The sequence below is a fragment of the Bacillus sp. T2.9-1 genome (genome assembly GCF_950097965.1).
Classification (GTDB): domain Bacteria; phylum Bacillota; class Bacilli; order Bacillales; family Cytobacillaceae; genus Niallia; species Niallia hominis.
The window spans coordinates 1-48835 of sequence record NZ_CATNHG010000085.1 but is presented as its reverse complement, the minus strand read 5'-3'; the positions used below and the strand labels follow the sequence as shown (position 1 = coordinate 48835).

The following is a 48835-nucleotide window of genomic DNA, read 5'->3' as shown; positions in this document are numbered from 1 at the left end:
TCGGTGACTTGATTTATTTTCTGATTTTGTTTAAAATCCATTTTGGAGTCCTCCTTGGTTAACTAAGTTAGGGGTCATTTCGGTCCACGATTTGACACCCCGTATCATACCAAGAGGGCTCTTTTTTGTTCAAGTCCCCGAAAATCCTTCTAACAGGAATGCTCTTTTCGAATTATTTTATACTATATATATAGCTACTAAATTTCTTTCTATATACTTTCCTCTATCTTTTTCGTATACCGTGAAATTTTTACATCAATTCCTTTTAGGGATTCCTCCATTAACGATATCTCAGCGACTACATCTTGTTTGTGATTTTCCATCATTGCAAGTCGTAGCTGAATGGTGCTGTCTCCTTCTATAATCCAATCAATATACTGTTTAATCTTTTTTATAGGCATATGCGTATTCTTTAAACAGATAACTGTTCCGAGGAGTTCCATTTGATTTTCGGAAAATAACCGCCTTCCAGCTTCATCACGTTCTATTAATGGAAGCAGTCCTTGCTTTTCATAATATCTTATCGTTGATTCAGGAATATTAAATTTAGCTGATGCATCACTGATATGACAATATTTCATTCGGAGACCTCCATTCATTGTCGACAGAATTAGTATACGACTTAAACTACGGTTTAAGTCAAGTAGTCAAATGAGGGGGCTCGTAAAATCAATAAAAAAAGAGCAAATTATTGCCCTTTCTCTTTTTCCTTCATTAATTAAATATTTGTTTCTGATTTTCTTCCTAATCATGCTAAGAAATGCACATAGGAATGTGGTCTGTGCATAAGTTGTTCGAAAGAGCCGAATTCTACTATATTCCCGTCTATCAAAACAATAATTTCGTCATAAACAGATAAGTTTTCTTTTTCCAAATGATGAGAAACAGATACAACCGTTAATTCTTTATCATATAAGATTATTTGTTCAATTTCTTTTGCTGTTTCCCTATCTAAAGAGGATGTCGCTTCATCCATAAGGAGGATTTCACGATTTCTTAAAAAGGCTCGAGCTATTTCGATACGCTGTCTCTGTCCACCAGATAAATTCTTTCCATCTTCTCCAACATTATAATCTAACCCTTTATCAAAAATTACTTCAGATAGTCCAGCCCGATAACAAGCATTCATAATATCTGCTTCACTGTAATTCTCTCCAAGTAGTATATTATTTCGAAACGTATCATCAAATAAGAACGGCTTTTGATTAATCATGGATACTGTCTTATAAAAAGAAATGGCATCAACATCTAGAAAGTTAACACCATCAAGTTTTATCGTACCTTGATAATTTTGAATTCTCTTTTGCAGAATTTTTAATAAGGTGCTTTTTCCCGAACCTGAAGGACCAGTAATAAGAATTTTTTTCCCTTTTTTTATTTCAAGGTTTAAATCAGAAAGAATCATTTTATCTCCTATTTTGTAGGTAAGACTCTCGCATGTTAATGAATCTTTAAAAGGGATTGCTTGATGATTAGTAGGTTTATCGGGTGTATTTGTTATGAATTTTTGTATTCTATCGCGAATTTTTTTTGTAGTTAATATCTTATTATACTCCTCCAATGAATCAAGTGCTGGAGCAATGACAGTATTAGAAAGCTGAATAATGGCAAGAACTGTTCCAATCGTGATCTCTCCCCTAGTGGCGAGAATTATTCCATATATATTAACAAAGAAAAAGCCACAAATCCCAAAAAAACCAACAATATTATCTGAGAGTATACGCCAATTGTTTAATGTCGCAAAACTTCTTTCCACGGTAGAATTGTAGGTTAAATGATCTTCAATCATTCGCTTTTCCATACCGTAGCCTCGAATAATATCTATACCTGTAAAAGCATCCTTCACTTTCCCAGTATAGATTTCACTTTTATTTGTCCAGTCTTCTGTTTGGTCAACGATTCTTTTTTTTAATAATTGTGGGACTAAACTAGGAATGATAAATACTACTATTAATAGAATAGCCATCGTACTATTAAGAAAAAAAATAGCGCTAATCGAGATTAAAAATATAATTAGGTTTAGGATAATTTTTAATAGGGCGTCATAATAGTTAGTTTGAACCAATTTTAAATCGTTTAATAAAAAGGAAACATAGGATGAGGTATTCTTTTCTTGAAGTAAATCATCTGAATGAATAAACACTTTGAAAATCCTTTGTTTTAAAGCTGTAATATTCATATAAACTATCTGATGGACAGTAAAGTAATATAATGTTTGACTAATCATAATCAAAAAATAACCGCTAATGGAAAAGATGATTAACTTTACAAGAGGAAGTTTATTCGCCGCTTCAAAATAATCGAAAACTTCTTTAAAAACAAAGGCTTTAAAGGTATTTTCAAATGCAGCCAATGGTAGTAGAAGGATAAATATGATTATCCATTTTTTATTTATATTTTTTAACAATTGAGTCACCTTCCTATAAGTTTGCTTCTCTTTAAAATGAATTTTTATGTTAAGGAAAATTAAATTAAATAATATTATGAATTCTATCTAATTTAGAAACGATATCATCTATTCTATCGTGGTGTTTTGCAATTAAATCGAATACCATTTTTGTTTCTTGCCTTTTGCTTTTACAACGAATCTCTTGATATGGATTTTCATCAACTCTTTTACATAAGATACATCTAAAGCGAGCGATACATATCTCACACTCTTTTCGTTCTTTCGTTTTGGAATGAAAGATTTGAGGATAACTCATTATTTTTTTCCAGACATAACTTAAATCTTCGTTAACTATATTGGTGATTTTTTCAGAAGTATTAACAAATAAATGACATGGCCAAATATTTCCATTTGGGTCGATAGATAGTAACTCCAAACCAGCTTCACAAAAGTGGAACCAATCTATTTCTTTCGAAAAGAAATAAGATAATATATCAGCTGTGCTAGTTCTCATAAAATAAGATTGTTCATATAGAAATTCTTCAAAGTCTTCTTCAATTTCTTTTTTACTTATATTATAAACATTATTAGATGTTCCTACTTCCCATACATCATTAACTGCTATATTCGATATACCAAAATCACTATAGATTTTTTGAGCAATTTCTTTTTTTGAATAAAGCTTATTAGTAGAAGGAGTATAAGTTGCTTGAATGGAAAGAATTTTATTAGGATTTTTCATTTGGATTTGTTTTACATTCTTTAGTATTCTTTCATATGTTGGATTGTTTTTAATGTCTCTTCTATGCTTATCATGAATTTCTTTTGGTCCATCTATACTTACAGTAATTTTAAAATTATACTTTAAGATTAAATTCATAATGGTTGGATTTAATAAATTTGTTCCATTAGTCTGCATCATAAAAGTTAGATGAGGATATTTTTCACAGAAATACTTAATCATCTTAGAATTAAGAGTCGGTTCTCCTCCAAAAAAAGTAATAGTTTTAATACTGGTAGCATAGTTGTCTATCAATTCTGTTACTCGTTCTGCAATTACTTCCTTCATAAATAATCTATTATCACCATAATCCCCCTGTCCAGCATAACAATATGAGCATCTCAAATTACAGCCATGCGAAACATTAAGCTTAATATTATCAATGATAGGAGTGAATTTATCAAACGTACTGTTCACAGGAACCCTTTGTTGAATATATTTTTCAATGTCAGGTAAAAGTTTCAAAGAGTCACCTTTATAGAGTTTAATGAAACCACTATAAAATTCTTCGTTTAATTCAAATATATCAAAAGTTAATAGATCGAAAAGTATGTGATTTTCTTCACTAATATAAATGCTATATTCTGGAATAAACATTAAATATTTCCTCCTTTAAAAAATCGAGATAATAAGTAATTTAGATTAAGTGTGAATCATTTATGTAAATCAGATGAAAAGTAAAATTCCCTCACTGTTTCTAAGATATTTGTGAGGGAATTTTAAAAATGATTAAACTTAACCGCAATTAATTCCAATACAATTTTTTGAACGAGTAGGTATATCAAAGTTTTTTTTCTTCATTTCGAATTTCCTCCTTTCTTGTATATTAATGTAAATTTAGTACAATTAGAAAAAAAAGTAAATAATATAATGAGAATATTCATAAGATATACACAAAATAAATTATTTTGAATTTTTATTAGAAGGTGGGAATCTAACAATTACTCATCAAACTTTCAAATCCCTAACCATCCCTACAAAAATATGTTACGATCATCCTGAGGTGGGAAACTTGGAACAATTGATTTATACTTTATTAGCTTACATAAATAATTCTTTAGAAAAAGATATCAATTATTCTATAGCCAATAGTTTTCTTGAAAATATCCATGATATTGAAGGCTATTCTTTAGAGGTGGCTGCGGAAAGATGTAATGTTGCCCCTTCTACCATAAATTGTTTTTGTAAGCGAATAGGGTTTCGCAATTTTTCTAATCTGCGAAACAGTGTTGCTTTTCAAGGTAGAATGTATGAGGAGAGAGAAAAACAGTTGAATGCAGATTTATTTGAATCAAAGCTAAAGGAAAATGTGGAGATCATTGAACGTATCCCGAAGGAACAACTAGAACGGATTATAAAAAAAATTCATGAATCTAAAAGGATTGTTATTTTAGGCTTTGAAAAACATCAAATTCAGGCGATGGAGCTTCAAAAACAATTATTTCTTCTTGGAAAGCTATGTGAATGCAATACAAATTTCTTTAAACAACTGGAGACATTAGAACATTTAACAAAGGAGGACATGATTATTACGATTTCTATCCAAGGGAATATCCTCATAGAAGAGTTGTCTATAAATGATAAAATAAAGGCAGCGAACGGAAAGAAATTATTAATTACATTTTCGGATTCAGAGCGACATAAGCGCGAATTTGATGAGGTCTTACACTGTGGGAATATCGAAAATAGTGAAGTTAGTAGTTACACGCTATTACGGTTATTTGATGTCCTTGTTTATCAATATCAAAAGCAGTATCCTTCTTAGAAACTGGTCTAAAAGAGACCAGTTTTTTTGTCTTTGTAAGCGTATCATTATCTATAGAGATTAGAAAAGGGAGGATATTATAATGAAGAAAAGTGGATTTCCTGAAGGGTTTTTATGGGGTGGAGCTACAGCTGCCAATCAATTAGAAGGTGCTTATAATGAAGGCGGGAAAGGATTATCTATTTTTGATATGGTTACATTCATTCCGAAAGAAGCACGCAGCAATGATATCGAGATGGATGTAAAAAGTAAAGCAGAATTGGAAGCGTTATTAGCTGGTAAAGATGGAGATAACTTCCCAAAACGTCGCGGAATTGATTTTTATCATCGCTATAAAGAAGATATCGCACTTTTTGCAGAGATGGGTTTTAAAACATTCCGTATGTCTATCTCTTGGCCACGTATTTTTCCAAATGGGGACGACTTGGAACCGAATGAAGATGGCTTAGCATTTTATGATAGAGTATTTGACGAGTTAGCTAAATATGGAATCGAGCCATTAGTGACGCTATCCCATTATGAAATACCCCTGAACTTAGTTCAAGAATACAATGGATGGATGGATCGAAGCTTAGTTGATTTCTTTGTTCATTATGCAGAAACAGTCTTGAACCGCTATAAAGACAAGGTGAAATATTGGTTAACTTTTAATGAGATTAATATCTCCACTCTTTCCCCTTATATTGGAAGCGGTATATTAATTGATGAGGTAGAGAATAAGGAACAAGCAATCTATCAAGCATTGCACCATCAATTTGTAGCAAGTGCAAGAGCGGTAAAGGCATGCCATGAGATTATTCCTGATGCGCAGATTGGCTGTATGCTAGCGCGGATGGAAGTGTATCCAGAAACGTGCAATCCTGATGATGTACTAGTCGCTTTAGATGAGGATCAGAAAAATTTATTTTTCACGGATGTTCAAGTGCGCGGATACTACCCTAGCTTTATGCTAAGCTACTTTGAGGAAAATGATATTCAAATAGATATGTTGCCAGGTGACGAGGAGCTGCTATTACAGCATACAGTAGACTTCCTATCATTTAGCTATTATATGTCAATGGTTGCGAGTGGATCACCAGATAAGTTAAAGGAAAAAGGAAACTTCTTCTCGGGAGTTAAAAATCCGTACTTAGAATCATCTGATTGGGGATGGCAAATCGACCCGAAAGGATTACGAATTACGTTAAAGAAAATGTATGATCGCTATCAAGTACCTTTATTTATCGTAGAAAATGGCTTAGGTGCTTACGATAAGGTAGAAGAGGATGGCTCTATTAATGATGACTATCGCATTGCATATATGCGAGCACATCTTGAGCAGATGAAAGAGGCGATCAAAGAGGGTGTAGATTTAATCGGCTATACTAGCTGGGGATGTATTGACCTTATATCTGCAAGTACCTCTGAAATGTCTAAACGATACGGCTTTATTTATGTAGACCAAGATGATTATGGAAATGGTACATTAGAAAGAACAAAGAAAAAATCATTTGACTGGTACAAACAGGTGATTGCTACAAATGGACAAAAGTTATAGTATTTGAGATTACAAACAGTGCTTCTTCCTTTCATGAAGGAGTTCTGTTTTTTATTTTTGGGACAATAATAGTTAGTTTAATAGAGTAATTGATTGATTTTTAAGAATAAAAAAACAAATCATAATATATTGATATAATAAAATAAGTATGCTAAAATGTTCCAGTCAAGCATCTTTGTGAGGGATTCTTCGGTTTATTTTTCAGCAGAGGATGAATAATATTCTAAGTTTTCTAATAATACACAACAATCTAAGAAATGTTATGATTCTATTTTTTTTCAAGTTTCTACATAGGTTTTTCATAAATTGTAGCGTTTTTTGGAATAATAATTATATTATATGCGTATAAGGAGAGGTTTAAAATGAGATATCTTTCTCTATTTATGGTAGCGTTCTTATTCTTGCTTGCAGGATGTGGAAATGCAGCGGAAGAGAACAAAGAAGAAGTAGTAAAAGAAGAGAGTAATGCAAACCAAGAAACAAAAGCTAAAGAATTAACAGATGAAGATAAGAAATTTATTAGCTTATTAGAAAAAGGCGACTATCAATCAATTATTGATGAATCAATTGGCCTTGGCAGTGATGCACAAGTGAATTTTTATTTTCTAGCAAATGCTTTTAAAGCAGTTCCTGATTATTCTTTAAGCAAAACGTACCTAAATAAATCAAAATATATTCCAGCTGAAATCGAAGATGAAGTGGAAAAGCTAAAAGAAGAAATTGATGCTAATCTGGAAAAAGAGGGAGCTTAAGGCGCAACCTTTTCATATGGTTAGATTAGGTGCTTGACCTAAACTTAAAAATCTTGCCTAGTAGTATTTAGGCAAGATTTTTTGTTGGATTTTTAGCTTAATAGAAGAATTCATCCTCCCCCTTAAAAAAACAAATCAACCAAAATAAAGTTGATTTGTTTCTTGTCATCCTTCATATGTTTTGTAAAAATCAATTGCCTTCTGAATATAGGCTTGCTCTTCCGGAGGCACTTCTTCTTCATGATAAATTGCTGAAACAGGACATACTGCTTCACATGCACCACAATCAATACAAATATCTGGATCAATATAGAATTGATCTTCTCCCTTTGCGATACAATCAACAGGACAAACATCTACACAATCACCTGCTTTTTCATGCATACATGGTGAAGTTATAACGAAAGGCATTGGAATCCCCCCTCAAATAATAAATATTATTAAGATCTTATGCTGAGTAGTACTTCATTCATTCGATTTATATTTTCTCGGATCTTTACGGCACTTAAGTAATCAATCTTATCATGATAGCTTTCGGGATGTTCCCTTTGCTCATCGATGGACATATGTTGATATTCATCAATGCCCCCTGTTGATGTTTGATAGTCCTCCATTAAGCTTGCTTCTAATTGTTGGACTATATTGTTTATTCTATCAAGGCTTTGTGTCATGGAGATCGCAGTGTTGATGATCTCTTCGTCTGATTTTGTAAGTCTATCCATTTGGCTATTCTGTTCTTGTAAGTCACTTTTTACTTGCTGAAGCATCGTATCTTTGTCAGCATCTACTTTCATATGATCAAGTATTTGTAACGTGTCGCCCATTAATATTTGTAATCTTCTTGAGGCGTTTTCCATAGAGATCCCACCTTTAAGCATTGTATCTATAAAATGTACATAAAATTAGCATAATATACATGATTATTACGAGAGTTCCCTGTATTTTCTAGGTGAAAAGTTAGTGATTTTTCTAAAATTCCGATGAAAAGATCGCAAATTATTGTACCCGCAGTTCATTGCAATTTCGCCAATCGGCTGTTGACTATTTTTTAACTGATAACAAGCCTGTGAAATTCGATATTGGGTAAGGTATTCGGTAAAAGTCATGTTCGTAATATGAACAAAAAGCTTGGAAAGGTAAGCGTAATCATATTGAAGATGCTTTGCAACAGCTTTTAATGTGCAATCCTGACTATAATGATTATCCACATAAAGGAGTATTTTATGAAATACTTTCATTTTTGTTGAGTACTCAACAGGCGTTAATTTTGTATTCTCTACTAAATTACCACATATATCATAAAGAAAACTTTTTTGACGATAAATAGAATCAATTGCGTCTAAATTTGGTGTTTCCTTTAAGTGAATGACATTATTATCAGGAATAAAGCCTTTGTAATTCATAAAAAAATGTCCTATTAATTCAGGTGAAAAAATAATGACACTGATATGGGAATGATGGATTGTTTTGAATTCATGCATTTGATTCGTGAAAATAAAGGCAACATCATTTTTTTTAAGTAAATACTCTTTTTAATCCACGCGAACGAATAGTTCCCCTTCGTTAACAATGATTAATTCATAGGCTCGATGAAAGTGGAGAGGAAAGTTGAAATTCATTAGGGTGAATTTTTCAAAGGATTCTTTTTCTTCTACGCCGTGATTTTCAAAAAAAACCAATTCTTTTCCTCCTATGCAAAAACACTAATATTGTCTTAAATTATACTACATTTTGAATAGTAACAACTTTTTAAAGTTTCTATAATGAGGACAGAGTCACAATGAAGGAGGAAGAAAAATGGCTGTAGAATATCACGTAGCAAAAAATGGTTCAGATCTAGGAGAGGGAACGATACAAAGTCCATTTTTAACCATAAACAAGGCAGCTTCAGTTGCGGTTGCAGGAGACACCGTTATTGTGCATGAAGGGGAATATCGTGAATGGGTAAAACCGAAAAATGCGGGATTAAGCAATACAAGAAGAATTACCTATCAAGCAGCTGACGGTGAAAAAGTAGTCATCAAAGGCTCAGAGCAGATTCAAAATTGGCAGCAAGTAGAAGGTACTGTTTGGAAAACGGAACTCCCAAATTCATTTTTTGGAGAGTATAATCCCTATAAAGAGGAAATATTTGGCGATTGGATTGTCTATAATCCAGGTAGACATCTAGGGGATGTATACCTAAATGGAAGGTCTTTTTATGAAGCAGAAACATTAGAACAAGTTAAAAATCCTCAAAAGCAAACAGAAGTATTAGATCACTGGACAAAGAAGGTTGTTCCTGTACATAACCCTGAGCAAACAGCTTATGTTTGGTTTACTCAGGTAAATGAAGACTCAACAAGTATTTATGCTAATTTTCACGCGTATAATCCGAATGAAGAGTTAGTGGAGATAAATGTTCGAAAAGCTTGCTTCTATCCTGAAGAAACTGGCATTAATTATATAACCGTAAAAGGATTCGAGATGGCCCAAGCAGCAACACCATGGACACCACCTACCGCTGATCAGCCAGGTTTACTTGGCCCTCATTGGAGTAAAGGATGGATTATTGAAGATAATATCATCCATGATTCCAAATGTAGTGGCATAAGTCTTGGAAAAGAAGGATCAACTGGAAATAACTATCGTACGAAGCGAAAAGATAAACCAGGCTATCAATATCAATTAGAATCTGTCTTCCTTGCGAGACAAGCTGGTTGGAGCAAAGAGAAGATTGGCTCCCACATCGTGCGAAATAATATAATCTATGATTGCGGACAAAATGGTATTGTTGGGCACCTAGGCTGTGTATTTAGTGAAATTTATAATAATCACATTTATAATATTGCCTTAAAGAGAGAGTTTTACGGCCATGAGATTGCTGGTATCAAGCTTCATGCTGCGATTGATGTCCAAATACACCATAATCGCATTCATGATTGTTCATTAGGAACATGGCTAGATTGGCAAACACAAGGAACAAGAGTCAGCAGCAATCTTTATTATCGTAATAATCGTGATTTATTTGTAGAAGTTAGCAGTGGTCCTTATATCGTAGATCATAATATTTTAACAGCAGATTACGCTTTAGATAATCATGCCCAGGGTGGAGCTTACATTAATAATTTAATTCGCGGAAAAATGGTCCACCGCAAAATGCTTGATCGTGCGACGCCATATCATTTTCCACATAGCACAGAGGTAGCAGGTTTTGCTGTAACGTATGGTGGCGATGATCGTTTTTACAATAATATCTTTGTTGGGGATGAGACGCTAGAAGGTGTTGGTACATCTCATTACAATGGCTATACAGCTTCCCTTGAGGAATATATTGAAACCGTTCATCAAGAAGAAGGCGACCATGAATCATTTAATAAAGTAGAGCAGCCGGTTTATATTAAGCGTAATGCTTATTTAAACGGAGCACGCCCTTTTGAAAGAGAAGAGGAAAAGCTAGTAGAAGATACCTTTAATCCAAGCTTAAAGATAGTAGAAGAAGGAACAGAAGTATATCTATCAATTGAACTTCCAGAGAACTATGAGAGTATTCTTGGCGAGGTACAAACAACACAAACACTTGAAAGAGTCCGCATTGTGGATGCTAACTTTGAAAATCCGGATGGAAGTGAAGTAGCTGTTGATACGGATTATTTAGGAGAATTAAGACAAGAGAGAAGTGTGCTAGGACCAATAAGCACATTGAAAAAAGGGAAGAATTATGTGAAGGTTTGGGGATAATGTTTGCATGAATCCTTCCATAATAGGATAAAAAAGCTAGTAAGTCAGCAATCGACTTGCTAGCTTTTTCTGTCTTAAATTAGTCGATGATTTCCAATCCTAATAAAGCGGAAAATTGAATCGCTTGATAAGTAGAAACCTTGCAGCCTCTTAAATCTGATGGGGATACCATTAGTGATTGGAAAGTAGATGTACTAATGTCCACACCATTAAGAGAAGTCCTTTCAAAATTAGCTCCATCCATTATACATTTTTTAAATTCTACCTTTTTAAAGATACAATCGTAAAAATCAGACGACTCTACTGGTGAGTCTAGAAACCGAACTTTTTCTAATTTGGAGCTCCCAAATGCCGCTAAATTTAATAAAGAATCATTAAATTGAACATTACCAAACCGTGAGTCTGTAAAATCTACGCCTAATAATTTGCAATTGCTAAATGTACATTTGTGTATCGAAGAAATGTTCATTTTGGCGTTAGAGAAATCACAGTTCTCAAAGACAACATCTGTCATTTCAATACCAGAAAAATCAGTGTTGATAAATTTACAATTTTTAAGCACCATTTTTGATAATCGCACTTTATTTAATACTTCATCGTTAAAAACGGAATGCTGAATCTGGCACATTTCTAGCTCTAGGTCTTCCTCATATAAAATATCATGAAAATTCCTTGCAGGTAAATTAGTTGGAATTTTTGGTGCTTCTATTTTCATTTAATTACTCCTCTCCAGTTACTTTCCTGTGTCATTAACTATAAGTAAATATGAAGTTAAATGAAAGACTGTATTTTTTAATGCATTTATGTGCAGCACAATTAGGTATTACATAACTTCCCTATTTCAAGGAACAATAGAAAGTGGAGGTGATTATCATGCCAAACAGAAAAGCAGATCCATCAACAATTGGCTTAGGCTCGACACAACCTGAAGGCCAAGGGACAACTACAAAGGAAACGGGGAGAACGAAGGCAGATTCTTCTCGAAAAAAACAAAAGAAGTCTTAATACTTAGCAAAATGAGTTAAACAGGCGGAAGCAATTCCACCTGTTTTTTTGTATTTTAGTTTAGCTGTTAGTTAAAGCCTAGTGTTGGCATATTTTGTACTTTGATATATATATAATTTGATCCAGGATTGAACAATATGTTCTAAAATAGGTGGGTTATGATCTAAAAAACAAATATATGATCCAAAGGGAGGGCGATATGATCCAAAAAACAAATATATGATCCAAAGGAAGAAGGATATGATCTAAAAAACAAATATATGGTCCAAAAGCAAGGGAGATATGATCCAAAAACGAATATATGGTCCAAAGCAAGGGAGATATGATCCAAAAAACAAATATATGGTCCAAAGTAAGGGAGATATGATCCAAAAAACAAATATATGGTCCAAAGGAAGAAGGATATGATCCAAAAAACAAATATATGGTCCAAAGCAAGATAGTATCCGCCGCTTTTACGACTCTTGCATTCTATTTTCGTCTATCCACCAGTAGATAGACGAAAAAGGGTGTGGTGTGAATAAGCAAGTATGAAACCTTTTTGGAATTTGAAGCCGATTTATTGTAAGTTTATCAGAAACCAGTTGACAGGCATAAAGAGTGTATTATATAATTATCTCGAATTCAAGATAATTGAAAGGAAGATTATCATGGATAATAAGGAATTATTAACATATGATGAAGATTTATCTTTAAAGGTATTTGTCGTTTTATCGAGAGCTTTACAATCGATTAAGAAACGAGTAGAAGAAGATATAAAGTGTCTTGGACTTAATCCAACAGAGTTTTCTGTTCTTGAATTAATTTACAGTAAAGGGGATCAGCCAATTCAAAAGATCGGTGAAAAAGTGCTGATTGCAAGTAGCAGTATTACTTATGTTGTAGATAAATTAGAGAATAAAAAATTAATTCGAAGAAAGCCATGTCCTAAAGATCGTCGGATTACTTATGCGGTTATTACTGAGGAAGGAACCGAACTAATGGACAAAGTCTTTCCAAAGCATAAAGCAGCCATGAGAGAGATATGTGGCGGATTAGAAACAAAAGAAAAAGAAATACTAATTGAACAGCTGAAAAAATTAGGTCTCCATGCACAAAGCATGTAATTTTTTTGAAATAATATCTCGAATTAATAATATTTCAATTCGTACTAATAGTACATTTTATAAAAATCGTACAAATGATTTTCTAACTATTATCGAATATTAAGTAATAGAGTAGAGTTTATAAGGAATAGGAGTGAACGGAAATGTCAAAAAAAACAAGTGGAATTCACCATATTACAGCCATCGTAGGCCATCCACAAGAAAATGTCGATTTTTATGCAGGAGTACTGGGCTTACGTTTAGTAAAACAAACCGTAAACTTTGATGACCCAGGAACCTATCATTTATATTTTGGAGATGAAGGAGGAAACCCTGGAACGATAATTACTTTCTTCCCATGGGTTGGTGCACGCCAAGGGGTAATTGGAGATGGCCAAGTTGGAGTAACCTCTTATGTTGTTCCAAAAGGCGCACTTCCATTTTGGGAAAATCGATTAGAAAAGTTTGCTATTCCTTTTACCAAAACAGAGCGTTTCGGAGAAGAATATTTAGCGTTTACGGATCCTCATGGATTATTGCTAGAAATTGTGGGAAGAGAAGAAGGGAAAAACAATAGCTGGCAGTTTGGCGAGATAATGCCTGAGTACGCAATTAAAGGGTTTGGCGGTGCTACTCTTTTATCCAAGCAACCAGATAAGACAGCGGAAGTTTTAGAAAAGGTAATGGGATTTGAAAAGGTTGGAGAAGAAGGAGAATATATTAGATTTCGTTCTTTCAGCGATATTGGAAATGTGATTGATCTTAAAATAACAGCAGGTAGAAGTGGCTCGATGGGTGTTGGAACCGTGCACCATATTGCCTTTAGAGCAGTGGATGATGAGGATCAATTAGATTGGCAAAAACATGTTTCAGCAAATGGATATCAAGTTACACCAGTTCAAGACCGAAATTATTTTAATGCAATCTATTTTAGAGAGCATGGGGAAATTCTTTTTGAAATTGCAACAGACCCTCCAGGATTTGCAATTGATGAATCTCAAGAAACAATGGGAGAAAATTTAATGTTGCCAAGTCAATATGAGCAATATAGAGAACAGTTAGAACGAAGATTAATACCAGTTGAAGTAAGAATTCTCGATTAACTTTGTAAAGGATGATTCTTTAATGCGTGCCATAGATCCGAATACAATTTCAGAAAGAGATAATTATAAATTTTTAATCGGAAGCATCATTCCAAGGCCAATTGCCTTTGTTACTAGCTTATCTGAAGAGGGCGTTTTAAATGGAGCTCCTTTTAGCTACTTTAATATTGTGTCTTCTCAACCTCCTATGGTGTCTGTATCTATTCAACGCTCTAATGGAAAACAGAAGGATACTGCGAGAAATATAGTAAACAAAAAGGAATTTGTTATTCATATTGTGGATGAACAAAATGTGGAGCAAATTAATCAAACGGCAGCAACTCTTTCTCCAATTGAAAGCGAGGTAGAAATAGCGGGTTTAACGCCAATTGAAAGCAGTAAAATCACTGTGCCCGGTATCAAAGAAGCAAAAATTCGTTTGGAATGTGTGCTGGAACATGTCCTAGAATTGGGAAATCAAGGTACAACTCCTGGCTGTGATTTTCTTATCGGAAGAGTGGTGCAATACCATATCGAGGAAGAAATTTACGAGGACGGTAGAATTAATCCAAGAGGGTTAGGTGCTGTCAGCAGATTAGCAGGAAATGATTATGCAAAAATTGGTGAAATCTTCACGAAGGAAAGACCAAAATAATTTCTTGAATGGGGAGGATAAGGATGCCGAAATCAGTAGGGATTCATCACATTACTGCTATGGTGAATGATGCACAAAGAAACATCGATTTTTATGCCAGTGTTCTTGGATTGAGACTAGTAAAAAAAACGATTAATTTCGATCGTCCTGAAGTATATCATCTTTATTTCGGGAATGAAACTGGCAGTCCAGGAACAGTAATTACCTTCTTTCCATGGGAAAAACAGTTAAAGGGTAGAATTGGCACAGGGCAAGTTGGCGTTACTAGCTATGTTATCCCAGTTGGTTCCAGTGAGTTTTGGGAAAGTCGGCTTCAGCGCTTTGGAGTAGAAGTGGAAAGTTCCAGTAGATTTGCCGAAAAGTATTTGCAGTTTGCTGACCCAGATGGCCTTCTTATCGAATTAGTAGAACGAAAGGAAGGCCCATTAAATAATTGGCAAATGGGTGATATTCATTCAACTGTTGCAATTAAGGGATTCGGTGGGGCAACGTTAACTTCTGCTCAGCCAAATAAAACCGCAGAAGTGCTTGAAGATATATTAGGTTTTACATGTGTTGGAGAAGACGCTGAGTATCTGCGTTTTTCATCTGAATCACATATAGGTAATATGATTGATATCAGATTATCACCAACCGTTCGCGGTCTCATGGGAGCAGGCACGATCCATCATATTGCTTGGCGTGCAAAAGATGAACAAGAGCTTCAGCAATGGAGGGCTCTTCTAGTAGAAAAGGGGTATTATCCAACTGAGCTTAAAGACCGAAACTATTTTAAAGCATTATATTTTCATGAAGAGGGCGGCATACTCTTTGAAATAGCTACAGATGGACCTGGATTTGCTGTAGACGAGCCATTAAGCAATCTAGGGGAGAAGCTTATGCTACCTGATTGGCTAGAGGAAAAAAGAGAAGAGCTTACAGCTTCTTTGCCTAATGTACAAGTTAAAATTCTAGAGGAGGAGAAAGAATGAAACATATTTTCAATAAAGGAAAAGATCCACAAAAGCCAACATTATTGATGTTGCATGGTACAGGGGGAACAGAATTAGATTTATTGCCTCTTGCTGGGATGATTGATGATGGTGCTTCCGTGCTAAGTGTCCGCGGAAATATTTTAGAAAACGGCATGCCACGTTTCTTTAAGCGTTTAGCAGAAGGTATCTTTGATGAAGAGGATTTGATTTTTCGCACAAAAGAATTAAATGAATTTCTGGATGAAGCTGCCGAAAAATATGAATTTGACAGAGCCAATGTTATTGCAATTGGTTATTCTAATGGTGCTAATATTGCAGCAAGCTTATTATTCCATTATCAGGATGCATTAAAAGCAGCCATTCTTCATCATCCAATGGTTCCGAGAAGAGGAATTACTCTTCCTGATTTAACAGGAAAAGGAGTATTTATTGCAGCAGGAACAAATGATCCAATTTGTTCACCAGAAGAATCAACAGAGTTACAATCATTGCTAGCCGCTGCCAACGCTAATGTAGAAATGCATTGGGAAAATAGAGGTCACCAATTAACAGCACAAGAAGTTGAAGCAGCTGCTAAATGGTATGCTACATTTATTAATAGCTAATCTAATCTAGTTAAAAGAAAAAAATAATCATAAATTTCATATAATAGGGAATAAGAAGAACAGCTAACATTGAAATATCCTTTCAATGGAGGTGGTTCTTATAAGTTTCCTTTACTAAATAAAAGCAGGTGTACTTATGGGGATATTAAATAAATTATTCGGAAAATCAAAGGAGATGGAAAGTATGTCAAATGTTAAAGTAGCAGTCGTTTTTTATAGTATGGGTGGAACAAACTATCAACTAGCACAATGGGCAGCAGAAGGAGCAAAAGAAGCAGGAGCAGAAGTGAAGGTAGTAAAAGTACAAGAATTAGCTCCACAATCTGTTATCGACAGCAATGAAGTATGGAAAGCAACAGTAGACGCAACAAAAGACGTACCTGTTGCATCATCAGAAGATATTGAATGGGCAGATGCCATTATTTTCAGCGTTCCTACACGATTTGGCACAATGCCATCTCAAATGAAGCAATTCATTGATTTACAAGGTGGATTATGGGCAACAGGAAAAACGGTTAACAAAGTAGTGAGTGCGATGACTTCTGCGCAAAATCCACATGGTGGTCAAGAAGCAACATTATTGTCTCTATATACTTCTATGATGCATTGGGGTGCGATTATTGCTACTCCAGGTTACACAGATCCAGTTCTTTTCGGAGCAGGTGGAAATCCATATGGAACAAGTGTAACAGTTGGACAAGACGGTAAAATGATTGAAGACGTTCAAGGAGCTGTAAAACACCAAGCAAAACGTACTGTTACAGTTGCAGAATGGGTTAAAAAAGGAAATCAATAATGAAAAAAGAATAATAGGAAGAAACCAGGAGTAATGACTTCTGGTTTTTTATATGGATGAAAAGGCTTTATTTTTATAAAAATAAAAAAAGGAGGATTTTTATATTGACACTACCTTAAAATAACTTTATGATAAACAAAGTAATTCCGACTATATAAATGGGGAAAGGGTGTTTTGGGGTGGCAACTTCAGCAAACGTTCAATCGACTCAAAATGCAAAGAGTCTACCTGAACATCAAAAAGGATTAAAGGCTCCACAGATGCCTTTAATTATCGGTGGACTTATTGTTGCAGCAATTCTATTAGTCTACTTAATAATGACACAAAAGAGTATGCAGCCTATATTATTAATTTTAGGTCTTTTACTTGGTTATACATTGTTTCATGCTCGTTTTGGTTTCACATCAGCATTTCGCAGACTTGCATCAGTTGGTAATGGGCAAGCATTGCGTGCACATATGTTAATGCTAGCAGTGGCAGTATCGTTATTTGCACCAATCTTAGCATACGGCATTTCATTCTTTGGAACTGGAGCAACAGGTTATGTATCACCAGTTGGTGTGAGTCTTGTTGTCGGTGCCTTCATGTTTGGTATTGGTATGCAGCTTGGTGGCGGATGTGCATCCGGTACCTTGTATGCAGTAGGTGGGGGACGTTCTGTTGCGTTCGTAACACTATTATTCTTTATTATTGGTTCAACGATTGGGGCAGCTCATCTGTCTTTTTGGACAGAAGATCTACCATCTTTTGCACCGATTTCATTAGCAACATCAACAGGTCTTGGCTATGGTGGAGCTTGGCTTGTATCTATTATCTTATTTGGATTCATTGCATGGATTACATTGGTTGTGGAAAGAAAAAGAAAAGCACCAAAAATGGCCCCACTGCCAACAACAACAGGCTGGAAACGTATTTTCCGCGGTTCTTGGCCATTATTTGCAGCAGCAATCGTGTTAGCTGTACTTAACGCATTAACATTAATGACTCGTGGCACACCATGGGGAATTACGTCTGCATTTGCTTTATGGGGTTCAAAAGTAGCGCAATTCTTTGGAATGGATGTAGCAAGCTGGGGATTCTGGCAAGGAAATGCACAAGCTCTAGAAGCATCTATTTTTGCAGATTCAACTACAATCCTTAATTTTGGAGTAATCCTTGGTGCCTTTTTAGCATCAGCTGCAGGTGGATTATTTAAATTTTCAAAAGTGACACTTGGAAATGTGCTTGCATCGATTATTGGTGGTTTACTAATGGGATATGGCTCACGTTTAGCATTTGGCTGTAACGTTGGTGCGTATTTTGGCGGTATCGCATCATTCAGCGTACATGGTTATGTTTGGGGTATTCTAGCATTAGCTGGAACGTTCGTAGCCTTATACCTCCGCCCATTATTTGGACTCTCTGTACCAAAATCAAAGGATTCATTCTGTTAATAAAAAAAGTAGGTATCAACTTTGTTGGTGCCTATTTTTTTAGTTAAAGGTAGAATTGTCTGATCATGTCGATGTATTCGCTAGAGAGTTTTAATCCTTGGACAAAACTAAATAAATAATAGAGTGAACCTATCAACTAGTAATCTTTTTTTTACGGAAAAGATTAGTATAAATAGTTTCACTCTTTTTTTGTCCTGTTGCTTTAATTTAATGATTTAAAGCAGGGCCTTTTTATTCATTTTCAGAAAAGTCTATTTAATGCATAGATAATGATTTAATAATTTTTTATACTAGTTAATGAAAACTACTATTTATATGTATTAAATTTTCACAGTTGTTGATAGAAGGATTAGGGGGTGTCATTTAAAGGGAAAATATTTTTTGTTTTTTACAAACACTTAATAGTAGATTAATAGAGAGTTTCTACAATAAGGGAGAATAGTTGACAAATAGAGTGGTGATTCGATTAGCTCCATTTACGGTCAACAGAACTAATTAGGGGGTAACTGGTTGATGAAAGGGAAGAAGCATTTTACATTTCTTTTAAGCGCTATTACTACACTTGCACTTTTAGTATCCATTGTTTTACCAGCTAGTACATATGCTGAGGAAAATAGTGATAGCTTTAAGCTTACGATTATGCATATGAATGATACACATGCACATGCTGATCTATTACCAAATATGATGACAGCAATTAAAGAGGTACGTACAGAAGATCCTGAAGCGCTACTTTTTAATGCAGGGGATGTTTTTTCTGGTACATTGTATTTCAATGAATATCATGGAAAAGCAGATTTAGCTCTATTAAATATGATGGATTTGGATGCAATGGTTTTTGGAAATCACGAATTTGATTTAGGATCTAGTGAGAATGGTCATAAATCCTTATCAGAGTTTGTTTCTGCAGCCAAATTCCCACTACTTGGAACAAATGTAGATTTTTCCAGTGATGCATTCATGAATAAGCTTGTTAAAAATGAGTTTACTGATTCACCAGAAGATGGGAAAGTTTTTGATGGGATGGTGAAAGAAGTAAATGGAGAAAAGATTGGGATTTTTGGTTTAACGACAGAAGATACAGCAAATATTTCTAGTCCTGTAAATGTAAAATTCTTAAACTATATTAAAGAGGCTGAACGAGCTGTACAAGCATTTGAAGAAATGGGAATTAATAAAATTGTTGCTGTAACTCATCTTGGTTATGATAGCAATCCTGATTTCGGGAACGATTTACAGCTAGCTACATATGTCGATGGAATCGATGTAGTAGTTGGAGGACATTCTCATACACAGTTAAGCGAGCCAGTTGTTGTAAATAAAGATGAGAAGGGCACAGAAAAGGAGCCGACCGTTGTTGTTCAAGCATATCAATATTCGCAATTATTAGGAAAACTACAGGTGGAATTTGATGGAAATGGTGTAGTTATCGGACAAGCTGGACAGCTAATTGATGTTGCTAGTAAAGAAGAAGATTCAGAAGCTGCAGCTATTTTAGCTCCATATAAAGAAAAAATAACCGAGCTTTCTACACAGGAATCTGGGGCAATTGCTAAGAAAACTCTAGCAAATCCACGTCTTACGGACAGTGATGTAAGTGTCCGCGCAAATGAAACAGAATTAGGAAATCTTGTGACAGATGCAATGCTTGCCAAAGCAAAAGAAAGATATCCAGAAACCGTTATTGCATTCCAAAATGGTGGCGGAATCCGTGCGGCAATTGAGGAAGGTCCCATTACAATTGGAGAAATCATTTCTGTGCTTCCTTTTGGAAATGACCCAGTAGTTGTAGAACTATCTGGTGAGGAAATAAAGCAAATTCTTGAACATAGTGTAAGTCAAGCACCAGCAGAAAGCGGTGGTTTCCTCCATGTAGCTGGCATGAAATTTACGTATGATAGTACAAAAGAGTCTGGATCTCGTGTTATATCCATGTATGTAAAAGTAAATGGAGAATATCAAGAGATCCAAGCAAATCAGAAATATCTTGTAACAACAAATAACTTTACTGCTAAAGGCGGAGATGGATTTGACGTATTCGCTAAAGCATATCAAGAGGGTAGAGTGCAAGATATTGGTGAAATTGATTGGGAACAGCTTCGTAAATATATGGTCGAGGATTTAGGTGGAGTGGCCGACCCTGTTCTAGAAGGACGAATTACTGATTTGCTTGGGACAGATCCAGAAACACCTGGGGATGAAGAGGAAGAAGTTACACCAGAGGAACCAGAAGTAGAAAATCCTGAAACTGGTGGGAATGAAGACGATAGTAGCGATACAGATAATCCAACAGATGCAACAGGTTCAGAAACGGATGATGATAATACAGATATTGGAGATAATGCTGGTATTGAAAATGATACGGAATTAGAGCAGGATGTTAATGATAATCAAGGCTCTAAAGAAACAGTGTCCAATTCTTCTGAAGGAAATGCTCTTCCAAATACAGCTACAAGTATGTACACAATGCTTTTGGTTGGTGGTATTTTATTAGTAGCAGGGATTGGGTTCCTTGTATTTAGAATGATGAAGTATTCTAAAGCATAATAATACATTTTCAAATGAAATAGTCCTTTTGTTAAGTGTTAGTTACTTTAACAAAAGGACTATTTTTATAGTTTGAATGACAAAAGAAATTCAGTAAAAGTAGAGAACACCTTCCCTGTACATAATGAAATGGAAAAGCACAGCAAGCCTTTTGGAGAAGGAATTTACGATGGGAATAATTTCTCCATAAATTTTTTTAAAATTTTTTCAGCAAAGTATAGACAAAACAAATAGATGTGTTAAAATTATCTTTAATTAGAGATAACTTATTTCAAAGTAAATTATCAATAGCAATCTCTAATCAGTTTGCCTTGAAATTTTCTAGAAAGATCAAGGGAGACTAATTTTATAATAAATATCTTGAATTCAAAGTAAAAAAACAAAAGGAAAATGGGAGGAATTTTAAAATGGCAAAATGGACAGTTGATCAATCACATTCAAGCGTAGGATTCGAAGTAAAACATATGATGGTTTCAAAAGTAAAGGGGCAATTTGATTCTTACACTGCAGACGTTGAAGCTGCTGATTTAACAGATTTAACAACAGCTAGCGTTGCATTCAAGTTTGATGTAGCAAGCATTAATACACATAGCGAAGATCGCGATAATCATTTAAAATCAGGTGATTTCTTCGATACAGAGAAATATCCAACAATTGATTTTAAATCAACATCAATTACAAAAGATGGCGATGACTATAAAGTAACAGGTGATTTAACGATCAAGGATGTTACTAAGCCGGTTACATTTGATGTAGAATTCGGCGGAAAAGGCACAAATCCATGGGGCGTAGAAGTTTACGGTTTCGAAGCAGAAACAAAAATCAACCGTGAAGAATTCGGTCTTACTTGGAATGCAGTACTTGAATCAGGTGGCGTACTAGTAGGAAAAGATATCAAAATTAAAGTAGAACTAGAAGTAAATCCGGCATAAGGAATCAAAAAAGATGGCTCTAATGTATCTGAAAGGATGCGTAAGAGCCATCTTTTTTGATTTAAAAAGAAAAGGTTTACAATTTTATCTTGAAAAGAAAGAATTTTCTTCTTATAATAAAGATTTGAAAGTACTAATTTATATTTCTGTATAATAAGTAAAAATTTTACAGAAATATGTAATCGTTATCAAAAAGTGTATACAGATGTTTCAGAAAAAATAACCATGAAATAATTAAGCAATTCTTTGATATTTTCCTCTCTTATACTAGTTTAGTATTTTTATTTCCATCTAGATATTACTAAAAATAGTTTCGTCTCATTTCCAATTAGGCAATTCTAGTTTCCTTCAATAAAATTTGTATTATTCATTAAGGTCGCAAATAAAATGAAATAGAAAGGAGCCGCGCATGGATGATTAATGTAGCCATCAATGGCTCAGCTACCATATCTTCTGCCCATATAAAGGGACTTTTTTTAGCTGAATAGAATACCAACAGAAGTAACAGCTTTTGCAATTTATGATGTCCATAACAATCTTTTTGGAAAGGATGCTTAATATGTTGACTAACACGATCTATCAAGAAGTACAAAAGCGTACCCTCGAATTCTTAAATCAGGCAGGAATTATCTTAAGTGAATCAGAGCAAGAAGCAGTAGAGGTAGCGGACTTTGGATTAGATCAATTAGATACACAAGGATTACAGCTGATTACGTATATCAATAATGATCATTATTGTGCGAAGGAACTAGTGTTATTTCCAAATCAAACTTGTCCAGAGCATAAACATCCACCAATCAATAATATTGTAGGGAAAACAGAAACCTTTCGATGCAGATTCGGTAAAGTATATTTGTATGTGGAGGGAGAAGAGACAGTGAATAGAAAAGCAACTGTTCCAGAAGCAAGCAAAGAATATTACACCGTCTTTCATGAAATAGAATTGAATCCTGGAGACCAATACACAATCCCTCCTAATACCCTTCATTGGTTCCAGGCAAGTGAAGAGGGAGCTGTCATTTCTGAGTTTTCAACGACTAGTCGGGATGAATACGATATTTTTACCGATCCAACTATTAAGCGTATTCCAGAGATAAAGTAGGCAGAGGAAGGTTTCAATCCTTTCTCTTGAAGCAATAAGTGCAACTAAATCATTTTTTCAAAGGTAATAAAAATATTAGCGATTGATACAACCCCTTTCCTCGCAGGGAAATGTATAGGAAATTAACGATAAAGGAGCAACCTTACATGAATATGAAAACGCTTTTTAATGATAAATGGGAATTTGCAAAAACAAGTTTAGAAGTCGAAGATAGTAGAAACCTAGATTTTGTGCCAATTGATTTGCCACATGACTGGCTTATTTATAATACTCTTGATCTCTATGAATCTAGCATTGGCTGGTATCGCAAAAGCTTTTTCTATTCTAAGCAACAAGGTGAACAAGTACTGCTAAGCTTTGATGGCGTATATATGGATTCAACTATGTATATAAATAATCAGTTTGTAGGGGAATGGAAAAATGGTTACTCCTCGTTTGAGCATGATATTACAGCCGCTATGGTTGATGGGAAAAATAACATCCTCGTGAAGGTTGTATATGAAAGCCCCAATAGTAGGTGGTATTCAGGAGCTGGAATTTATCGTAACGTTTGGCTTAAAACAAGAGATACTAATCATCTTGTAACAGATGGAATATACATCACGATGAATCAAGAGGATACTCGCTGGCATGTTGAAGTTGAGACAGAATTAGCACTTGATCAAGATGTGCAGCTTAGCCATTCAATTTTTTTCAAAAATCAAAGAATAGCATCTGTCTCTGAAACGATAGATTTTGGTAAGGAAAATTCTGTCTTGAATCAGCAAAAGCTCATTGTCGATAATCCATTGCTGTGGAGCATAGACGAGCCCAATCTCTATCAGCTTCAAACAGAATTACAAATTATCAATCAGGAATTAAAGACAGTAGAAGCTATTACACAAAACATTGGCTTTCGAAATATAATTCTGGATTCAAAGCAAGGTTTTCATTTAAATGGCAAAAGGATGAAGCTGAATGGAGTTTGCGAACATCATGATTTGGGAGCGTTAGGAGCTGCATTTAATAAACAAGCTTTAAAGAGAAGGTTTGAAATATTGAAAGAAATGGGTGTGAATGCCATAAGGACAGCCCATAATATGCCAGCAAAGGAATTAATGGACTTGGCTGATGAGATGGGCTTTCTCGTTATTTCAGAAGCTTTTGATATGTGGGAAAGACCAAAGACAAAGTATGATTATGCACGATTCTTTAAGGAATGGGCACCAATCGATGTGAAAAGCTGGGTGAAGCGCGATCGAAATCATCCAAGTTTATTAATGTGGAGCATTGGAAATGAGATTTATGATACCCATGCAGATGAGCGAGGGCAGGAATTAACTAGAAAGTTAATGGCGGAAGTACATAAATATGATCCGAAGCAAAATGCATGGATGACGATTGGCTCCAATTATATGCCATGGGAAAATGCACAAAAATGTGCAGATATTGTAAAAGTAGCAGGCTATAATTATGGTGAAAAATATTATCAAAAACACCATGAAGAGCATCCAGACTGGATTATATATGGTAGTGAAACTGCATCTGTTGTCCAAAGTAGAGGCATTTATCATTTCCCTTATGAACAATCCATTCTTGCAGATGATGATGAACAGTGTTCGGCCCTTGGGAATAGCTCCACTAGCTGGGGGGCTAAGTCAACGGAAGCTAGTATTATAGCAGACAGAGACGCAGTATTTTCCCTAGGAACCTTTATTTGGACAGGTTTTGACTATATCGGGGAACCAACCCCTTATCATACGAAAAATGCATATTTTGGTCAAATTGATACAGCTACTTTTAAGAAGGATTCCTTTTATATTTATCAAGCAGAATGGACAGACTACCGGGAAAAACCAATGGTACATCTTTTTCCTTATTGGGATTTTAGTGAAGGGCAGATGATTGATGTTCGTGTATGCTCAAACGCACCTAAAGTGGAATTACAGCTGAATGGTAATAAGATTGGTACACATGTTATCGATCATGAAAAGGGAACAGAGCTGGTTGGCTGGTGGAAAATTCCTTATGAAAAAGGGCAGTTAACAGCCATTGCCTATGATGAAAAAGGGAATATTATCGCAACGGATACGAAAAGTTCTTTCGATGATGCGAAGAAAATTTGCTTGAATGCAGATAAGCGAATACTTACTGCAAACGGAACGGATATTGCTTTTATCGAAATTGCAACAAAGGACCAGGATGGAAACCTAGTTGAAAATGCTACAAATCGTGTAAATGTAAATGTAACAGGTGCTGGTCGTTTGATTGGTCTAGATAATGGGGATAGTACGGATTATGACCAGTACAAAGGTTTAAGCAGAAGATTATTTAGTGGGAAGCTAATGGCCATAATTGCTGCAACGACTGAACCTGGGAAAATTCAGATAGAGGTAAATTCTAAAGGACTAGAGAGTGCATGCCTAGAAATAGACGCTCAACCGGCTGAAGACAATGAATTAGTTGGGATATCTGCAACGATGAAAAACACTGATACTCCAATTGTGATGGGAGAAGAAGGAGAAATTCCTCTTCGTAAAATTGAAATCATTAGTGAATCTGGGCAATTATTCGACCCAACTAAAACAGACATATTCGTTCATGCTAAACTAATCCCTGCAGACACTTCTTATAGAGAAGTAAAGTGGAGTGTTGTAAACGATGCTGGTATTGAATCGAATATTTCGAAAGTGGAAGTAGCAGGTGATAAAGTAAAGGTTAGTGCTTTAGGAGATGGTGAATTTCGTCTTCGTTGTACAAGTAAGAATGGTACAGATAAAACAAAACTCATTTCCGAGCTAGAGTTTAAGGCAGCTGGTCTCGGAAAAGCCTATAAGGATCCGTACGGATTTATCTCAGCTGGTTTATATGACTACACCAAAGGCGAAGTAACTAATGGGAATGAACGAGGTGTCGCCACAAGTAGGGATGGCGAAACACAAGTAGGATTTCGAGAAATAGACTTTGGAAATTATGGATCAGACAAAATTACGATGCCGATTTTTTCCTTATCAGATGAAGAGTATCCAATCCAAATTTGGGAAGGAATGCCGGATGAAGAGGGCAGTGAGCTATTAGCAGATGTCATTTATCAAAAGCCATCTAAGTGGAATGTTTATCAGGAAGAGACATTCCAATTGTCAAAAAGACTTCGTGGAATTAAATCACTGTGCTTTATCTTACATCAGAAGGTCCATATTAAAGGTTTTTATTTTGAAAAGAAAAATCAAGCGTTTGAACGTAATTATGCGTCTGAGTGTAACCACATCTATGGGGATACCTTTGAAGTAAAAGAAAATTGCGTAGAAGGAATTGGCAATAATGTATCATTAACTTTTGAACAATTTGATTTTACTGAGACAGGGGCAACAAAGCTCATTATTTCAGGAAAGTCACCAATTGAAAAAAACACCATTCATATACGTTTCGCAAACCAAGAAGGCGAAAGCAATCAGATGGTTGAATTTCTTTACTCTGTTGGCTATGAAGAACGTGTATTTGATTTAGAGAAAATAACTGGAATACAAAAAGTAACTTTTGTCTTTTTACCAGGTAGTAATTTTGATTTTGAGTGGTTCCAATTTAAAAGATAGAGCTTAAAATGAAGCTTACCGTACGAATGAAAAAGTACGGTAAGCTTTTTATTGCGTTTTTGGTGATGATGAAATTTTTGTTGGTTAGCATTTGGAAAATAAGAGGGGTTAGAGAAGGAAGTAGGTATTCATAAGTGGATGAAAACTAAAAATCTGAGAGAGCAGGGAAAAGTGGTGTTCATTAAGCAGATGAAAACCAAAGGAGCAGAAAAAGGTAACAGAGAAGTGTTCTCTGAGCCCGAAAGCAAGAGAAGAAGCAGAAAAAGGTAATAGAGAACCGTTCTCTGAGCCCAAAAGCAAGAGAAAAAGCAGAAAAAGGTAACAGAGAAGCGTTCTCTGAGCCCAAAAGCAAGAGAAGAAGCAAGAAAAGGTAACAGAGAAGCGTTCTCTGAGCCCGAAAGCAAGAGAAGGAGCAGAAAAAGGTAACAGAGAAGCGTTCTCTGAGCCCGAAAGCAAGAGAAGGAGCAGAAAAAGGTAACAGAGAAGCGTTCTCTGAGCCCGAAAGCAAGAGAAGAAGCAGAAAAAGGTAATAGAGAACCGTTCTCTGAGCCCGAAAGCAAGAGAAGAAGCAGAAAAAGGTAACAGAGAAGCGTTCTCTGAGCCCAAAAGCAAGAGAAGAAGCAAGAAAAGGTAACAGAGAAGCGTTCTCTGAGCCCGAAAGCAAGAGAAGAAGCAGGAAAAGGTAACAGAGAAGCGTTCACTGTGCCCAAGACAAAGAGAACCAAAACTCTGAGATATCGGGGAAAAGTTTTCATCAAGCGAATGAAAACCAAAAATCCCAGAGGAGAGAAGAAAAGTGGTTTTCATAAAAACAAGTAAAAGCCAAAAAAGCAGCAAATTATCAAATTCCAAATGAAACTTCCCAACACCCAACACCCAGTATTTACTATCCACGAGAATCATACATAGCCTTCCTAATAGATAGACAAAATATACAATGGACTTAAACTTCTTTGTAAGTACATAAGAACATTTCCTAGTAAGCTGAATAATTGCCATTAATCATTATAACCCTTAATATTACAATCAAGACAAGTCATTTATAAAGGCGTATATCCTGAAAAAACGTCTTGAATTACACAAAAGTATCGAGAATTTATAGATGAAGGAAAGAGACTTGTTAAGTAGAAGTCCGTACATATTTTTGTATTGGCAATTCGTAGCATTTCTCGTTCAACACGAGAATATAAGTGAAGGGTAAGGAAGCAATAATACTGGAAGGAGGAAAATAGTGAAAAATATGGATAACAAAAAAGAAGGATCATCCAAGCCAAACGCTCAATTTAATATTTTACGAAATGACCCTACCAAGGGAGATGGTGGGTACGGAGTAGGCTCTATTTCTTTAGAGAATGTGACACCAATTATTATCGATAGAGAAACACAAGAAGTATTTATAGATATGGGTGCTTTGCATGGTAGAAGCAAAGTAGAGCAAAAGGTATTTTTTAAGAATGTGACGAAAGAAGAAGTGGAAGAGCTAGATCCACATAAATATTGGGTCATTTGGATTGCGTTGGACAGAAACCAGAAAGGGGTTCACTATTCTGGTGCAGGTGCTTGCGAAATTTTAGTTGCAACGAAAACGAAAGAAGGAAGCAGAAGGATTTTTGGCTATAAGTCAATGCCAGAGCATGTAAACAGTCTTGATAAAGCAATCAAAAGAAAATTTGTATTAGACATCATGGATGATGAATCCAAACAAGCTTTAAAGAAATTTCTTGTTGATTTTAACAATGAATATTGGGAGAAATCCCCTGAGGAATTGAAAGATAGCCTATAAGAGGAAAGGTGAATGAATTGAAAAAATATGGAATAGATCCAAGCAGAGGCTTGGAGTTTGGAATATATACACTAGGCGATCATTTGCCAAACCCAATCACTGGAGAAAGGGTTTCTGCAGAAGAACGTGTACATGAAATAATTGAATATGCAAAATTGGCAGATCAAGCGGGTCTTGATTTCTTTAGTGTTGGGGAAAGTCATCAAGAATATTTTGTTACACAAGCACATTCCGTTGTGTTATCAGCGATTGCACAAGCAACGAAAAATATTAAAATCGCTAGCTCCTCCACGATAATCAGTACATCGGATCCTGTTCGAGTATACGAAGATTTCGCCACAATTGATTTAATTTCAAAAGGTCGAGCTGAAATCATTGCTGGACGTGCATCAAGAGTAGGATTATTTGATTTATTAGGCTATGATCTTCGTAATTATGAAGAATTATTTGAGGAAAAATTTGAATTATTAATGAAAATTAATGAAGAGGAAGTAGTGAATTGGAGCGGAGAATTTCGTGCGCCGTTAAGAAATGCACAAGTTTTACCACGTCCTAAGAACAGCTTTATTCCGATTTGGCGAGCTGTTGGAGGAACACCAGCAAGTGCAATTAGAGCAGGAATTGCAGGAGCACCAATGTTTATGGCACATTTAGGAGGACCAGCCTCTGTATTTAAACGTACAATAGATGCCTATCGGGAAGCAGCACGAGATAGTGGATTTAACCCAGCAGAACTGCCAGTAGCAACAGCAGGCTTTTTCTACGCAGCAGAATCATCTCAACAAGCATTAAAGGATATGTATCCGCATATTAACGAAGGCATGAAAAAAACGAACGGAGCTGGATTCCCAAAACAACATTTTGCACAGGGAGTAGATCCGCATAATATTATGAATATCGGAAGCCCACAACAAATAATTGAAAAAATTCTTTATCAACATGAAATGTTTGGTCATCAACGTTATATTGCGCAAATTGACTTTGGTGGAATGCCGTTTGAAAAAGTCATGAAAAATGTAGAAATTATTGGTACTGAAATCTTGCCGGCTATTAGAAAATACACGAAAAAATCGGAGGCATAAGAAATATGAAGATTGTTGGATTATCCGGTTCGAAAGTCGGATCGAAAACTAGAACAGCAATGGATTACACAATGAAAACTATTGCAGAACATTATCCAGAAGTGGAGATAACGTTACTCGACTTAGCGGATTATGATATTCCATTTAGTGATGGAAGAAATTATTTAGAGTATGATGGAGATGCTGGATATGTGACCAAAACATTAATGGAAGCTGATGCCATTATTATTGGAACACCGGTTTTCCAAGCATCGATTCCAGCTACGTTAAAAAACATTTTTGATTTATTGCCTCAAAATGCTTTTCGCGATAAAGTCGTTAGTATGTTAGTTACAGCAGGTTCTGCGAAGCATTATTTAATTGTGGAGCAGCAATTAAAACCAATCTTGGCTTATATGAAAGCACAAATTGTGCAAACCTATGTATTTATTGAGGAAAAGGATTTCTATCGAAAAGAGATTACAGATGATGATGTGTTATTCCGCATTGAACGATTAGTGGAAGATACAATTGTATTGACACAGACCTTTTCGGAAATAAGAGAGAAAAAAGAAGCGAAATACGATTTCTAATATAAAGTGGTAGAAATTTACTTCACTTCATTATACTGCAGTTAATTATTATACATTTTAGTCTAATTAGTATTTTAAAAGGAAGAGTAAGAATGGAAGAACTTAAGGGAATTGTCACCATTCAGCGGGATATAGGTTCAGATGTATTGGTAATAAATGATATGCCTTTATCAAAATATTTCACGGGCTATAATGGGGAAAAGATTTCTCTTTCTATTGTTTGTGAAGATGAGAGAACCTATACGTATGAGGGAACAGCAGATATTTTTTACTTTGAAGGGAAACAGCATTACTATAGAGGCACGAAATATGTTGATGACTTCTTCATTGATGATATGGATGTTCGCGAACTATTAGAACACCATGAAAAAGAGTTTATAAAAATAACTCTTTCCAAGATGGAAAATTAAATGGATTAAAAAGCCAGCACTCAAATCTTAACGTGCTGGCTTTCTTTGATGAAAAGGAAAAATAATTATTTAATGTACATACAAAGAATAAAAATTTTTATTTCCAATTCTCTCCTTGTATTTTTTGTTCACCTTTTTCAAATATATGTTATTATCAACATAAGAATACACTAGTTACGTCATTTGGAGGAACATATGAAACGTATCTTTTTTTATACCATTTTAATTATCATTTTTCTGATAGCGGTTGCATATTCCTTATATTCTTATAGACAGGCTCAAATTTATGATCAGAAAATGCAAGAAGTTATTTCAGAGGAGACCCCTTTGCCAAAGTACCATTTTGCGTTAATTGGAGAGGAAATGGATCATGATTATTGGCGTTTAGTGGGGGCAGGGGCAAAAAAAGCTGCGTTAGAGAATGATGTTTTTGTTGAATATGAAGGACCAAAACGTTCGAATCCAGAAGAACAATTAAAACTATTAGATATGGCAATCCAAGCTAAAGTTGATGGCATTATTGTGCAAGCGCTTAACGAAAATTTTACACCACTGATTAATAAGGCTGTTAAGGCAGGAATCCCAGTTATTACGATTGATACAGATGCACCAGAAAGCTTACGCAATGCTGCTTATATTGGGACAGATAATTATTTAGCTGGTCAACTAGCAGGGCAAGCATTAGTAAACGATACTGGGGGAAAAGCAACAATTGGCATCATTACCGGTGGGGTGGATAATGCCTATAATCAGCATCAATTAAGAGTACAAGGATTTAAAGATGCAATAGCTAAGGAAGATGGAATGAAGGTTATTGCGATAGATGAATCAAATCTAACAAGAGTACAAGCAGAAGAGAAGGCTTACAAGATGCTGAAAGAACATGAGGACATTACTGCATTTTATGGAACAAGTTCATTAGATGGAATCGGTATAGTTGCTGCAGCAAGATCATTAAATAAGCAAGATGACTTGTATGTTATCTCATTTGATACATTAGATGAGAATATAGAGTTGTTAAATAAAGGGGATATAAATGCCATTGTGGCCCAGCAACCTTTTGTAATGGGAGAGAAAAGTATTGAAATAATGTTAAATCTCCTAAACCAGAAGTCTATCTCCGTTGTAAATCATACGGATGCAGCAATCATTTATAAAAAAGATATAGAAGCAGTGGTAGAGAAAAAGGTGAATGTTCATGATTAAAATTCGTTCGAAGCTACTGATTTATTTTGGTGTGATTTTACTTTTGCTGTTGCTTTTATTTTGGATTCGAGAACATAGCAATCAACAAGTAAAGAAGTTATATGATGAGAATATGGAATATTTTTTCTTGTTAAATGAAATCACAAAGGAAACGAATCAGACATATCAATCACTGCAAATTTATGTTCATGAACCATTGGAGGAAAATTTAGATTTATACGATGTTGAAAAAAATAAGTTTAATGATCTACAGCAACAGTTCATTGCGATTGAAAAAGAAGGAATTCCTAAGAAGAACCTAGTAAATATGATGGACAATTTCCGAGAGCAAACGGAGAAAACAGTAAAGGGAATGGAAAACCAAGATATCCAACAATATTCTAGTTCCTTTAAGGAAGTAGAAAAGACATCGAGCTATATTCATGAGAAAGCACTTGATTTAATTGATGTAAAGCTAACAGAATATCAAGAAGTTTCGTATCTCTTAGATAAAAAAATTGTTCACACGAAAAATATAGGAACTACAATTCTATTTTCTATTATTCTATTGAGTATTTTATTTGCATTATGGTTTTCTAATGGAATAACGAGAACCATTGGCCGTCTGACAAGAGAAGCAGAGGAAATTTCAGCAGGGAGATACGATGGTGCAGATATTGTTGTATCTCAAAAGGATGAGCTTTGGTTTCTAACGAAAACTTTTAATGAAATGAAAAAAAACATTTTAGAGTCGGTTAGTCAAATGGAAGAAAAAGCAAAATTAGCTCAATTACTGAAGGAGATGGAATTAAAGAGTCTGCAAAATCAAATTAATCCTCATTTCCTTTTTAATACACTGAATACTATTTCGAAAACCGCTTATATTGAAGGGGCAGAGCGAACATGTGAATTAATCTCTTCCGTTTCAACTTTACTTCGTTATAATATTGGCAGTCTGGATCGCCAAACGATATTAAAGGATGAAGTGGTAATTGTGAGGGAATACTTTTTTATCCAAAAAACACGTTTTGGCCAAAGAGTGGAATTTAAGGAAGAGATCGACCCAGCTTGTTTATCGATACCGATTCCATGTCTTACCTTGCAGCCAATAATAGAAAATGCATTTATACATGGAATTGAAAGTATGGCAAAAGGGGCTATTATTACTGTATCAATCTATGAAAAAAATCAAAAAATATGGATAGAAGTAACGGACAATGGAGTAGGGATGGCTCAGGAGACAATCGACCAATTAATGGACTTGAGGGAGGATAGAGAAAAATCTACAACGAATAAAGGCTCTGGCCATTCTACTGGAATAGGGATGAGTAATGTGATTAAAAGGATTAAATTATTCGATAAAAATAGTCAGGTAAAGATTCGTTCAACTCTGGGCGAAGGTACATCAGTGAACATTAGCTTGAATAAAGATAGGAAGGGGGCTTATTCGTGATAAAAATAATGCTAGTAGACGATGAACCGATTGAAAGAGAAGGACTGAAGCTCATGCTTAGCCGAAATCGCTCTAATTTTGAAGTCATTGCAGAAGCGGAAAATGGGAAAGAAGCAGTTGAGCTTGCTATTTCCCAAAAGCCAGATTTAGTATTTATGGATATTAAGATGCCAGAATTTGATGGGATTGAAGCGATAAGACAGATACATGCCTCCCATCCAACTATTAAGTATGTAATGGTTTCTGCTTTTGATACATTTGATTATGCACGGGAAGCAATGAAATTTGGTATTAAAGAATATTTACTTAAGCCGAGTAAGGTTTCGGAAGTTTTAGAGGCTTTTGACGGAATGGCCGAAGAGATTGAACAAGAAAAGCAAGAGGTCATGATAAAGCAGGAAATGAATCATCGGCTGGAGAGAGTAAGCTCGTTTATTGAAATGGAATTTATTGTATCTTTTATTATGGACTATGTATATGAATTTAACCAAGAAGAGTGGGATGAATGGCTAGATCTTGAACAGAAGCAAGGCTTTGTCGCCGTTTTTTCCTTTGCATCAGAGAACCAGCATCCAAGTAGAGAAGTGAAAAGCCAGTGGTATCGAATACTAAAACAAGCGTTACAGGAACAAAACCTACAATGTTTGGTTGGGCCATTAACGGGGTTCCAAGTTCCGATATTAACATTAATTAATCAAAATGAGAAACCAAATGTTGAAATAAGAGATGACTTTGCACCAAAGATAATTCATGTTGTGCAGAATCAACTTGAACAGTGCCATATATATGCAGGTGTGGGGACGCTTGTCTCAAATGTGCAACAGTTTTCTGATTCCTATAAAGAGGCAATCTATGCGTTAGAGCTCGTGCATAGCCATCCAAGTGCAGCCTATATGACTTATAATAATCGAGTGAAACAAAAACGAAAAGAGCTAATTCCTTTTGAGGTGGAAAAAGAATTACTGGATGCGGTTAAGAAAGGGGAAGTTCAAAAAGGATTGCAAATGTTCGAAACCTATTTTCAAACTATTCAGCAGGCATCTGATTTTCAACTAAGCATGATTCATAAAGCAATCGAGAATTTCTTTATCATCTTAATTCGTTCAATGAAGGAGCTAGGGTTTGAAGAAGAAATTGAAACGAGTTTAGGAAAATTTGATAACTCCATGCAAATAAAAGAGGCAGCGAAAGCACACTTATTGCTCGTTATAAAGCATCTTGGAGAGTGGCGATCAAATGGGATACGCGCATTATTGTTGCAAGTAAAAGACTATATGGATAAAAATTTTTATAAAGCTATTTCGCTTGAAGAAGTCGCCAACCATATTGGAATAAGCTCCTATTATTTAAGTAAATTATTTAAAGAACGATTCCAGGTAACATTTATTGACTATTTAACGAAAACACGTTTAGAAAAGGCGAAAGAGCATTTATTAGATCCCAATGTGCCATTGAAGGAAATTGCGTTAAACATAGGTTATAAAGATCCCAACTATTTTAGTAGAGTATTTAAAAAAGAGACGGGAATGAGCCCGAGTGAATATAGACTAAAATATCAGCAGTAAAAACAGCGATCATTGGTCGCTGTTTTTTTAGTGCTGAGCATTGCTAAACAATCCTTAATAAAACAAAGAGAAGTAAGGATTTTACAAGAAAGTCTAGATGATAACAAAAAAGTGAAGATGAAAGTGCTATCAAGAATACGCTTTCGTGATAATTTAATAGTATGAAATGAATGAATGAAGTGCTTTATTAAATAGAAATGAAAACGGAATCATCTTAGTATTGTTAGGTTAGGAGGTTAGTAGACTAAAAATTACTAAGAATACTAAAAAAGTGATTATTATTAGCTGAAATGAAAAGGCTATCAGTAATCATAAGAGGGGAGGAAAGAAGGAGATTAAGTCTCTTTCAAACATATGGTAAATAAAAATATATAAGTTGAATTTAAAAGATTCTCCTTCATCTGTGTAGGGTAATAGTAAGAAAAGCCCACACGAGAGGATGAGAATAATGTCTACTGCCAATCAGGAAACGCTTCTTGTCATGGAAGCCATGAAGGAAACCGATGACAGACGCATGTTCGAACGGTACCAGGTAATCTATCTCCATCTTCAAGGCTATAAGCAGAAGGAGATTTCAAATATTGTACTTCGTTCAAATAAGACAATATCTTCTTACATCCAGGCTTACCGGAAAGACGGTCTGGACGGACTGGAGATGGGCCAGTCTCCCGGTGCACCAAGGAAACTCACTGAAGAGCAGGAACATGAACTCGTACAGGTTATTGCTTATAAAACCCCACACGACGTTGGTTATGAAAATCATTACAACTGGACGCTTTCCATCATGCGTGATTTCATCCAGCGGGAGTGGAGACAAATCTATACACTCCGTGGAGTTTCAAGGCTTCTTGAAGACTTGGGACTCAGCTATACCAGGCCGACTTACACCCTAAAAAAAGCAGACAGGCAAAAGCAGGAGGAATTCAGGAATGAAACCTTTCCTGCTTTAAAAAAAAGCTTTTGAACGAGGAAATCGACCATCTCCTGTTTGAGGATGAGTCTATGATCAGGGACTACCAGGCCATCCAGCGTTCCTGGTTCCTGAAAGGAAAACAAAGGCTAATCCCCACCTATGGCCAGCACAGGGGAGCCAAACTCCTGGGGATACTCAACTATGAAACCGGTGAAGTTTTCGTAGCCGAGGCTGAACGGTACGATGCCGAAGTTTTCCTTGAATTCCTTAAGATTGTCCTGGATAAGTATCCGGACGGGAAGATTGCCATGGTATTGGATAATGCAAGGATCCACCATGCCAGACTAATCCAGCCTTTCCTGGAAGAAAACAGTTCACGGCTTGAATTGATCTTCCTACCTCCTTACAGTCCGGAACTTAATCTGATGGAGGGTTTTTGGAAATGGATGAAGGAAACCATCATTAATAATGTCTTCTATTCGAGAGTCCAGGACATCCGGATCAATGTCCGTAAGTTCGTAGTGGACATTGGTTCTAAAGCCGATGTAGTCATAAACAGGCTTTGTGTAAGAATGTAAGTCTTTAATTCAACCTATATAGTTATTTTTATATTGTACTAATCACGTTGGTTGCGACACTTGGAGGCTTGTTATTTGGTTATGATACAGCAGTAATTTCTGGAGCAGAAGGATCCCTTCAAGCCTATTTTTCAGATGGATTAGGTCTTAGTTCCCTTGTACATGGAATTACCGTTTCAAGTGCTTTAATAGGTTGTATTATTGGTGGGTTTATATCTGGTTACTTCGCTACAATTTTCGGACGCAAATATTCCCTTATTATTGCAGCGGTACTATTTTTAATTTCAGCTCTTGGATCTGCGTTTCCAGAATTTTTGTTTTTCACACAAGGAGAACCAAGCTATGCTCTACTCATTACTTTTAACATCTATCGAATTATTGGGGGAATTGGTGTCGGCTTAGCTTCAGCAATCTCACCGATGTATATCGGGGAAATGGCACCTCCAAAAATTAGAGGTACATTGGTTTCTTTAAACCAATTTGCGATTATCTTTGGAATGCTTGTCGTTTATTTTGTAAACTGGGGTATTGCAAGTGGGCAAACGTTGGAATGGTTAAATGACATTGGTTGGCGCTATATGTTCCTATCTGAAGCAATACCTGCAATCCTATTCTTGGTGTTATTATTCACGGTTCCAGAAACACCACGTTATCTCGTGTCGAAGAATCAGGATGAAAAGGCAATGACTGTTTTGTCCAGAATATATGAAAAAACAATGGCCAAAGCGACTATGTTTGAAATTAAGGCATCCTTTAATGAAAACAATAAATCAAAAGCAAAGCTGTTTACTTTCGGCAAAAAAATTGTAGTTGTTGGAATATTATTATCAGTCTTTCAGCAATTCGTTGGAATCAATGTAGCTCTCTATTATGCCCCACGTATTTTTGAAAGCATGGGTGCGGCAAGAGATGCTTCCATGTTCCAAACGATTATTATGGGCTTAGTCAATGTTGTGTTTACTCTTATCGCCATCTTTACGGTTGATAAATTTGGACGTAAGCCACTATTAATTATTGGTTCTGTTGGAATGACAATTGGTATGTTTGGAGTAGCTGCTATGGCTTTCTCAAACAAAATTGGCATTGCGACCTTGATATTCATTATTATTTATACTGCATCCTTTATGATGTTATGGGGACCAGTAGTGTTGGTGCTAATCTCAGAAATCTTCCCGAATAGAGTTAGAGCACAAGCTGTTGCAATTGCGGTAGCAGCACAATGGGCAGCAAACTACTTTATTTCTTCCACATACCCAGCGATGATGGAGGTAAGTGGTGGCTTAACCTATTCCTTCTATGGAATTATGAGTCTATTATCAGCACTATTTATTTGGAAGTTTGTACCTGAAACAAAAGGTAGATCATTAGAAGAACTGGAGAAAATTCTTGTTAATTCGCAGAAAAAGGATGAAGATGTAGCGTAAGTATTGATGGGAAAAGCAGGGGGGATAGTCCTCTGCTTTTCTTTTAATTTTTGGAGAAGTTGATGGTTTTGGCTGAAAAGGGAGTGTTTTGGCTGATAAAAAACAAATTTGGCTGAAAAGGGAGTGGTTATGGCTGATAAAAAACAAATTTGGCTGAAAAGGGAGTGGTTATGGCTGATAAAAAACAAATTTGGCTGAAAAGGGAGTGGTTATGGCTGATAAAAAACAAATTTGGCTAAAAAGGGAGTGGCTTTGGCTGATAAAAAACAAATTTGACTGAAAAGGGAGTGAGTTTGGCTGAAAAAAACAAATTTAGGCTGAAAAGGGAGTGAGTTTGGCTGAAAAAAACAAATTTAGGCTGAAAAGGGAGTGAGTTTGGCTGAAAAAAACAAATTTAGGCTGAAAAGCGAGTGGTTATGGCTGATAAAAAACAAATTTAGGCTGAAAAGGGAGTGGTTATGGCTGAAAAAATCAAATTTCAGCTTAAAATAAGTAGGTTTAACAGAATAAATTAATATATACATACTTGTTTTACAAAAATTTTGAATAATAAATGAAAAATACCTCTTCTATACGATTGTATCCAATATTGAGTGTATGCTAAGATTAAATGGAATTTTGTAATGAACGGAGGTTTTCCTTTTGACAGCATCAATGAGATTAAGATTCCCAATTTTCAACGTTAATTAAATACGTGGATGTTCTTCTTATAAGAAGAAATGGGATTGGTCTGTCTATTTATTGGAAACCTGAATATATGGTTAATAATAAGAGGGAAGAATACCATATCTTCGCTCTTTTCTCTGCGCCTTAGTAAAGATAGGTAGACTTATTCTAACTAATCAAAATGAATGTGAGGTTTATGAATGAGTACAGTTAATCATAAAGAAAATTGGTATCGGAATATCGTGTTATTTCTTAGTAGCCAGACGATATCTTTGTTTGGATCGTCACTCGTCCAATATGCGATAATGTGGTATATAACGCTAACAACAGAATCTGGTTTAATGATGACAATCTATATTTTATGTGGGTTTCTTCCAACCTTTATTTTATCGCCAATAGCTGGTGTATGGGCAGATCGCTATAACCGGAAACGGCTAATTATGTTATCAGATGGGCTTATTGCTTTTGCTACGTTGGTGTTGGCCATTCTTTTTTTTATAGGATATGATCCAATTTGGCTGCTCTTTGTGATGGCAGCAGTTCGAGCATTTGGAACAGGGATTCAAACACCATCTGTTGGGGCAATATTGCCCCAAATTGTTCCAAAAGATAAGCTGACAAAGGTAAATGGTGTTAATGGGAGCATTCAAGCTATTATTATGTTCATTTCACCGATGGTAAGTGCTGCATTATTAACATTTGCATCTATTGAAACAATCTTTTTCATTGATGTTGTTACAGCAGTGCTTGCGATCATTACCTTGCTTGCCTTTTTAAAGATTCCAGCACATAAAAGGGCAACGGAAACCCAATCGACTAGTTATTTTAGTGATTTTAAAGAAGGACTGAAGTATGTAAATAATCATGCTTTTTTGAAAAAATTCTTTTTCTTTTTTGCGATTTTTTTCGTGCTTATGGCGCCGGCAGCATTCTTGACTCCTTTGCAGGTTACTCGTAGTTTTGGAGAGGATGTCTGGCGATTAACTGCAATAGAAATTGCCTTTTCCATTGGAATGATGATAGGGGGAGGCGTCATTGCATCATGGGGCGGCTTTGAAAATAAAATAAAAACAATGACACTTGCAAGCTGCATGATGTCTATTTAGTTTTCATGGCCATATTTGGTTTGGCTATGCCAATCTTTAATACGCCAACCACTGTTTTATTGCAGGAAAAAATAGAAGAAGGATTTTTAGGAAGAGTCTTCGGTGTAATGGGAATGATTTCTACTTCTATGATGCCCATTGGAATGCTAATATTCGGTCCAATTGCTGATTTCATGGAAATCGAATGGTTATTAATAGGAACGGGAGTGTTTATCATTATCTTGTCCATTTTCTTAGGAAGAGACAAAGTACTTATGGAGGCAGGAAGGTCTGCTCTTCCGGAATCGCTTCAGAATTAATGGGAATAAAATAAAATTTGAATCCACGAAAAATGATTTAGACTTAGCTAGCGCTTGTTGCATTAGCTAAGTCTTTTTTGCTTTTGTATAACCCAATATAAAGCAATTTTGAAAAAGTTCTTTTTCACAAGGAATGAAATTCACTATTGTTTCTTGTATAATGAATAAATGTATAGGGAACGGTAAAAAATCAGGAAACGTTTAATTGATTTTTAAGCGTCAACGAGGGATAGGAATGAAGAAAAAAAGAAAATCAGCAACGAACACCATTATTATTTTAATAATGGTTATATATTTTGGCTATTTATTTACTAGTAGTACGATTAAACAAAATAATGAACAAAGATTATTGAAGTACTTACCGGATATTTCAAATGAGCTAGAATCAAATGAGTTAAATGCAGAGGAGCTAGCACCAATATTACTTGCAATAATGGATCAAGAAAGTCATGGAAAAGGAAATGATCCGATGCAATCCTCTGAATCAGCAGGCCTGAAAAGAAATGCAATTGAAGACCCTTCAGAAAGTATAAAACAAGGAGTTTTTCATTTTGCTGAAATGTACAAGTATGGCGAGAAACAAGGGGTCGATCTTGAGGCAATTATCCAGAGCTATAATATGGGACCAGGTTATATTGACTTTATTGTCAGTAACAATCTAGTCGAACATAGTGAGGAATCGGCAAAAAACTATTCGGAATATATGGTGGAACGATCACCAACACTTTATACATGTAATAACGACAAGTTCAATTTTAGATACCCATATTGCTATGGGGACTTTACTTATGCAGAAAAAGTCACAGCTAGGGTAGAAGAAATGAGCAGTATGATTGAAGAATATGCTCGAGAATTATAGGAGGAATATAGAAATGAAGCTTTACAAATCGGTACTTGAATTAATAGGCAATACCCCAATTGTTCAATTAAATAAAATCCCTGAAAAAATTGGGGCGGAAGTGTATATAAAGCTAGAATCTTTTAATCCTGGTGGCAGTGTGAAAGACCGTGCCGCTTTAAATATGATTGAAAATGCAGAAAAAGAAGGCAAGCTTATTCCAGGTAAAAGTACCATTATTGAACCAACATCAGGAAACACAGGGATAGGAATAGCAATGGTAGCTGCAGTGAAAGGATACCGTTGCATTATTACGATGCCAGATAATGCAACAAAAGAGCGAGTGCAGATTTTAAAAGCATATGGGGCAGAGGTTCATTTAACACCGGGAAGCAGACGCATGCAAGGAGCGATTGATGAAGCGAATCGTTTAGCAAGTGATATTACTGATAGCTTCATTCCAATGCAATTTGAAAATCCGGCCAATGCTGATGCCCATCGTGGAACGACAGCTGTGGAAATTAATGAAGCTTTTGATGGAAAGTTAGATGCACTGGTATTGACTGCTGGCACAGGTGGAACGGTTACAGGAGTCGGCGAAGAATTAAAGAAAATGATTCCTGGTATAAAAATATATGTAGTAGAGCCATTCGGTTCTCCAGTTTTATCAGGTGGAAAACCAGGTCCTCATAAAATTCCAGGAACGGGCCCTGGATTCATTCCTAAGATTCTAAATCGTGATATTTTTGATGAAATATTACTAATTAAAGATCCCGATGCGGAAGTAATGGCAAGACGACTTGCAGCAGAAGAAGGCATTTTTGTAGGTGCATCAGGTGCTTCAAGTGCGCATTTTGCTGTGCAAATCGCAAAAGAACTTCCTCCGACAGCTAAAGTGCTTTGCATAGCACCAGATACGGGGGAACGTTATTTATCATCAGATTTGTTTGTTTAAGCGATATTTAAGTGGGTAGTCCTTGTTGGGCTGCCTTTTATTTTTAGAAAAAGGGAATTTGTGATATTGGAGTTAGGCTGAATATGTATGAATCGTTGAATTATCCATCTACTAAGTCCTAAAAGAATAAGCTCCCGTTTAAAACGGAAGCACTCCAATATAGTAGCCAATAATAGTAAAAAGCAGGCACCAAAGGAAGGAACCGATAGAGGCAAAAAGGATATATTTTGATAGATTCATGCCAGATACACCTGAAAAGTAGGAGGTCAATCTTCTAACGCCGGGTATGAAATTAGCAATGATAATTGTCCATGGACCATATTTATCAAACCATTTTTCCACTCTTTCTAATTTTGCAGGAGTAAGCTTTATCCATTTTCCGTGTGTAAGCAGGAATGGTTTGCCTATTTTTCTTCCTAAAGTGTAATTAATAATCATGGCGCTTAGAGCACCAATAAAGCAAATAATATCTGCAAGAAGAAAATTCATCACGGAAATAGAAGTAAGATAACCTACAAAGGTTAATAATGCTTCATCTGGTATAGGAATACCAAGACCACTTAATGCAAAAAGAGCGAATATGGCAATGTACCCATAGTGGGAAATGAAAGGTATAGATGCACTCATTTATTTACTCCGTTCTTTTTCTGTAAACATTCACTCAGGCAAAGCCTCAAGAGTACGCCTTTCTTATCATACAGGGAAAAGAATAAAATTGGGAGGGCTTTTACTTGAAAAATGTTGGAAAGGTTTGGAGCTAAGACGTTATTTCAGAATAGAGACATTCGGTTCTACATACAATCTTCTTTTTCTTTGGCTGTTTTCGTAAAGTTTGTTGCGATTACCCGCAGCCGGAATACACTTCGCTTTCCGTGGGGCTAAGCTTAAGCCTCCTCAGCTTCGCCTCCGGGGTCTCAGACTGTCTCGCTAATCCCACAGGAGTCTTCTGTATTCCGGCTGCTAATTGTTTCCTATTAATTCTTTTTTCCTATTGAAAAAACAACAATTCTTTAGAAAACAGCCTTTTCTTTTCAAAATTACACCTTCACATATTTGAAAAAGTAACCATTATTTACTTTAATGAGCATATCATAAATATGTTGGCACTATCGTTGAAATTACTCCCGTATGATTTGACTTTACACGTTATTTGGATTACTTTAATCACAAATAGAAAATTGTCTGAGGGAAAATGAAAGATTCTAGAAAAGAAAATAAGGAGGTTTTTTGAAAGATGAGAACAACAATTGAAAAAGCACTTTCCTTAGGTTTAGGTTTAGCGATTGCTGGTAAAGAACAAGTAGAGAAAACAGTAGAAGAGTTAGTGAAAAAAGGAGAAGTAAGCAAAAATGAGTCAAAGGATTTAATCAATCACTTGATTCAAAAGGGAGAGGAAATGAAAGGCCAGCTGGAAACAGTTGCAAAAGAAAAGGTTAATGCTGCATATGCAGAAATGAAGTTAGCCACTTTAGATGATGTGAAGAAATTAGAAAAAAGAATAGAGGCATTAGAAAGAAAAAATCTCGACGAATAAAGTGGGTTTGTAAATGGGTGTAAGTAAACGTATTAGACAGATGAAAAGATATCGGAAAATCACGTCTATTCTCGCTCGAAACGGAATGGGTTTCTTTTCTAATAAAATGGGACTGGAGGAGAAGTTTTTTTTTCATAAAGAACATCCTCCTAAAAGTACGGGACGTCGCATCCGCTTAGTTCTAGAAGAACTTGGAACAACATTTATTAAGCTTGGACAAATTGCCAGCACACGTCCTGACTTAATTCCTCCAGAAATCATTAATGAGCTAAAAGATTTGCAAGATCAAGTACCTCCGTTTACATATGGAGAGGCAGTACGGATTTTGGAAGAAGAATTAGGTGATTCTGTAGATCACCTGTTCAAGCATTTTTCTGAGGATCCTCTAGCCGCAGCGTCCATTGGTCAAGTGCATAAAGCTATCCTTAAGGATGGGACAAATGTTGCTGTAAAGATACAACGTCCTAATATTCAGGCAATCATCGAAACAGATTTAGAAATTATTGCTGATTTAGCTCGAATAGCTGAAAATACATGGGCATGGGCGAAGCAATATGGCCTTCGTGAAATAGTCGATGAACTAGCAAAAGGGCTGCTTATTGAACTTAATTATAGTATAGAAGCACGAAATATGGATCGTTTTTTCGAGCAGAATAAATCGTTGGGCTATGTTGTTATTCCCTCTGTCTATTGGGATTATTCCACAAAGAAAGTATTGACGATGGATTATATAGAGGGAATAAAGTTATCTGATTACAATCGCTTAGATGAAGCAGGAATCAATCGTGAATTACTTGCTGAAAGGTTAGCATACACGATATTCTACCAGATTTTAGAAGTCGGTCATTTCCATGCAGATCCTCATCCTGGAAATGTTCTTGCACTCCAGGATGGGAGAATCGTTTTATTAGATTTTGGAATGGTAGGACAACTTTCATCTTATACGAAAAAGAATTTTGCCTCTTTTGTGGTCGCTCTTCGCAATAAAAGCACGAAAGGAATCATCCGCGCTATTTCTGATTTAGGAATGATTCCTGAGAATGTGGATATAAAAAAATTAACGGCTGATGTAGAGGAAATGCGCGATAAATATTATGATATTCCCTTGCAAGATGTAAGCGTCGGGGAAGCAATTAATGATTTATTTTTCATTGCATTCCGTCACAATATCCGAATCCCATCGGAGTTAACGCTTTTAAGTAAGTCATTGATGACAATGGAGGGAGTAGTCGTTGCACTAGATCCTACTTTTAGCGTATTTGATGTGGCTGAACCTATTGGTAAGAAGCTTTTCTTAGATAAACTTAAGCCTTGGAAAATAATTAAAAGCATTGCGGAAGAGATTCCAGAATATTTTGCTTCTCTTAAAGATATTCCGTTAACTGCTAAACAGTTTATGGGAATTCTACGAAAAGGAAAAGTAGAAGTAGAATTTACATCACCACAATTGGAATTATTAATAAAAAAGATGGATCGATTTAGCAACCAGATAGCTTTTAGTATTGTTTTACTTGCTCTAAGTATTGTTATGGTTGGTTTAATTATTGGTGTTGCTCTTAGTGGGGTACAAACAATTCTCTGGAAATTTCCGATTATTGAAATCGGCTTTTCGATTGCGATGCTAATGGTTGCCTGGCTTATTTATTCGATTTTTCGTTCTGGCAGGTTTTAGCTATGAGAACCTTCCCATTTATACTAAATTAAAAAGTGCCAAAGACTCTTTAAAGAGTTTTTGACACTTTTTTTATGGATGAAAGGAAGTATTTCTCTACCTAAACGGATGCCATACGTTTTTCTTAATAGTTATCCTTTTTCATGGCGATAAATAAGAAGATAACTACCTCCACCAAGTATTAATAATAAGGATCCAAACAGTAAGAAGGAATAATTAGTTGTTGCTGTATCAGGTAGTTGGTTTCCTGTTGCTGTAACCTCTAAAGAATCATCTGTAGCGTCATTCCCTTGGGAATCTTCAAGGGAATTTATGGCATCGTCTGCAACATTTTCATTATTCTTACCTGGTCCGACTTCCGAATTTCCCTCATCTTCATCTATTGACTCAGCTGGCACTTCTTCCATATCATTCTCGTCAGGTGTATCTACTGGTGTTTCATCTTCAGCTACTTGTTTCTCTTTTACAGTAATACTTGCTTCGATTCGATTTTTGGTATCTTTTGTTTCTACTAGTATAGAAGCTGATCCTTCCGCAATTCCAGTTACTAATCCTTCTTCATTTACGGTAGCGACATCTGTATTAGAGCTAGTCCAAATTAGTTCTATACTATCCGTAGTATTCTCTGGGAGAATGGATGCTTCTAACTGGAAGGTCTGTCCAACTTCTATGCTGATAGTTGTTTGATTCAGTTCAATCGACTCGATTGGAAACAAAGGATCAACTTGGTATTCATTAACAGCAACCGTACCACTCACTTCATTCCCAACTAATACCAGTGGTTTCTTAGTGGGACTGTCTTCTACCGGAATAAAGGCAAGGCCTTCTGGACCAACGTCACTACTGATAGCATTTGAAAAATCTCTTGTATTAATATAATTAGTGAATGTTGCATTTGATGGATTTGTAATATTGTACGTCATGACACCACTAATACGTTCTAAGCCAATAAATGCATAAAGATCGTTGCCAATCGTTCCTACTTTTACATCTTCTGGTTCAGGGCCTTTTTTGGCACTTCTTTTTTCAAATACATCATCATCGTTTGACCAGTTGAAATAGTCTGGATATCGCTCTGCTGTAATCTTTTCGAATTCACTTCCACTATCAAATACTAGTTCCATTGTGTCAGCATTCCAAATCGAGAAAGAACGTCCACCTAGAGTATAGATTGCATCGTTTCCGCGGTCTGTCAGTACTTCTAATTTGTCATAATCACCAGAGTTTTTCATCTGTTCAAATGCTGCTTCTGCCTCTTCTTTAGTAAATCCTTTAAATAGAGAAGAATCTAGTTGGATTGAATCTTTGACCTTTTTGAAATCTTCTATGTTAACAAATTCTTCCCATTCTGTTGCATCGCCTTCATTTGCTGTCAATAAATAAGTAGTGCCATCCTTTTCAACTACCTCAATCGAATCTGGCATATACACGCCTAATATTGGTAAGGATTCGATTTCAATTTTATCGTTTCTTGCTGCATCCAAACCATTTTCCGGTAATGAATGATCTTTGAATCCTAATGACTTTACAGAAAGAACTTTGCCTGTTTCTACATTAATTCTTGCAATGGCATTATTTTCTTGGAGAGATATGAATGCTGTTTTGCCATCCGTAGAAAGTCCGATATATTCAGGCTCTAAATCTCGAACTGCATCAGCTAGAGTACCATTGTTCCGGATATGTACATCCGAATCTATTACTGTAGTATCATCAAATAGAATGGTATTTGCTTGTTTCTTTTCATAATTAATAATTGTAACAGAGCCTTTTGGATCAACACCATTTTCTAAGCCTAATCTTGGTTCTCCTTCATTTGCAGATAGAATATACTTGCCGTCTTTTGATATAACGACATTATCAGGCTGAATACCAGCTTCAAATGTATGTAGGATATTCCCCTCATAATCCATGATAACGATACGTCCATTTTTGGAATAATTTTCATCTTGAACTGCTGCTGCGACAATTTGTTTCTCCGTATTAATGTCAATGCTAGTTAAATCCCCATATTGAAAGCTATCACTGTTAAGTAGTTCTGCTATATTAATAGATTTCTCTTTGGACAAATGTTGAAGTGTATTGGATTCTAAAGATGATAAAGCTACTATATCAATTGTTTGTTGCTTTCCATTAATAACATAGAATTTATGAATATCTGGGTTGTACTTTACAATTTCCGCTACACCACCATCTTTATCTGAAAATCCAGTACTGTAAGAGGCAATTTTACTAACATTGATTGAATCTGAAAAGGTTGCAGCGCTTACAGAAGATGGGGCGGCGATATAGTTAGATAAACCAAGTAAGCATGTAACTGATAAAGCACTAATCATTTTTGTGAATGTATTCTTCATTTTCTCCTCCTCATAAATTGTAGATATTTGTAGTACATACTTTGTATAGTAAAGGGTAATTTTTGGATGGTGATGTCAGAATTGTAATTTTATTGTTTAGAATAGGTAAAGATAATAAGGATTATCCGGAAATATTTGGATGTTTGCTGTGTGCGTTCAGATTGGTATAGGTAAACAATAAAAAAAACAGGAGGAGTGTGCAAATGAAAGCTGTCACTTTTCAAGGAACAAAGGATGTTCAAGTTAAACAAGTGGAAGATGCAAAGCTCCAAAAGAAAGACGATATTGTTGTGCGAATTACCTCAACAGCTATTTGTGGTTCAGATTTACATATATATAAAGGAGCTTTACCAACTGAAAAAGACTATGTAATCGGACATGAGCCAATGGGGATTGTAGAAGAGGTAGGTCCAGAAGTAACAAGAGTTAAAAAAGGAGATCGTGTAGTGCTCCCATTTAATATTGCTTGTGGACATTGTTATTATTGTGAACATGATATGGAAAGCCAGTGTGATAATGCAAATCCTAATAAGGATATTGCCGATACAGGAGCCTATTTTGGTTTCACAGAGCGATATGGTGATTATCAAGGAGGACAAGCTGAATTATTACGTGTCCCATATGGAAATTTTGTGCCCTTTGTTATCCCAGAGTCCTGTGAATTAGAGGATGAAGCCCTGCTATTTATGTCTGATGTGCTTCCAACTGCTTATTGGAGTGTTGAAAATGCGGGGGTAAAGGATGGCGATACAGTTGTTGTATTGGGCTGTGGTCCTGTGGGGTTAATGACCCAAAAATTTGCTTGGATGAAAGGGGCAAAGCGAGTTATTGCCGTTGATAATATTCCTTACCGCCTAAACCATGCCAAAAAAATGAATCAAGTAGAAATTGTTAATTTCGATAATCATGAGGATACAGGTAACTATATCAAGGAATTGTCTTCTGGAGGTGCAGATGTAGTAATAGATTGTGTAGGGATGGACGGAAAGAAAACGCCAATGGAAGCAATCGGGCAAAAATTAAAACTTCAAGGAGGAACACTCAGCGCTATTGAAATTGGTATGAATGCAGTGCGCAAATTCGGAACGATGCAATTAACAGGAGTTTATGGCTCGAAATATAATATGTTTCCATTAGGAACTATTTTTGAGCGCAACATTACAGTTAAAACTGGACAAGCGCCAGTTATTCATTATATGCCAATGTTATTTGATTGGATTACGAATGGGAAAATCGATCCAACGGAAATCATTACACATCGCATTTCTTTAGATGATGCAAGTAATGCCTACCAGATGTTTAATGATCATGAGGATAAAGTGATTAAGGTTATCCTTAAACCATAATTGTGAAAAAGCCATCGAACGAGTTCGGTGGTTTTCACATGTTTAGTCTGCAGCTAAATATATGGCAATTTATCGACGATTTGTCTCTATCCATATGTTTCTACTATAAAAACCTTTATAATATACATGTATATTCACTAGTGTCGCATTAAAATAATTCAACATAGCTAAATAAATTAAATTTTCCGCAAATAAACTTTTCTATAAAAAAAGCCTTTATAATGGGTTGGTGGTAGTAACCTATCCAAATCCAAAATAAAGGACTAACGCATGGATAAGTTTACACGAAAAACATCATTTGAACAATGGCTTTCACCTATTTCCAACAATTTGTTGGAGGAACAAGTGAAAAACTATCATTTAAATTA

At 35.6% G+C, this 48835-nt stretch carries 40 protein-coding genes and 2 pseudogenes; 31 read left to right on the top strand and 11 right to left on the bottom strand.

The features are described from left to right. Positions 1–209 precede the first annotated feature (209 nt). From QQZ16_RS09865 to QQZ16_RS09855, 3 genes are all read right to left on the bottom strand, one after another. Positions 210–581 carry a MerR family transcriptional regulator gene (locus QQZ16_RS09865; RefSeq protein ID WP_031537935.1) on the bottom strand — a complete coding sequence of 124 codons (372 nt, stop codon included), beginning with the start codon at positions 579–581 and terminating at the stop codon, positions 210–212. A 167-nt stretch (positions 582–748) separates the two neighbouring features. Then, positions 749–2407 carry an ABC transporter ATP-binding protein gene (locus QQZ16_RS09860; RefSeq protein WP_048718048.1) on the bottom strand — a complete coding sequence of 553 codons (1659 nt, stop codon included), beginning with the start codon at positions 2405–2407 and terminating at the stop codon, positions 749–751. A 64-nt stretch (positions 2408–2471) separates the two neighbouring features. After that, the gene (locus tag QQZ16_RS09855; protein ID WP_048718049.1) at positions 2472–3767 is read right to left on the bottom strand and encodes a radical SAM/SPASM domain-containing protein; all 1296 of its coding nucleotides are present in this window, start codon (positions 3765–3767) and stop codon (positions 2472–2474) included. 415 nt (positions 3768–4182) lie between these two features. Here QQZ16_RS09855 and QQZ16_RS09850 point away from each other — a divergent pair, with 415 nt between their 5' ends. From QQZ16_RS09850 to QQZ16_RS09840, 3 genes are all read left to right on the top strand, one after another. Further along, complete coding sequence (locus QQZ16_RS09850; protein WP_048718051.1) at positions 4183–4935, top strand: MurR/RpiR family transcriptional regulator; 753 nt, start codon at positions 4183–4185, stop codon at positions 4933–4935. Positions 4936–5017: 82 nt separating this feature from the next. Next, entirely contained in the window at positions 5018–6472 is a 1455-nt protein-coding gene (locus tag QQZ16_RS09845; RefSeq protein WP_048718053.1) for a glycoside hydrolase family 1 protein, read from the top strand. Between the two features lie 362 nt (positions 6473–6834). Then, positions 6835–7224 (top strand): hypothetical protein, encoded by a 390-nt coding sequence (locus tag QQZ16_RS09840; protein WP_048718055.1) that lies wholly within the window; start codon positions 6835–6837, stop codon positions 7222–7224. A gap of 165 nt (positions 7225–7389) precedes the next feature. Here QQZ16_RS09840 and QQZ16_RS09835 read toward each other — a convergent pair whose 3' ends face one another. The 4 genes from QQZ16_RS09835 to QQZ16_RS09820 form a co-directional block, all read right to left on the bottom strand. Beyond that, on the bottom strand, positions 7390–7635 hold the full coding sequence (locus tag QQZ16_RS09835) for an indolepyruvate ferredoxin oxidoreductase subunit alpha (protein ID WP_048718056.1): 246 nt from the start codon (positions 7633–7635) through the stop codon (positions 7390–7392). A 29-nt stretch (positions 7636–7664) separates the two neighbouring features. After that, a complete protein-coding gene (locus tag QQZ16_RS09830) occupies positions 7665–8081 on the bottom strand; it encodes a hypothetical protein (protein WP_048718058.1) in 417 nt (138 codons plus the stop codon). A gap of 66 nt (positions 8082–8147) precedes the next feature. After that, positions 8148–8705 (bottom strand): helix-turn-helix transcriptional regulator, encoded by a 558-nt coding sequence (locus tag QQZ16_RS09825; RefSeq protein WP_284561321.1) that lies wholly within the window; start codon positions 8703–8705, stop codon positions 8148–8150. Positions 8706–8756: 51 nt separating this feature from the next. Continuing rightward, entirely contained in the window at positions 8757–8903 is a 147-nt protein-coding gene (locus QQZ16_RS09820) for a hypothetical protein (RefSeq protein ID WP_235252120.1), read from the bottom strand. A gap of 118 nt (positions 8904–9021) precedes the next feature. On the opposite strand from QQZ16_RS09820, the gene QQZ16_RS09815 reads away from it, so the two are divergent. Then, entirely contained in the window at positions 9022–10944 is a 1923-nt protein-coding gene (locus QQZ16_RS09815; RefSeq protein ID WP_048718060.1) for a right-handed parallel beta-helix repeat-containing protein, read from the top strand. A gap of 79 nt (positions 10945–11023) precedes the next feature. Here QQZ16_RS09815 and QQZ16_RS09810 read toward each other — a convergent pair whose 3' ends face one another. Beyond that, on the bottom strand, positions 11024–11659 hold the full coding sequence (locus QQZ16_RS09810; RefSeq protein ID WP_048718061.1) for a pentapeptide repeat-containing protein: 636 nt from the start codon (positions 11657–11659) through the stop codon (positions 11024–11026). 158 nt (positions 11660–11817) lie between these two features. Here QQZ16_RS09810 and QQZ16_RS09805 point away from each other — a divergent pair, with 158 nt between their 5' ends. The 12 genes from QQZ16_RS09805 to QQZ16_RS09750 all read left to right on the top strand — a co-directional run bounded on the left by QQZ16_RS09805 (position 11818) and on the right by QQZ16_RS09750 (position 26732). Then, positions 11818–11949, top strand: coding sequence for a YuzL family protein (locus QQZ16_RS09805; RefSeq protein WP_152910826.1), 132 nt, complete (start codon positions 11818–11820; stop codon positions 11947–11949). A gap of 650 nt (positions 11950–12599) precedes the next feature. Beyond that, on the top strand, positions 12600–13055 hold the full coding sequence (locus tag QQZ16_RS09800; RefSeq protein WP_235252121.1) for a MarR family winged helix-turn-helix transcriptional regulator: 456 nt from the start codon (positions 12600–12602) through the stop codon (positions 13053–13055). Between the two features lie 143 nt (positions 13056–13198). Continuing rightward, the gene (locus QQZ16_RS09795) at positions 13199–14137 is read left to right on the top strand and encodes a ring-cleaving dioxygenase (RefSeq protein WP_235252122.1); all 939 of its coding nucleotides are present in this window, start codon (positions 13199–13201) and stop codon (positions 14135–14137) included. 22 nt (positions 14138–14159) lie between these two features. Next, positions 14160–14771, top strand: coding sequence for a flavin reductase family protein (locus QQZ16_RS09790; protein ID WP_235252123.1), 612 nt, complete (start codon positions 14160–14162; stop codon positions 14769–14771). Positions 14772–14794: 23 nt separating this feature from the next. Further along, on the top strand, positions 14795–15742 hold the full coding sequence (locus QQZ16_RS09785) for a ring-cleaving dioxygenase (protein WP_235252124.1): 948 nt from the start codon (positions 14795–14797) through the stop codon (positions 15740–15742). Beyond that, positions 15739–16350 (top strand): alpha/beta hydrolase, encoded by a 612-nt coding sequence (locus tag QQZ16_RS09780; protein ID WP_031537924.1) that lies wholly within the window; start codon positions 15739–15741, stop codon positions 16348–16350. The genes QQZ16_RS09785 and QQZ16_RS09780 overlap by 4 nt, the downstream gene beginning before the upstream one ends. A gap of 184 nt (positions 16351–16534) precedes the next feature. Next, the gene (gene wrbA, locus QQZ16_RS09775) at positions 16535–17146 is read left to right on the top strand and encodes an NAD(P)H:quinone oxidoreductase (protein ID WP_031537923.1); all 612 of its coding nucleotides are present in this window, start codon (positions 16535–16537) and stop codon (positions 17144–17146) included. Positions 17147–17325: 179 nt separating this feature from the next. Continuing rightward, positions 17326–18579 (top strand): YeeE/YedE family protein, encoded by a 1254-nt coding sequence (locus QQZ16_RS09770; RefSeq protein ID WP_031537922.1) that lies wholly within the window; start codon positions 17326–17328, stop codon positions 18577–18579. A 513-nt stretch (positions 18580–19092) separates the two neighbouring features. Further along, the gene (locus QQZ16_RS09765) at positions 19093–21126 is read left to right on the top strand and encodes a 5'-nucleotidase C-terminal domain-containing protein (protein WP_235252131.1); all 2034 of its coding nucleotides are present in this window, start codon (positions 19093–19095) and stop codon (positions 21124–21126) included. A gap of 407 nt (positions 21127–21533) precedes the next feature. After that, complete coding sequence (locus QQZ16_RS09760; RefSeq protein ID WP_031537920.1) at positions 21534–22058, top strand: YceI family protein; 525 nt, start codon at positions 21534–21536, stop codon at positions 22056–22058. 559 nt (positions 22059–22617) lie between these two features. Continuing rightward, positions 22618–23160, top strand: a complete 543-nt coding sequence (locus QQZ16_RS09755) for a D-lyxose/D-mannose family sugar isomerase (protein ID WP_031537919.1) — start codon at positions 22618–22620, stop codon at positions 23158–23160. A 146-nt stretch (positions 23161–23306) separates the two neighbouring features. After that, positions 23307–26732, top strand: a complete 3426-nt coding sequence (locus QQZ16_RS09750) for a glycoside hydrolase family 2 TIM barrel-domain containing protein (protein ID WP_235252125.1) — start codon at positions 23307–23309, stop codon at positions 26730–26732. 108 nt (positions 26733–26840) lie between these two features. Here QQZ16_RS09750 and QQZ16_RS09745 read toward each other — a convergent pair whose 3' ends face one another. Beyond that, the gene (locus QQZ16_RS09745; protein WP_284561320.1) at positions 26841–27635 is read right to left on the bottom strand and encodes a hypothetical protein; all 795 of its coding nucleotides are present in this window, start codon (positions 27633–27635) and stop codon (positions 26841–26843) included. A 337-nt stretch (positions 27636–27972) separates the two neighbouring features. Here QQZ16_RS09745 and QQZ16_RS09740 point away from each other — a divergent pair, with 337 nt between their 5' ends. The 12 genes and pseudogenes from QQZ16_RS09740 to cysK all read left to right on the top strand — a co-directional run bounded on the left by QQZ16_RS09740 (position 27973) and on the right by cysK (position 41561). After that, a complete protein-coding gene (locus QQZ16_RS09740; RefSeq protein WP_031535824.1) occupies positions 27973–28515 on the top strand; it encodes a YwhD family protein in 543 nt (180 codons plus the stop codon). Positions 28516–28532: 17 nt separating this feature from the next. Then, positions 28533–29597 (top strand): LLM class flavin-dependent oxidoreductase, encoded by a 1065-nt coding sequence (locus QQZ16_RS09735; RefSeq protein ID WP_235252132.1) that lies wholly within the window; start codon positions 28533–28535, stop codon positions 29595–29597. A gap of 5 nt (positions 29598–29602) precedes the next feature. Continuing rightward, positions 29603–30169, top strand: coding sequence for an NADPH-dependent FMN reductase (locus QQZ16_RS09730; RefSeq protein WP_235252126.1), 567 nt, complete (start codon positions 29603–29605; stop codon positions 30167–30169). A gap of 92 nt (positions 30170–30261) precedes the next feature. After that, positions 30262–30579, top strand: a complete 318-nt coding sequence (locus tag QQZ16_RS09725) for a hypothetical protein (protein ID WP_235252127.1) — start codon at positions 30262–30264, stop codon at positions 30577–30579. A 195-nt stretch (positions 30580–30774) separates the two neighbouring features. After that, a complete protein-coding gene (locus QQZ16_RS09720; protein WP_235252128.1) occupies positions 30775–31785 on the top strand; it encodes a sugar-binding protein in 1011 nt (336 codons plus the stop codon). Continuing rightward, complete coding sequence (locus tag QQZ16_RS09715; protein WP_235252129.1) at positions 31778–33217, top strand: sensor histidine kinase; 1440 nt, start codon at positions 31778–31780, stop codon at positions 33215–33217. Before QQZ16_RS09720 ends, QQZ16_RS09715 begins: the two co-directional genes overlap by 8 nt. Beyond that, a complete protein-coding gene (locus QQZ16_RS09710; protein WP_284561319.1) occupies positions 33214–34782 on the top strand; it encodes a response regulator transcription factor in 1569 nt (522 codons plus the stop codon). The genes QQZ16_RS09715 and QQZ16_RS09710 overlap by 4 nt, the downstream gene beginning before the upstream one ends. A 445-nt stretch (positions 34783–35227) precedes the next feature. Continuing rightward, a protein-coding gene (locus QQZ16_RS09705) for an IS630 family transposase (RefSeq protein ID WP_435406676.1) occupies positions 35228–36273 on the top strand; the annotation gives its coding sequence in 2 pieces (ribosomal slippage) (positions 35228–35731 and positions 35734–36273; 1044 coding nt in all). Positions 36274–36293: 20 nt separating this feature from the next. Beyond that, positions 36294–37697 (top strand): annotated as a pseudogene (xylE, locus tag QQZ16_RS09700) (D-xylose transporter XylE); the annotation flags it as partial. An 866-nt stretch (positions 37698–38563) separates the two neighbouring features. Then, positions 38564–39768: pseudogene (locus QQZ16_RS09695) on the top strand (MFS transporter). A 235-nt stretch (positions 39769–40003) separates the two neighbouring features. Beyond that, positions 40004–40627 carry a lysozyme family protein gene (locus QQZ16_RS09690; protein WP_048717342.1) on the top strand — a complete coding sequence of 208 codons (624 nt, stop codon included), beginning with the start codon at positions 40004–40006 and terminating at the stop codon, positions 40625–40627. A 13-nt stretch (positions 40628–40640) separates the two neighbouring features. Beyond that, positions 40641–41561 (top strand): cysteine synthase A, encoded by a 921-nt coding sequence (cysK, locus tag QQZ16_RS09685; RefSeq protein WP_284561317.1) that lies wholly within the window; start codon positions 40641–40643, stop codon positions 41559–41561. A gap of 138 nt (positions 41562–41699) precedes the next feature. Here the strand turns inward: cysK and QQZ16_RS09680 are convergent, their stop codons facing one another. After that, positions 41700–42188: a DedA family protein gene (locus QQZ16_RS09680; RefSeq protein ID WP_031535801.1), complete on the bottom strand. Its 489-nt coding sequence runs from the start codon at positions 42186–42188 to the stop codon at positions 41700–41702. 607 nt (positions 42189–42795) lie between these two features. Here QQZ16_RS09680 and QQZ16_RS09675 point away from each other — a divergent pair. Next, a complete protein-coding gene (locus QQZ16_RS09675) occupies positions 42796–43095 on the top strand; it encodes a phasin family protein (RefSeq protein ID WP_031535798.1) in 300 nt (99 codons plus the stop codon). Positions 43096–43108: 13 nt separating this feature from the next. Further along, on the top strand, positions 43109–44767 hold the full coding sequence (locus QQZ16_RS09670) for an ABC1 kinase family protein (RefSeq protein ID WP_284561316.1): 1659 nt from the start codon (positions 43109–43111) through the stop codon (positions 44765–44767). 131 nt (positions 44768–44898) lie between these two features. Here QQZ16_RS09670 and QQZ16_RS09665 read toward each other — a convergent pair whose 3' ends face one another. Further along, positions 44899–47121 (bottom strand): choice-of-anchor I family protein, encoded by a 2223-nt coding sequence (locus tag QQZ16_RS09665; RefSeq protein WP_284561315.1) that lies wholly within the window; start codon positions 47119–47121, stop codon positions 44899–44901. Between the two features lie 203 nt (positions 47122–47324). Between QQZ16_RS09665 and QQZ16_RS09660 the strand changes: the two genes are divergently transcribed. Then, a complete protein-coding gene (locus QQZ16_RS09660; RefSeq protein ID WP_031535791.1) occupies positions 47325–48467 on the top strand; it encodes a zinc-dependent alcohol dehydrogenase in 1143 nt (380 codons plus the stop codon). Positions 48468–48835 lie beyond the last annotated feature (368 nt).

Excerpts from the sequence above, each read along its gene's own strand:
- QQZ16_RS09680 (WP_031535801.1), bottom strand. The coding sequence starts at position 42,188 with ATGAGTGCATCTATACCTTTCATTTCCCACTATGGGTACATTGCCATA.
- wrbA (WP_031537923.1), top strand. The coding sequence starts at position 16,535 with ATGTCAAATGTTAAAGTAGCAGTCGTTTTTTATAGTATGGGTGGAACA.
- QQZ16_RS09805 (WP_152910826.1), top strand. The coding sequence starts at position 11,818 with ATGCCAAACAGAAAAGCAGATCCATCAACAATTGGCTTAGGCTCGACA.
- cysK (WP_284561317.1), top strand. The coding sequence starts at position 40,641 with ATGAAGCTTTACAAATCGGTACTTGAATTAATAGGCAATACCCCAATT.
- QQZ16_RS09830 (WP_048718058.1), bottom strand. The coding sequence starts at position 8,081 with ATGGAAAACGCCTCAAGAAGATTACAAATATTAATGGGCGACACGTTA.
- QQZ16_RS09800 (WP_235252121.1), top strand. The coding sequence starts at position 12,600 with ATGGATAATAAGGAATTATTAACATATGATGAAGATTTATCTTTAAAG.
- QQZ16_RS09745 (WP_284561320.1), bottom strand. The coding sequence starts at position 27,635 with ATGATTCTCGTGGATAGTAAATACTGGGTGTTGGGTGTTGGGAAGTTT.
- QQZ16_RS09815 (WP_048718060.1), top strand. The coding sequence starts at position 9,022 with ATGGCTGTAGAATATCACGTAGCAAAAAATGGTTCAGATCTAGGAGAG.
- QQZ16_RS09810 (WP_048718061.1), bottom strand. The coding sequence starts at position 11,659 with ATGAAAATAGAAGCACCAAAAATTCCAACTAATTTACCTGCAAGGAAT.
- QQZ16_RS09720 (WP_235252128.1), top strand. The coding sequence starts at position 30,775 with ATGAAACGTATCTTTTTTTATACCATTTTAATTATCATTTTTCTGATA.
- QQZ16_RS09665 (WP_284561315.1), bottom strand. The coding sequence starts at position 47,121 with ATGAAGAATACATTCACAAAAATGATTAGTGCTTTATCAGTTACATGC.
- QQZ16_RS09825 (WP_284561321.1), bottom strand. The coding sequence starts at position 8,705 with ATGCATGAATTCAAAACAATCCATCATTCCCATATCAGTGTCATTATT.
- QQZ16_RS09790 (WP_235252123.1), top strand. The coding sequence starts at position 14,160 with ATGCGTGCCATAGATCCGAATACAATTTCAGAAAGAGATAATTATAAA.
- QQZ16_RS09715 (WP_235252129.1), top strand. The coding sequence starts at position 31,778 with ATGATTAAAATTCGTTCGAAGCTACTGATTTATTTTGGTGTGATTTTA.
- QQZ16_RS09780 (WP_031537924.1), top strand. The coding sequence starts at position 15,739 with ATGAAACATATTTTCAATAAAGGAAAAGATCCACAAAAGCCAACATTA.
- QQZ16_RS09730 (WP_235252126.1), top strand. The coding sequence starts at position 29,603 with ATGAAGATTGTTGGATTATCCGGTTCGAAAGTCGGATCGAAAACTAGA.
- QQZ16_RS09740 (WP_031535824.1), top strand. The coding sequence starts at position 27,973 with ATGGATAACAAAAAAGAAGGATCATCCAAGCCAAACGCTCAATTTAAT.
- QQZ16_RS09765 (WP_235252131.1), top strand. The coding sequence starts at position 19,093 with ATGAAAGGGAAGAAGCATTTTACATTTCTTTTAAGCGCTATTACTACA.
- QQZ16_RS09795 (WP_235252122.1), top strand. The coding sequence starts at position 13,199 with ATGTCAAAAAAAACAAGTGGAATTCACCATATTACAGCCATCGTAGGC.
- QQZ16_RS09750 (WP_235252125.1), top strand. The coding sequence starts at position 23,307 with ATGAATATGAAAACGCTTTTTAATGATAAATGGGAATTTGCAAAAACA.
- QQZ16_RS09840 (WP_048718055.1), top strand. The coding sequence starts at position 6,835 with ATGAGATATCTTTCTCTATTTATGGTAGCGTTCTTATTCTTGCTTGCA.
- QQZ16_RS09660 (WP_031535791.1), top strand. The coding sequence starts at position 47,325 with ATGAAAGCTGTCACTTTTCAAGGAACAAAGGATGTTCAAGTTAAACAA.
- QQZ16_RS09760 (WP_031537920.1), top strand. The coding sequence starts at position 21,534 with ATGGCAAAATGGACAGTTGATCAATCACATTCAAGCGTAGGATTCGAA.
- QQZ16_RS09845 (WP_048718053.1), top strand. The coding sequence starts at position 5,018 with ATGAAGAAAAGTGGATTTCCTGAAGGGTTTTTATGGGGTGGAGCTACA.
- QQZ16_RS09785 (WP_235252124.1), top strand. The coding sequence starts at position 14,795 with ATGCCGAAATCAGTAGGGATTCATCACATTACTGCTATGGTGAATGAT.
- QQZ16_RS09670 (WP_284561316.1), top strand. The coding sequence starts at position 43,109 with ATGGGTGTAAGTAAACGTATTAGACAGATGAAAAGATATCGGAAAATC.
- QQZ16_RS09755 (WP_031537919.1), top strand. The coding sequence starts at position 22,618 with ATGTTGACTAACACGATCTATCAAGAAGTACAAAAGCGTACCCTCGAA.
- QQZ16_RS09835 (WP_048718056.1), bottom strand. The coding sequence starts at position 7,635 with ATGCCTTTCGTTATAACTTCACCATGTATGCATGAAAAAGCAGGTGAT.
- QQZ16_RS09690 (WP_048717342.1), top strand. The coding sequence starts at position 40,004 with ATGAAGAAAAAAAGAAAATCAGCAACGAACACCATTATTATTTTAATA.
- QQZ16_RS09725 (WP_235252127.1), top strand. The coding sequence starts at position 30,262 with ATGGAAGAACTTAAGGGAATTGTCACCATTCAGCGGGATATAGGTTCA.
- QQZ16_RS09855 (WP_048718049.1), bottom strand. The coding sequence starts at position 3,767 with ATGTTTATTCCAGAATATAGCATTTATATTAGTGAAGAAAATCACATA.
- QQZ16_RS09865 (WP_031537935.1), bottom strand. The coding sequence starts at position 581 with ATGAAATATTGTCATATCAGTGATGCATCAGCTAAATTTAATATTCCT.
- QQZ16_RS09675 (WP_031535798.1), top strand. The coding sequence starts at position 42,796 with ATGAGAACAACAATTGAAAAAGCACTTTCCTTAGGTTTAGGTTTAGCG.